Below are 54,766 nucleotides of genomic sequence, written 5' to 3' on the forward strand. Positions count from 1 at the left end.
AGGCGAAACCCATCCTCGTCCATCCAAATCCGAAGGCGACGGGCTTCACTGCGCTCAACCATCCTCGGACGAGCTCAATTCTCTCTGCCGACCTGATTGGGTCCCGGCTCTGCGGAGCAGCACTGCGTGCTGCACCGCGTCCGGGACACGGGAGCGGCGCGACAGGGCAAGGCCGTAGTAAGGCGCAAAAAACTGTAGTGCCCCATCTCTCTTGTCCCGGACGCGGTGCGGCACAGAGTGACGCACCGCAGAGCCGGGACCCAGAAGAACTTGGCGACACTGTTAGTAGTTCGTAGGATGGGTCGAGCCGAAGGCGAAACCCCTCTTCCTCGAGCCGGTCATGCGAAAGGTGATGGGTTTCGCTCCGCTAAACCCATCCTACCCTTGCTGGATCAAGGGCTTGGTCGCTGAAAAGCCGCAGCACGACTGCGGTCTGACACGCCCCCACACCCCCTGCATGCACATCTCCTGGTGGACTGCATGCAGGGGGCATTGCCGAGCATGTGCCTCATTACCCAGCAAAGTCGATAATATCGATTTCGAAACGTGGCGCCATTGTCCTCAAGGTCAATCGACTTCTAGTTGAGTTGAGCTCATCGACCAGTCGTGAATTGCCGCGTCGAGCCGCATGGCAATCAGTTCGTAGGATGGGTAGAGCCGAAGGCGAAACCCATCTTCGTCGTCCCCGGTCATGCGAAAGGTGATGGGTTTCGCTGCGCTCAACCCATCCTACGCCTGCTACGCTCGCTGAGCCATAAATCTCCTCTCATGAAAGGTAATGCCATTATCTGATAGATCGCAATCACCTCACCCGCGCGCGCCCTTGCTCATTCCGCTTTGCCCGACGGGTGACGTCGCGGCGCAAGCGCGCACGCTGTGTCCATCAGACCCGCTTCCACACTCCTGCGCCAAACGGCTGATTTCACGAGCCGGCTCAAGATCATCGCCGGTTTCAAGAGCCCTACGTAGAAATAAACAGCTTCTGAAAATCAGCAAATCAGGCGTATGCTCCGCAGCGTTCCGGTCCGGATGAGGGGCGTACGCGTCGTCACGATACGTTGGGCCGGCAATGCGATGGACGCTGTGCTGTCAGGCGCGTTTCAAGACGCAGACGACTGGCAGAGCGGCGGACGGCGAAATCGTGTGGTCCTGACACCCCGACGCTGGTGTCCAGCGCAATGCGCGCAAGCGCATTGTCGCGATATGGTGGCCAACAAGCCCGGCGCACCAGGGAGAGCGCGTATAAGCCGTAAGCCATCGTGCAGGGAATGCCGGGATGTCTCGGCTGGACCTGTGGTTTCCGCCGCGTGCATTCTTTGTTGCACGCGGGCCATGGGTGCGGCCAGCGCCCGGCATTCCCTGCGCCCTCACGATTTCGAGGGCTCGAGCCTCAGGCATCGCCCGGGCGCTGATAGCGCCGCGGGAGCGATGAGGCTCGCCCGCTGTTTGACAGGTGCAGATGGACACGTCCTGAATCTGCGAGTTCGCACGCTTCCTTTGCCCCCCAGACAATCGGAGCGATTCGAGACCGCGTATCGATGTGCCCTTTCCCCTTGTGGGAGAGGGCAGCTCATCGCCTACCACAACGTCGGTCGGGTGACGGCCTTCATCGGCGTTTTGATATGTCGAGAGAACCCCTCATTGGCGTGCGCGGCGCCGACATGGGCGAGGATGGGCGCACGAGCTCGGCGGGCGGCACACCCACGATCTCGGCAAAATCTTTGATCATGTGCGCCTGGTCGGAGAATCCCGCCTCGTAGGCGGTGTGGGCCCAGGTTGCGCCCTGACCCCGCACTGTCATGGCGCGTTCGAGGCGGGCAATGCGGGAAAACTGCTTTGCGCCCATGCCGAACATGGCGTCGAACCTGCGTGACAGGTTCCGCTCGCTGACATCGAGCCGGTCGGCAAGCTGCCGGACGCGCAGGTGAGGCGTCCGTCGCAGCATGGCCGCGGCCCGGCACGCCAACGGGTCGGCCCGCGAGGCATGCAGATTGGCCAGCAGGAATTGCTCGACCCGGGCAAACCGCTCGGCACTGGTCTGGGCCTCGGCGATCATCTCTACAAGCAGCGAGACCTCGCCGGGACGGAACAGATCGTCAAGCCCGATCTGAGCATCAAGGAATGGCTGCATGCTGCCGCCGAGCAGATGAGCCGCGGCTTCCGGCCGGAGACGGACACTGATGGTGCCGAGCGGCCCGCGTGGCTGCACGGTGACGAGGCCGGTCTGCAGCTTGGTCGCACAGTGAGGGTGGTCGGGGTGGCGGGCGCTGCGCGCGCCGAATTGCCAGGTCATGGAGGGCGGCGTGCGGTACTGGATCAGAATGACTGGGCCGGTGCCGGGAATGACTCTCAGATTGAAGGCGCACGCCTGATCGGGGCTGCTGATGTCCCAGTCCGACATTTGGTCGACGATGCCGGCCACCACGGATGGTGTTCCCCCGACCGGACCGCCAAAGCCGAGCGGATGCGCGAGGGTGCGCACGCCGCGTCCGCCGACATGCATGCGCATCTTCATTCGAACACTCGGCGACATGCAATCCTCTGGTGCGGGGACTCCCGGTGCCTTCGGGCAATGACAAGCAAGAGCTGACGGTGATCATTAATCTTGTGGAATTCGTGTCGGTGGGCGCTGCAACGCATCACGAGCGTCGCTCGCAAGCCGGAGACGACATGGTCGCAATCAGAAAGCCAAGTTGGATGATCCATGAAACCACCCTCACTGATTGCCCCCTACCCGCCGGGCTGGTCGTCATGCGCCTTGGCTTCAGCGAGCTCGACCGCGGCGAGGTCGCCGGTGTCGGCCATCCGGGCCTGGGCGGTGGTCTTCACATGGCTGGCGAGCGCCGGCATCCGCTCGATCAGCGCGTGAAAGTCCTGGGCATCGAGCACCAGGAGCCGTGTCTTGCGCAAGGCCTTCACGGTGCCCGAGCGCTTGGTCCGGTGCAGAAGCGCGATCTCGCCGAAGAATGAGCCGTCGACGAGGCGCACGCGCTGGGTCGGCAGCTCGATCTCGACCTCGCCCGCGGTGATGAAATACATCGACGACGCCGTGTCGCCGCGACGCACCAGCACCTCGTCGCCCTCGATTGTGCGCGCGCGCAGGAGCCGCATGATGTCGGCGATCTCGCCGGCCGAAAGATGCGCGAACAGCGGCACCCGCGCCAACATGCCCCAGGTGACGACGAAGTCGCGCCGCTTCACCTCTTCGGCGAAGGCGGTGGAGATAATGGCAACCGGCAGCGCGATCATCGCGAAGCCGGCGACGATCGCGAACACGGTGATGGCCTTGCCGAGCGCGGTTACCGGCACCACGTCGCCATAGCCGACGGTGCCGAGCGTCACGATCGCCCACCACATCGCATCCGGGAGCGTGCCGAACTTCTCCGGCTGCACGTCGCGCTCGACCGCATAGAGCAAGGAGGCAAACAGCAGCACCGCGCCGGTGAGGATGACGACACAGCCGACCAGCGTGCGCCGCTCGGCCTGGATCGCGGCGAGCAGCGAACGCATCGCCGGCGAATAGCGGATGAGCTTGAGGAACGGCAGCACGCAGAACATCGCCAGAGTGGCGTGATCGCCGATCGCGAGCACGATCGCGGCGGGCAGGAAGGCGCAGAGATCGATGATGCCGAGCGCGGAGAAGACGTAATCCAACCGGTCACGGAAGGCCGAGACCTTGCGCGGGGTGTGGCCGGCAACGCTCCACAGCCGCGCAAAATATTCGAAGGCGAACACCGCAATCGCCATGAGCTGGACGGCGGTGAAGACCAGCCCGTAGCGCGCATCGAGCTGCGGCACCGAGGCGAGCGTGACCGCGAGCACGTCGGCGAAGATCACGATCACGACCATGCGCACGAAGCGGGAGCCGACCGACAGCGGCAGATGATCGTGCTCGAGCAGTTCGTAGAGCCGGTCGCGCAGATCGGGATCGTTGAGGGTCTTATGGTGCCCGAGCATCGCAGGGCTCGCGTTGTCTACCCGTTCATGGCCTTCTCGATCGCGGCGAGCGCGGCGTCGGCCTTGGCGCCGTCGGGACCGCCGGCCTGAGCCATGTCGGGGCGGCCACCGCCGCCCTTGCCGCCCAGCGCCTCGGACGCCGCACGCACCAGTTCGACCGCGTTGAAGCGCGAGGTGAGATCAGCGGTGACGCCGACCACGACACCGGCCTTGCCGTCCTCGCTGCGGCCGACGATCGCGACCACGCCGGAGCCGAGCTGCTTCTTGGCCTCGTCGGCAAGGCTCTTGAGATCCTTCATCTCGACGCCGTCGACCGCTCGCGCCATCAGCTTGACGCCAGCCAGCTCGCGCACACCGGAGGCTGCGCCACCGGCCGAAGCGCCGCCGCCCATCGCGAGCTTCTTGCGCGCGTCCGACAGCTCGCGCTCGAGCTTCTTGCGCTCCTCCATCAGCGCGGTGACGCGCGCCGGCACGTCATCGATGGTGGTGCGCAGCTCGGCCGCAGCAGATTTGGCCAGCGCAATGGTGTCGTTGGCATGCTTGCGCGCACGGCGCCCGGTCAGCGCCTCGATCCGGCGCACGCCGGAGGACACCGCGCTCTCGGATGTCACCGAGATCAGGCCGATATCGCCGGTGCGCTTGACATGGGTGCCACCGCAGAGCTCGACCGACCAGCCCATTGCATTGGTGCCATGGTCGCGGGCGGCGTTGCCCATCGCGACCACGCGGACCTCGTCGCCATATTTCTCGCCGAACAGCGCGCGGGCGCCGGCCTCGCGGGCGTCGTCCAGCGCCATCAGCCGGGTCGTGACTTCGGAATTCTCCAGCACGACGTCGTTGGCGATGTCCTCGACCCGGGCGAGCTCGTCCGGCGAGATCGGCTTCGGATGGGCGAAGTCGAAGCGCAGCCGGTCCGGCGAGACCAGCGAGCCGCGCTGGGCGATGTGGTCGCCGAGCACCTGGCGCAGCGCCTCGTGCAGGATGTGGGTCGCGGAATGGTTGGCGCGGATCGCGGAGCGGCGGCCGTGATCCACGTCGAGCTGTAGCGCGGTGCCGAGCTTGAGGGTGCCCTCCTCGACCGTGCCGAGATGGACGAACAAGTCGCCGGCCTTCTTCTGGGTATCGGTGACGCGGAACGTCACGCCATCGCCGCGCATGACGCCGATGTCGCCGACCTGGCCGCCGGATTCGGCGTAGAACGGGGTCTGGTTGAGCACGATGGCGCCGGCGTCGCCCTTGCTCAGGCTGTCGACCTCGGCACCGTCCTTGACCAGCGCGGTCACCGCACCTTCCGCAGTCTCGATCTCGTAGCCCAGGAATTCGGTGGCGCCGAGCTTCTCGCGCAGCGGGAACCAAACGGTCTCGGTCGCCGCCTCGCCGGAGCCGGCCCAGGCGGCACGCGCCTTGGCGCGCTGGCGGTCCATCGCATCGGTGAAGGAGGCCTGATCGACGCTGATGCCGCGCGACTTCAGCGCGTCCTGGGTCAAGTCGAGCGGGAAGCCATAGGTGTCGTACAGCGTGAAGGCTGTATCGCCGTCGAACATGTCGCCCTGCTTCAGCCCGGCCGCCTTCTCATCGAGAATGGCAAGGCCGCGCTCCAAGGTCTTGCGGAAGCGCGTCTCTTCCAGCCGCAAGGTCTCCTTGATCAGGGCCTCGGCACGGATCAGCTCCGGATAGGCCTGGCCCATCTCTCGGGTCAGCGTACCGACCAGGCGGTGCATCAACGGTTCGCGGGCGCCGAGCAGCTGAGCATGGCGCATGGCGCGGCGCATGATCCGGCGCAGCACATAGCCGCGGCCCTCGTTGGACGGCAGCACACCATCGGAGATCAGGAACGACGAGGCGCGCAAATGGTCGGCGATGACGCGCAGCGACGCCTTTTGCGGCCCTTGCGGGTCGGCATTGGTGAGGTCGGCGATGGCCCGGATCAGCGCGACGAACAGGTCGATGTCGTAATTGTCGTGCTTGCCCTGCAGCACGGCCGCGACGCGCTCCAGCCCTGCGCCGGTGTCGATCGACGGCTTGGGCAGCCTGACACGCTCCCCACCCTCGAACTGCTCGTATTGCATGAACACGAGGTTCCAGATCTCGATATAGCGGTCGCCATCCGCTTCGGGTGAGCCGGGCGGGCCGCCCCAGACCTTATCGCCGTGGTCGTAGAAGATCTCCGAACAGGGACCGCATGGGCCGGTGTCGCCCATCTGCCAGAAATTGTCGGAGCCGGCGATGCGGATGATGCGGGACTCCGGCAGGCCGGAAATCTTCCTCCAGAGGTCGAAGGCCTCGTCGTCGTCGATATAGACGGTAGCCCAGAGCTTCTCCTTCGGGAGCCCGAACTCGCGGGTGACCAGCTTCCAGGCCAGCTCGATCGCGTTGTCCTTGAAATAGTCGCCGAAGGAGAAATTGCCGAGCATCTCGAAGAAGGTGTGATGGCGGGCGGTGTAGCCGACATTGTCGAGGTCGTTGTGCTTGCCGCCGGCGCGCACGCATTTCTGCGAGGTGGTGGCGCGGCTGTAGGGCCGCTTCTCGACCCCGGTGAACACGTTCTTGAACTGCACCATGCCGGCATTGGTGAACATCAACGTCGGGTCGTTGCGCGGCACGAGCGGCGAGGACGGCACGATCTCGTGGCCGTTCTCGGCGAAGAAATTGAGGAAAGTCGACCTGATCTCGTTGACGCCGCTCATAGCAATCCAATCGAAAAAGTCCGGGAATTCGGCGCAACGCTTTTAGACAAGCACCCCTGCCCTGTCCAGGAACTGTGCTGGCGGATCATGCACTTGGCCCACACGCTTGAAAGCGCGTGGAAAGCCTGCTGCGCCGCGTTGACAGTTTGCGCCGCCTCGTGTTTCCTCCTACATATTGACGATAGCCGCGTCGGGAGAGATCGGCCTTTCAGCTTTCTTGAGCTCGGAGGTCGGCGCCGAAGGAGCAACCGCCCCGGAAACTCTCAGGCAAAAGGACCGCGCGGCTTCAACTGCATCTGGAAAGAGGCGCTGACGGGCAAACGCCCGGATCGCGTCCGCCGACGGGATAATACTCTCAGGCACAGCGACAGATGGGGCTTCGATCGGTTGGCCCGGGAATGGTCCCGGGAACCTTCGAGGGTCCCTGCGATGTCGGCACCAGGCGCTGTTTCATCCCTTTTGAAGCGCACCCCGCTTTACGCGCTGCATGTCAGCCTCGGCGGCAAGATGGTGCCGTTCGCGGGCTACGAGATGCCGGTGCAATATGCAGCCGGCGTGCTGAAAGAGCACCTGCATACCCGCAGCGCCGCCGGTCTGTTCGACGTCTCCCATATGGGCCAGATCGCCCTGGTTCCAAAATCCGGCCGGGTGGCGGACGCTGCCCTCGCGCTGGAGCGGCTGGTGCCGCAGGACATCCTCGGCATCGCCCCAGGCCGGCAGCGCTATGCCCAGTTCACCAACGACGCCGGGGGCATCCTGGACGACCTGATGGTCGCCAATTTCGGCGAACACCTGGTTCTGGTGGTCAACGCCGCCTGCAAGAATGCCGACGAGGCGCTCTTGCGCGCCGGGCTTTCCGATGTCTGCGAGGTGCAACCGCTCACCGATCGCGCGCTTCTGGCTTTGCAGGGTCCCAAGGCCGCATACGTGCTGGCTAAATTATGTGCCGATGTCGAAAGCATGCGGTTCATGGACGCCGGGCCGCGCGTGGTCGACGGGCTCGACTGCTACGTCTCGCGCTCCGGCTACACCGGCGAGGACGGGTTCGAGATCTCGGTCCCCGCCGATCAGGCTGAGAAGCTCGCCGACGCGCTGCTGTCCGACAAGGATGCACTGCCGATCGGGCTCGGCGCCCGCGACAGCCTGCGGCTGGAAGCCGGGCTCTGTCTCTATGGTCACGACATCGATACGGAAACGACGCCGGTCGAGGCGGCGCTGGAATGGTCGGTGCAGAAAGTACGCCGCATGGGCGGCGCTCGCGCGGGCGGCTTTCCGGGCGCAGAGAATATCCTGGGGCAGTTCGAGAACGGCGCCGCGCGCCGCCGGGTCGGACTGAGAGCCGAAGGCCGCGCGCCGGTGCGCGAAGGCGCAGCGCTGTTCGCCGCGCCCGGTTCGAGCGAGCCGATCGGCAAAGTCACATCCGGCGGCTTCGGCCCGACGCTGAACGCGCCGGTCGCGATGGGCTATGTGCCGACTTCGCTCTCCGCGGTTGACGCGCAGCTGTTTGCCGACGTGCGGGGCCAGCGCCTGCCCCTGCGCGTCGCCGCCATGCCCTTCGTTCCCAACACCTATAAACGTTGACCTTGCAAGCGCTGAGGGATGCCCATGACCACGCTCTACACCTCCGACCATGAATGGCTCAGCATCGACGGCGATGTCGCCACCATCGGCATCACCGATTACGCGCAGGCCCAGCTCGGCGACGTCGTGTTCGTGGAGCTGCCCAAGGTGGGCCGGGCCTTGAAGAAGGCAGAAGCCGCGGCGGTCGTCGAATCGGTCAAGGCCGCCTCCGACGTCTACGCGCCTGTGACCGGCGAGGTCGTCGAGGTGAACCAGGCGATCGCCGACGAGCCTGCGCTGGTGAATACCGACGCCGCGGGCAAGGCCTGGTTCTTCAAGGTGAAGATGTCGGACAGGGGCGAACTGGGCGGGCTGATGGATGAAGCCGCCTACAAGGCGCACACGGCGTGAAGACGTCCAAGCCACAAGAACACGCGTCATGCCCCGCGCAGGCGGGGCATCCAGTAATCACCAGCGGTAGCGGTCGAACGGAGACGCCTCGGCGTACTGGATCGTCCGCTTTCGCGGACGATGACACCGAATTCAGAATTCCAGCGAGGCTCTCATGAACGCGCCGTTCAAACCGCTCGATGACGCCGCCACCACCTTCGCCCGCCGCCACATCGGCCCCTCGCCGCGCGATGTCGCCGCGATGCTGGAGACGATCGGCGCGAAGAGCCTGTCGGAGCTGATGGCGCAGACGCTGCCGGCGTCGATCCGTCAAGCCGCCCCGCTCGATATCGGCCCGAGCTTGAGCGAGACCGAGGCGCTCAGCCACATGCGCGGGCTCGCCGCGCAGAATCAGGTCTTCACCTCGCTGATCGGCCAGGGCTATTCCGGCACGATCATGCCGGCGGTGATCCAGCGCAACATCCTGGAGAACCCGGCCTGGTACACGGCCTATACGCCCTATCAGCCCGAGATCAGCCAAGGCCGGCTGGAGGCGCTGTTCAACTTCCAGACCATGATCTGCGACCTGACCGGGCTCGACGTCGCCAATGCCTCGCTGCTCGACGAGGCGACAGCGGCGGCCGAAGCGATGGCGCTGGCCGAGCGCTCCGCCAGCGCCAAGGCGAAAGCGTTCTTCGTCGACAAGAACATTCACCCACAGACCCTCGCGGTGCTCAAGACCCGCGCCGAGCCACTCGGCTGGCGCCTGATCGTCGGCGATCCCGCAACCGATCTCGATGGCTCGGACGTGTTCGGCGGCATCCTGCAATATCCGGATACGACCGGGCGCTTGCGCGATCCGCGCGCTGATATCGCCAAACTGCGCGCGAAAGGCGCGCTGGCGATCCTCGCCGCCGACCTGCTGGCGCTCACCTTGATCGCTTCCCCTGGCGAGCTCGGCGCCGACATTGCGATCGGGTCAGCGCAGCGTTTCGGCGTGCCGATGGGCTATGGCGGACCGCACGCGGCCTACATGGCGGTGCGCGACACGTTGAAGCGCTCGCTGCCCGGCCGCATCGTCGGGTTGTCGGTGGATTCGCGCGGCGCGCCCGCCTATCGGCTGGCGCTGCAGACCCGCGAGCAGCACATCCGCCGCGAGAAGGCGACCTCCAACATCTGCACCGCGCAGGTCTTGCTGGCGGTCATCGCTGCCATGTACGCGGTCTATCACGGACCCGAGGGGCTAGCGGCGATCGCGCGCAACGTGCATCGGCGCGCGGCGGTGCTGGCGGCAGGCCTGCGCAAGCTCGGCTTTGCGCCCGACAGCGATGCCTTCTTCGATACCGTCTCGGTCGACGCCGGAGCAAAGCGCGATGACATCGTCGCGCGCGCGCTCAACGAGAAGATCAATCTCGGCCTCGGTGATCGCGCCTTGCGCGTTGCGCTGGACGAGACCACGACGCCTGAGATCGTCGAAGCGGTGTGGCGCGCGTTCGGCGGGGAGCTGTCTTACGCATCGATCGAAGCCGAAGCGCGCGAGGCCCTGCCGGCCGGATTGAAGCGGCAGAGCCGTTTCCTGACCCATCCGGTGTTCCATGCGCATCGCTCGGAGACCGAGATGCTGCGCTATCTGCGCAAGCTCGCCGACCGCGACCTCGCGCTCGACCGCGCCATGATCCCGCTCGGCTCCTGCACCATGAAGCTGAACGCGACCACCGAGATGATCCCGCTGACCTGGCCGGAATTCGCCAGCCTGCATCCGATCGCGCCACGCGCGCAGGCTGCCGGCTATCACGCGCTGTTCGGCCGTCTCGAAGACTGGCTGTGCAGGATCTCCGGTTATGACGCGGTGTCACTGCAGCCGAATTCTGGCGCGCAGGGCGAATATGCCGGGCTGCTCGCGATCCGCGGCTATCATGCCGCCCGCGGCGAGAGCCATCGCAAGGTCTGCCTGATCCCCTCCTCCGCCCACGGCACCAATCCGGCCTCGGCCCACATGGCCGGCATGGAGGTCGTGGTGGTCGCCTGCGACGCCGGCGGCAATGTCGACGTTGTCGATCTCAAGGCAAAAGCGGAGAAGCACACGGCCAATCTCGCCGCCATCATGATCACCTATCCCTCGACGCATGGCGTGTTCGAGGAGCATATCGGCGAGATCTGCGATATCGTTCATGCCCATGGCGGCCAGGTCTATCTCGACGGCGCCAATCTGAACGCGCAGGTCGGGCTGGCGCGCCCCGGCGATTACGGCGCCGACGTCAGCCATTTCAACCTGCACAAGACCTTCTGCATTCCGCACGGCGGTGGCGGACCGGGTATGGGTCCGATCGGGGTGAAGGCACATCTGGCGCCGTTCCTGCCGGGCCATCCGGCGACCGATGGCGCGATCGTGCGCCCGGTCGGACCGGTGTCGGCGGCGCCCTACGGCTCGGCCTCGATCCTGACCATCTCCTACATCTACATGCTCCTGATGGGCGGCGAGGGCCTGCAACGCGCCACCGAGATCGCGATCCTCAATGCCAACTACATCGCAGCGCGGCTGGATGCGCACTTCCCGGTGCTCTATCGCAACGAGCGCGGCCGGGTCGCGCACGAGTGCATCGTTGATCCCCGACCGCTGAAGCAGACGAGCGGCGTGACCGTCGACGACATCGCCAAGCGGCTGATCGATTACGGCTTCCATGCACCGACCATGAGCTTCCCGGTGCCGGGGACGCTGATGATCGAGCCGACCGAGTCGGAATCGAAGGCAGAGCTCGATCGCTTCTGTGACGCTATGATCGCGATCAGGAACGAGATCGCCGAGGTCGAACAGGGCCGTTTCAAGATCGAGGCCTCGCCGCTGCGGCACGCGCCGCACACGGTGCACGACGTCGCCGATGATGATTGGAATCGCGCCTATCGCCGCAGCGAAGGCTGCTTCCCGGCGGGTTCCTCGCGTACCGACAAATATTGGTGCCCGGTGGGTCGCGTCGACAATGTCTACGGCGACCGCAACCTGGTCTGCTCCTGTCCGCCGCTGGCGGACTATGCGGAGGCGGCGGAGTAAGCTGCGATCCATCTCTCGGTTGAGCGCCGTGGTCCGCGGCGCTCAACCAGACGCGTTGTCCGACAGATCAAGGTGCGATCAGCACGTTCGCAACGGGGTCCCAGCGCCAGAGATTGGCGTTGGTCAACTCGGTGCCGCCCCACCAGCGATGGATCGGATTGTGCCGGCTGAAATCGTCCTCGCCGGCCAGGATCGCCTCGCCGAGCGGCGTCAGCGACAAGCAACTCGCCTTGTAGCGTTGCAGACGGTCGCGATCGTCGTGCATTTCAAGCGTGAATGGCCCTTCGGCGAGGCCTGTCAGCGCCGGCGCAGGGCTGTGGGCTAGTCCGTCGAGCAGCGCGCCTGTCTCCCAATACTCGAACACGCGGCCTCGATTCGGCTTTTCGTATCCTGGAAACAGATCGAACGGATGCACGAAGCCATCGGCGACGAGTTGCAGCAATCGCGTCTCGGTCTCGCCAATCCCGGTACGGGGCCGAGGCAATTCGCCAAGCAACTCCAATACGGTGCTGCGAAGCTGCGGCAGCGGTGCGAGATCCCGCCCGAGCAGTTGCGCCCAGGCCTGAGGTGTTGGCTCACAATAGGCCTGCCAGGCCAGTGCGGCCGTCCTGAACTGGTCGTCCTCGATCTCGATCGATGGCACGCGCCAAGCCACAAGCTCTTCCGGAGCCCTGTCGCCGATGACGGCATCTGCCTGGCGAAGCGTCAGACGAACTGCGCCAGGGATACGCGACCCGAGATGATCCAGAAGCCAGATCGCCTGCAATTGCGCGTTCGGCAGCGGATCGACCCAGAGCTCGACGGTCTCACACCACTCGCACAAGTCGACAAGTCCGGCGCGTTGCCACCCCAGCTGATCGAGACGAGAGACGCGGAGATGGTCGAGCCAATGCGGTCCCGACGCCCCTTCCGCGCGCGGGGAAAGCAGCTCTGCAAGCGCTTGAGCGGAGGGCAACGGCCCGGCGACGAAGCGCGCCCCAATGCCAATGACAAGATCGGCCAAGCCTGCCGCCCTGAGCGCGCCGGCACCGCTGTCGCTGGTCAAGATCAGATGTGTCATGTGCCAGGCTCCTCATCGGACCAATTCATGGCTCGATCAGCACGTTCGCGACAGGGTCCCAGCGCCAGAGATGGGCGTTTGTCAGTTCGGTGCCGCCCCACCAGCGATGGATCGGATTGTGCTCGGAAAAATCCGCGTTTCCGAGCAGGACCGCTTCGCCAAATTCCGTCAGCCGCGGCCGGTTTTCCCGGTGGATCTCCTGACGTCGTCTAAGATTGCCGAGCGGGACGGTCTGAAGTTCAGGATCCAGTGCCGTGATCGCAGGCTCAGGACCAAAAGCCAGCGGCTCTGCCAACAGAGCGGTCTCCCAATCATTGAATATCGTGTGGCGATAGTATCCGTTGAAGTAGACGAGCGTGTTGAGGATGACGCTGAGCCGCTGCGGCGGATCGGGATAGATCAGCTCCAGCAAACCCATTTCGGTTGACCCGAGGCCGGTCCCGGGAGCCGGCAATTCAACAAGCAGCCGCAGCACAGCATCGCGTAAACGTGGAAGCCCGCTCAGATCCTCCCGCAACAGATCACACCATGCTTGCGGTGTTGGCGAACGATAGGCCTGCCAGGCTTTCGACGCGAGGTCGACATGCTCGGATGCAATGGCAATCCGCGGAGCGTCCATCGCAGCGAGTTCGTCCGTGGAACGGCCGCCCAGAGGATCAGCCCCACGAAGGAACAGATGCGACGGAATGGCCCTGCGACGCTTGAGATAGTCGAGCAGCCAGATCAGCTCGAGCTGGTCATTCGCAGTCGGCCCGATCCAAAGCTCGACGGTTTCGAAGCATGTGCAAAGCTGAGCCAGGCCAATGCCACGCACCTCGAACCGGTCGAGACGTTTCGAGGGAAGGAAATCCAGCCAGTGTGAACCCCGCTCTTGATGTCGCTGTTCAGACCGCACATCGAAGCAATCGTCCAGCTCGACGCTCGTCGGCGGAGGACCGTAGACGAGCCGCTGGAGGTGATCACCAAAGTAATGACCGAAATGCAGGAACAGATCGGGCGAATCGTCCGCATCTGACCTGCAATAGATGTAGTCCGTCGTCAGGATCAGGCGCGTCATGACCCCACCACCATGCAACGCGTACGACATAGTTAGATGCGGAAAATAAGGGCGCGGATCCAGTCAATTCGTCCGCGCGTTCGGCGTCGGCAATTCGAGCTCAAATTGTATGAAGCGCATGAAGACGGCACGCCCGCCCCCCCAATACGGCGTGGAGTGCAACCGCAAGGCACGCGAATTTCGGTGCAGCATCACGCACGCGCAAGCAGGCGCCGGGACGTCGGCAACTCAACGTCCTCAGGCGCCCGCTGCCGCCGTAAACCTTACTCTTCAGCCGGCTCTTCGCCGTCCGCGTCGCGCTCGGCGCTCCCGGCCAGGATCTGCTCGGCGATCAGACCGGAGTTCTGCCGGATCGCGGTCTCGATCTTGGCCGTCATGTCAGGATTGGCCTTCAGGAATGACTTGGCGTTCTCGCGTCCCTGCCCCAGCCGCTGGCTGTCATAGGAGAACCAGGCGCCGGACTTCTCGACGATGCCGGCCTTGACGCCGAGATCGAGGATCTCGCCCATCTTGGAGACGCCCTCGCCATACATGATGTCGAACTCGACCTGCTTGAACGGCGGCGCCAGCTTGTTCTTCACCACTTTCACGCGCGTGGTGTTGCCGATCACCTCGTCGCGCTCCTTGATCGCGCCGATGCGGCGGATGTCGAGACGCACCGAGGCATAGAACTTCAGTGCGTTGCCGCCGGTGGTGGTCTCCGGCGAGCCGTACATGACGCCGATCTTCATCCGGATCTGGTTAATGAAGATCACCATCGTGTTGGACTTGTTGATTGAGGCGGTCAGCTTGCGCAGCGCCTGGCTCATCAGCCGCGCCTGCAGGCCCGGCAGCGATTCGCCCATCTCGCCTTCGAGCTCGGCCTTGGGTACGAGCGCCGCGACCGAATCGACCACCAACACGTCGACCGCCCCAGAGCGCACCAGCGTGTCGCAGATTTCAAGCGCCTGCTCCCCCGTGTCGGGCTGGGAGATCAGGAGTTCGTCGATATTGACGCCGAGCTTGCGCGCATAGACCGGGTCGAGCGCGTGCTCGGCATCGATGAAGGCGCAGATGCCGCCCTTCTTCTGCGCTTCCGCAACGGTGTGCAGCGCCAAGGTGGTCTTGCCCGAGGATTCCGGGCCGTAGATCTCGACAATGCGCCCTTTTGGCAAGCCGCCGACCCCAAGCGCGACGTCGAGCCCGAGCGAGCCGGTCGAGATCGTCTCGATGTCCATCGAGCGATCGTTCTTGCCGAGCTTCATCACCGAGCCCTTGCCGAACTGGCGCTCGATCTGGGACAGGGCTGCGGACAGCGCCTTACTCTTATCCATGGAAGAACCTTCGACGATGCGCAGTGCGGTGGCAGACATTGGCGCTCCTTATGGCGGGGATTCGCGGGATGGACAAATGGTTAACGAGACGGGCCGGCAATCTTCGGTTTATCTGCCCCGCAATGTACCCGATCTGTTCTATGTTCGCAATATGTTCTTTTCTTAGAGGCCAGGCTCTCCTCACTTTCGCCAGTGTCCGAGTTTGATTTTGCGATCCCATCAGGAACGCTCTGCGGGAGCTCTCGTTGCCCGGCCATGACGACGTTGGCCGAATATCTTCATCTTGCGACGCGCTACGAACGCGCTGCCGGGCAGGCGGCCGATCCCGCAGCGCGCCGACAGCTTGAGGCGGTGGCCGAGACCTACCTCACCTTGGCCAAGAGCCTTGCGGTTCTTGAACGATCAACGGAAGTTGTCGAGGAAGCAAAGCGCACCCAAAAGCGCTAAGCCGTCTGAGTTGCGGCGGATAACTCCACCCGAGAGCCGCGGCCATTCTCGACCTCGCACCCCCGTCGCAGCCTGTGACGATCGCCAACACAAACAGGTTGCGAGCGTCTCTAATTCGCGCGCATGGGCTGCTTGGCATCTCCGAGGACCAGAAGCACCGGGGGCGCCAACGGGCCGACAAGGAAGGCGATCCAGAACCACTTTCGCGGCGATCTCTGACGTTCGCGCGCCATCTCTGTCGCGAGCGGTATCGAAGCAACCGACAAGATGAAAATAACCCACCCGGCCATTGGCCATCTCCTCGGCAGCAGCAGTTGCCACCTACAACATAACATGGCGCCGCTGGTGTTGCGCGTCGTCCCCGAAAAGTGAACGATGCCTACAGCACAAGGTGTGCGCGGGGCGTCGCACTTGCCACTGCAGGACGATGCCGAGATGCTCCTCGCAGACGAACCGTTCACGTATCAGGCCTCGTGCCATAGAGCCTAAGCCCAGCCTGCCAGATCGACACGAATGGCGCCAAGCCGCCGCCGTGACGGTCGCAGTCCATCGCGACCGCACGCGGGATTCATGATAGTTCTGCACACCCGACTTGTTGCAACCACCGATCGCTCCTGACGCGCCGATGCCCGCAGACGAACCGACCATCACACTCTGGCGCCCCGTCGGCCCGAATGAGCTCGCGCTGATCCGCGCCTCCGGGATGCGAAGCTTTCCGCCGCGTCTTCCGGAGCAGCCGATTTTCTATCCGGTGCTGAGCGAGGACTACGCAACCAAGATCGCGCGCGACTGGAACATGCCGGCGAGCGGTGAGGGACATGTGACGCGCTTCGAGGTGAAACGGAGCTTCCTCGCACACTATGAGGTGCAGGAGGCTGGCGGTCGCGACCATCGCGAGTACTGGATCCCCGCGGCAGATCTCGACGCCTTCAACGCCGCCATTGTTGGCATCATCGAAGTAATCAGGAGCTTCCCCTGACGCTTCCGTGGTTCTCCTGAGAAGAACGAAGTTCCCGCCTCGCTTCCGCTTTTGTTCGCATGCAAACGCTGCAGTTTTAGGCAGCTGCCGCACCGCTCCGCAGTTCTCCGGCCAAGAACGGAGTTCCGCTCTCAGACCCAGCAGTCGTGCCGAGCATGCAATCTCGTGCAGCGGCTTCGACGCTTGAGCCAATATCGGCGCCGGAACATCAGCCTTCGGCCGGCCGCGCCTGGACGTTCGGTCTCAACGTCAGCCTCGGCGCGGTCCCCACAGCATCACCGCGAGTCCAATCAGCGCGGGCACGCCGATAGGGGCCAGGAAGAGCGGGACCATCCAGGCATCACGCTCAGACCCATGACAGGGACTACCGAGCATCGGGATCAGCGAGCAGTTGAGCTGCGCCCACAGCACGGTCAGGACATAGAAGGTTGCTGTCAGCAGGCAGCCGATATTGAGAATGGTGTCGATAACCTTGTACATCGCTCGACCTCGTCGCAGCCGCGACTCACTGAGCAGGCGCATGCGGATGTGACCGCGATCACGCAACGCGATGCAATCGCATATCACACTCGGTTGCGATAAACTTTTAGTTGCGGTATAGAATTAAGGTTGCCAAAGTGGTCTTGTGAGTTCCCACTGCATCGCGAGTTCCGCTTGTGGCAAGCTGCCCACCCAGCTCACGGCCACAGGCTCATTAAGTCACCGCACGTTAGATCACAGGCTGATTAGATCACAGGCTCATTAGATCGCAGGCTCGTTGTCCCTCCCTGATCGCCGCGCGTTCGTCGTCACACACTCCTTGTTCACGCCTTCATAGTCTCACATTCACTGTCTTACATTCACTGTCACACATTCACTGTCACACGTAGGCGCAAGGCCCTGAATCCATCCGCGCCGAAAGAAAGCCCCGGCTGCAACGCCGGGGCTTTTGACTCCCACGCAGCCTGGAATGGATGATCGGAACCAGCATCACGATCGTTGTTCGCGTCGTTAAATGTGCGCGTGCGCAGCGGCAAGCGGGAACGATCAGGCAGGGACCGACATAAATACCTATGCGAACAGACGACGTGATCTGCCCCGCCTGCAAAGCCGGCTTCCGCCGGATCGAACTCCAATCGCAGACCGGCAGCGCCGGCGAGATCCGCTGCCTGCTCTACGGGGAGCTTCTCGAAGTGGTCGACGGATCGACCGAAGTTGCATATCGACTGACCGTCGCGCCGGAGAAGATTTCCAACGACAACTGCTGACAATCTATCCGTGTGTTTCCGGTGCCGCCTCCTTTTTTGACCTGACTCAAGGTTCGACGGACGGTTCGTACTAGAGTTACAACGTCATTGCCGAACTGCCCTCGAGGGGAGCTGCGACGTTGACGCCGAGCCTCGGTCCGCGGCGGTCCGGGGCTCGGCCACCTCGCTCGCAAGGTTTTGCGATCCCACCCCAAATCCGGGATTGCACATCTCGTCATCGTCAGTCATCGCAGTTGGTCATCGCACATCGATTGACATTCAGCTGCTACGACGGCTGCATTGGCCGGCACCCGCAGCCCCGCAACGCGTGAACCGACTTTCAGTTGAACGATGACCGTCCACACCCCTCCCCTGCTTACGCCCGAAGAGTTCGCGTCGCTGATCGAGATCGCGGTCAGCGAGTCTGCCCCCAGCGTGCCGCCGGCTCATCTGAACAGGCTGGTGACATTGGGTTATGTCGCCGTGACCGACGAAGGACCCGTGGTGACTGGCGACGGATTGCTGCGGATCACCGAAAGCGAATGAAAATCGCCCCGCCTGGCCGCCGCAATGACGGCAGAGCACGCGGAAATTCGGCTCGGCCAATTTACAATCTTAAGATGAACAAACCGACCGTAGTTTCCCGGAATTGATCTGAGCCAGGTTTCCGCCTCCATTGATTTTAGCGTTCATGGGAACCCACGGCCTGGGGGCGGCCGGGGCTCACCGGTTTTGGCAATGCCGCTCTATTTCTTTCGTATCCGAAACGGCTCCTACTCGGGGGTTTCCGAATATGGGACTGAGTGTCCCGACCGGGACGCCGCGTGGAAGGAGATGACCACCGTCTGCGCCGATATGGCGAGCAGCATCTCGCGCAAGCTTGCCGAAAATTCCGAGTGGCAGATGGAGCTCCTCGACGAAGCCCGGCAGCCGGTGTTTAGGATCCGAATCGTCGCCGAATCACTTGATACCGCCTGAGGCGGCCGCCCCACCGACTTGCAGAATTGGCCTGGGAACGTGGTCCGGTCAGCGCTGGAGCGCCCCGGCGACCCAAGCGGTTGCGCTGCAGCAATTGATCAAGATCAAAATGTTCAGCCCGATCCTAGCCGATATTACAAGGATATGGGTAATCTGATCTTCAAATGTCCTCGGACCGGGATGAACGTGCAGCACTGGCTGGAAGAAGCCAGGCCGGGCGATCCGAGCGCCTATGAAACCGTGATCTGCAAGGCCTGCACCCGGCTTCACTTCATCAATCGGCACACAAGGAAGCTGCTGGGCGAGAAGGAATAGCGACCAGGATGCGGGCACAGGCCTGACTGCGGCCGGCTCTCAATCGGCGCTCCGGAGCCGCCGCATCGTGAATTCGATCGCGCCGTCCGGCAGTTCCCTCCAGCTTTCCACAGCGCTCATATAGCCGGCCTTGGGATAGCGGGTGAGGTATTCGCGGGCCTTGGCGCGAGCCTCGTCGCGCGGCAGCGTAAAAGTGTCGCGCACGTAGCCGTCGGCCCCCTTGCGCCGGGCCGCCATTCGGCTGGCGAGGTCTCGCGGACGCTCTCTCACTCGCGAACTCCGTCAACGCCACAACCCCGTCAATATAGACAAGGGCTGAGCGAATCCGAGTCCGAAGCAAACGCGCCCCTCCGGGGGACACTGGGCCGATCGTCGGCCCCGATCAGTTTGCGCTGGCGCCGCCCTTCTTCTTGGCCGCAGCCGTGGTCTTCACCGCGGGTGTCTTTGGCGTGTCGGCGGTGCGAACCCCGCCCCACGGATCCGAACTGGTCTGGGCATTCGGGATCTTCTTCAGGGTCTCCTTGTAGGCCTTCTCCCGAGCCGCATCGGCCTCCTTCTCCTCATCGGACTTGGACGGGCCGTCGGCGAGCAGATTGATGTTGGGCATTTGTGCCACTGCCGGCGCGATCCATGCCGTCAGCACTGCAACAGTGACCGCCAAACCAAGTTTCTTCATCGCATGCTCCCTGAAACGCGGCCGTCTTATAGCACCGCCCGCCCGGGCGCCAAGCGCGCGCCCAATCCTTGGGGATCGTCCGATCTGCTCGGTTCCGTCCGTGTCAGCCGATCCGCATCGGGTGCAGCAACACCCTGGGACCCCTGGCTGACAGGGACAACGGAAACAAACAGATACAACCACGCTTCGCGACGTCCTCTCGCGTGCGGTCCCCGCATAGGGCGGCATCATAGGGTGACAACTCCGGCGTTTTCAAGCCGAGCACCTGCGGCATCCTTGTCCGATCCCGCCGTCTCGACTACCCCATCATAAACGGGAGGATCGCACGTTCATGGCAGAAGACAGCCCCGCTTTCAGCATCGAGGCCGCACGACGCATCCTCGACGACGTGTTCGCGCCCTGGATCAAGGAGCTTGCGCTCTCGGTCGAAAGCATCGTGCTTACGGAGGGGCAAGAGCCCGGCGCGGTGCTGCGCCTGCCCTTCTCCGAACGGCTCTGCCGCGACAATGGCGTGGTCTGCGGACAGGCTCTCATGGCGTTCGCGGACACGGCGATGGTGATTGCGATGGTCGCCGCCAATCGCGGCTATCGACCGATGACGACGGTCGACCAGACCACGCATTTTATGCGTGCCGTGGCCTCCTCCGACGTGCTCGCCGATGCGCGGGTCGTGCGCCTCGGCCGGACCATGAGCTTCGGTCGCGTGACGCTGACAAGTGCAGCCGATGCCAGGCCGGTCGCGATGGTCTCGAGCGCATTCGCCATGCTGTGAGGCGGGAGCATCGTCGTTAACGGCATATGAACGTGACGGCGCCGCTGAACGGTACCGCATTCATCACGGTGAAACGGTTTAGCGGTACTTTTTCGGTACATTTTGATGTGAAGGCGGTGCGATCAGTCATCGAGTAACGGCCATGAGCGACACGACAAGCGATAAACGAACGGCCCAACGCCACCGGGTGCTCAAACAAGGCAGGCTCGCATTCGACGGCGGCGGCGCGGTCGATTGCATGGTCCGTAATATTTCGGACACCGGAGCCCGGGTTGAAGTCGTGAACCCGGTCGGCCTGCCCGAGATCTTCACGCTCGTGATTCCGGCTGATAAATTCACCCGGCGCTGCCACGCCGTTTGGAGCCACGACAAGCGGATCGGGATCGAGTTCGACTGAGGGTCTGGATGGCCGACGCGCCGGTCAGCATCGGCTGGCCGGCTGCTCCCTGAGGCGCGGTGTCCTTGTCTGGTTACTTCTGCTTCTTGTCCGGCTGTGTCGGTCGCGCCCCGCTCCAAGGATCATATTTTTCCTTCGGCTCGGGGATTTTCTCGAGTGCCGCCTTATAGGCCTTTTCGTCGATCTGAGGCTTCTTCAGCTCGCCGCTGCGCTGGTCGTCGCCGCGAGAGCGTCTGCCACCCATCTGCGCCTGGGCCGGCCAGGCAACAAGTCCGATCAGCACCGCAATCAGCAGGATTCTCATCGCACGCTCCAGCCTCGTTCGCGGACGAACTTACCCACAGCCGCGGCAGGGGCAATGGCAAATTGCGCGATCGTGATCCGCAGGGCTGAAGCCATTCAAGCTGAAGCCATTCAAAAAGGAGGTCGTCCGTTCCGGACGCCCGCCTTCATCGCACACCCGTTCACTTAATAGCCACGCCGGCCGGGAAAATTCGCGGGGCCACGCGTGTAACCGCCGCCATATCCACCGCCGATCCCAATCCCGATGCCGATGCCGACCGGAGGCACACCAACAGGCGGACCGTAATAGGGGCGAACCGGCGGCTCATAGACCACGACATCGTCGAAATCGCGGACATGCGGAGGACGGCCGGCGCGCCTGGGCGGATCAGAGTCGCGCTTCTTTGTCGGTTTCTCTTCAACCTTCTTTGTCTCTTTGTTTCCGGGCGTCGGAGCCGAGCACGGACAGGTCGGCCCGATCGCCGCGTTGGTCGGCGCGATCGACGGAGCACCCTGCGCAGCCGGTACAGCCGGCGCGCTGCTCACAGCTGCGACCCGCATGAGGACGGGACGGTTGCGCAAGCGCTCGATCAGCTTGCGCGCGGTCAGCGTCAGATCGCTATCAGGATAACGGTCGAGGAACGCCTGATAGGACGCGACCGTATTGATCAGCACGGCCTCGTTCCACGCTGCCATCCTGTCATGAAGATCAAGCCAGGCGCGGGCCTCCGGCCCGTAGGGTGGCGCGGTGTAAAGTGCAACGAAGGCCTCGTAGGCTGCAACGCTGCCGTCACCGACGATCATCTCATGCGCGAGTTCGGTCGGCTTGCCCTGCAACGTCCGCTTCCATTCCTCCACGGTGCGCTTGACAGCAACGGGCCGCGGTCCGGCATTCGCCGCAGCGGGATCGCTGGTGGCGATGAAGCGGAAATCTTCCGTCAGGGAGGACGAATCCCAGGGTGTCTGACGGCCTTCGGTCACCTTGTTGACGGCAACGCGCACCCGCTTGAACGCCTCTTCGATCGGCAGGCCCGGCTCACGCGCCGCCTGGAGCAGCGCCGTCGTATACGGGCTGTTGGCGCCGCTGCCATCCTCAGCCTCCGCGCCGGGCGAGGTCGAGTAGGACAGGAACGTGCCGGGCGCACCGGTCTTGGTATCTACCAGCGCAAGCCCGTGGCCCGCGGTGCTATTGATCGCGGGGAATGGATTGTTGCGGCAAGCATCGAGCAACAGGATGCGCATCCGGCTCGGCACCGAGTTCAAAGTATTGAGCACGTCGTTGAGCCGCACCGCCTGCAGCGGAATGTCGGCCTCGCGCTGCGGATCGATATCAACCGGGATCAGATAGTTCTCGCCATCGATCTGCAGTCCGTGGCCGGCATAGAACACCAGCGCAACCGTGTCCGCCCCCTTCGCGGCGATCCTGGCGGCGAAATCGCCGACCAGCCGGTTGAGATCGCGCTGCGACAGATCGGCAGCTGCGGTGACCTCGAAGCCAGCATCGCCCAGCAATTGCGCCATGGCTTTGGCGTCATTGGCCGGATTTGGCAGCGCCGTGACGACGCGATAGGCCGATTGGCCGATCACCAGCGCCAGCCGGTTTTCGGCCCTCACCGGGCTCGTACTGGCCAACAATCCGCCGGCTAACAATGCGGCACACAGGATGCGGCGGAACATGGCGATCTCCTTGACGATCCTCGCTTGAGCATTTGTCGGGCGGATTCCTGCCCCGGTTCATTGCGGCATGCGGCGATCATCGGCTCGCCGGCTGTCGCCGGCACGAGAGAAAGCATGAGCGCGAAACGGGCTGTGATCAGCAAATGTTGATCCGCCGCGGCCGGTCTTTGCCGCGATCGCGAATATTCTGTGCCCGAGGTGTGGGCCAGGTTGCCAATGCAGTCAGTTGTATCTCGTTCGGTGCTGATGATGGCCGTGGCGTTGACGGTCACGGGATGCGCCGCCGATCCTCACGCGTCGCTCCCAGAATTCATGCGCGCCAAAGCACCCGACCAGCCGCCTCCTGAGCCAGCCCCCGATGTCGAACGTCTGGTCCGCGCCAACCTGGACAAGGTCTTTCTCGCCACATCCTATCCGCGCAACATGCGGGTCTCGGAGCCGCACCGCGCGGTCCGCGGCGACGGCTGGACCGCCTGCGTTCGAGCCGACCTGACCTCGGCAACCGGCACCCCGTTGGGGTCGCAGACCTACCGGCTCACCATTGCCGAGGGCGAGATCAAGGATCGCCGCCGCGTCGGTAATGAAGACAATTGCGTATCCGAACATTACACTTCCATTATGGTGACCAAATAGGATGAAACACACCGATCGACCGTGGCGTTTTCGACCAGCGGCACCCAATGTGTTTCGATTTAGGCTTACAAAAATACCGTTTTAGACGGCAGTGACCGTTATTAGTTATTTTCCAGCTAATGCGGACGGCCGCCCGATGATTCAAGGACGCGCGCAAATTTAACGATTCTTCAGCATCTTCATCGCCGAATATCAAAAGCGGATGATTGCGGTTTCGGGTTTTTCATGAACGTTCATCTCGTGGGCGACGACATAGCCAAGCTGGCGGTGCTCCGCGGCATGCTGGAAGAGCGCTTTTCGCTCACCTCCGAAATGCTTGACGACGCGCGTATGAGCGGCCGCGACGTTGACGCGGTGGTCGTCGCCGCGGATCTGCGCAACGTCTCCAACATAACAGCGCTGAAAGAGGTTTCCGATCAGCTCTCGCGCATCCCGAAGCGGATATTCCTCACCGATCACAAGTCTCGCCTGTCGACCGTTCAGGCCTATGCGCTCGGCGCCACCAGCGTGATGTCCAGCACGCCCAACCGCAACCAGCTCTTGGGTAAGCTCCTCGATCTGCGGTCCTCGTCGCTGGGACCGAGCATCACGCAGGACGGTGGCCGTCAGGCCGCGTTTGCCGGAGCCGCCTGCATCGCATCGATGTTCGGCTCCGTGCTGAGCGGCGCCGAGATCGACGTCGATGAGACCCGCCGTGCCGGCAGGCGCATCGCCGACTGCATCGCCGAAAATGGGCTCGCCGACTGGCTTGCGACGGTTCGTCGCCATCACGAGGGCACCTATCAGCACTGCCTGCTGGTGACCGGCGTCACCGTCGATTTCGGCTTGAGCCTCGGCGTTCCGAACAGCGACCTCGAACGGCTCTATATGGCCGCGATGTTCCACGATATCGGCAAGGCGAAGATTCCACTGACCATCCTCGATAAGCCGGGAAGCCTCAACGTCCAGGAGCGCACTCTGATCGAGACCCACCCTGCCGCCGGCTACGATGCGCTCAAGGCCAATGCCGCGATCACGGCCGAGACACTCGACGCGGTGAGGCATCACCACGAGTATCTCGATGGTAGCGGCTATCCGGACGGGCTGTACGGCGACAGCATCTCGGACCTGACTCGGATTCTGACGATCTCGGATATCTTCGCGGCCCTTATTGAACATCGCAGCTACCGGCCGGTGATGCCGCGTGAGAAGGCCTATGAGATCCTCGAGAGCATGGAAGGAAAGCTGGAGAAGCCGTTGATCGGCGCTTTCCGACCTGTCGCGCTCGTCAGATAGGCCCTAGCTCGCCTCGCGAACCGAAGGTTAACACTGCCGCTCAAATTGCCGGCAGCCTGCAAGTCCCTTTTGCGAACTTTGCGGTAGCATCGCCAGAAGGCCGATGTGGTTTGCATGAGGATTCTAAGACGTGGCCGAGATCATCGATCGAACGATCGCTTGCGGTGACGCGCGTGCCGATGCGCGAGCCGTGCGCCTGACCTCTGGCCCGGCGCATAGCCTCGTACAGCTGGACGCCATCCCGCTCGGCGATTGGGGCGCACTTTGTGATCGCGCGCTGGAGCCGAATGGCTATTACCTCCCCGACTGGGAAGCCGCAGTGAACGCCTCCGCGCGCGGCCGGACCGGTACGTCGGCGCTGTGCGTTTGGAACGACGGCCCGCCCGCGCGCCTGATCGGGTTGATGCCCGTCACCTCGTTGTGGCGCGCGTACAAAGTGCCATTGCCTGCGCTGGTTAGCGGCCACCCCTATGGCACGTTGTGCACACCGCTGGTCGATCGCGACCTTGCGGAACCTGCCGTCGCGCAGCTTCTCCGGGCGGCCCGGCAGGCCGGCGCGCGGGCGCTGCTGCTGCGCGACGTGGCTCTCGAAGGCGCTGTCATGCAGGCGATCACCTCTACGCTTGCCCGCGAGGGTCTGGAACCGCGTGTGCTCCAATCCTATTCGCGCGCATGCCTTGAGGCGACCGGCGACGGCGATGACATGCTGCGCGATGCGCTGGGACCCAAGAAGCTGAAGGAGTTGCGGCGGCAGCGGCATCGGCTGGCCGAGCATGGCCCGGTCAGCTTTGATATCGCGCGCACGCCGCGTCAGGTCGCGCTCGCATTGGAAGCCTTCCTGGAGCTGGAAGCCAGCGGCTGGAAAGGCCGGCGCGGCACTGCGCTGATCCAGCACGAAGGCGACGCCGCCTTCATCCGCCGCGCCGCACCCGCGCTCGCCGCCAACAACCAGTGCGAGGTCGTGACCCTGCGCAGCGGCGATACGGCCGTTGCCTCGGGCGTCGTGCTGCGGCATCAGAGCCGCGCCTTCTTCTTCAAGCTTGGCGTCGACGAGCGCTACGCAAAATACTCCCCGGGCGTGCAGCTCACAATCGCGCTCACTCGGCATCTCTGCGCCGATCCCGCGATCGCCTCGGCCGACTCCACGGCCGCGCCCGACCATCCGATGATCAATCCGATCTGGCGAGGCCGGCTTGCGATCGGCGATGTGCTACTGCCGTTGCGCGCCCGCGATCCGCTCGTGGAGCTGATCCACGCTACGCTCGCCGCGCGCCGCAATGCGCTGGATGTGGCTCGCCGCGGCGTCCACATCCCGCGTGGCCTGCGAACGCGCTAGCCTCTTGCGCTGCAGCTACTCCGCCGCCTCTGCGTTCACCTCCGCCGAGACCTGGCGGATGGCGCGGGCCAGCATTTGCGGATCCTGCGCACCGGAGACGGCGTATTTTTGCGCGAACACATAGGTCGGCACGCCGGAGATGCCCTTCTCGGCCGCCTCCTGCGCCTGCGCTGAAACCAGGGCGACATCCTCGTCGGTGGCGAGACGACGGCGCACATCGTCACCATCAAGCCCGCAATCGGCCGCCGCCTGCACCAGCACGTTGACGTCGGTGAGATCGCCGCCATCGCGGAAATACAATTCCATCAGGCGCTGCTTCATCTCTGCCGCCTTGCCGACCGCCTCGGCCCAGTGAATGAGGCGGTGGCAGTCGATCGTGTTGGGCTGGCGCGCGACCCGATCGGGACGATAGCTCAGCCCCTCCTGCTCCGCAGCCGCGACCACGCGACCGGCAATGCCTTGATAGGCTTCGACCGAGCCGAACTTTGTCGTGAGATATTGCTCGCGACTGATGCCTTCCCGCGGCACCCAGGGATTGAGGAAGAATGGCCGCCAATGCACCTCGACCGGAACGTCGGGCACCAGCTCCAGAGCCTGCTCGATCCGATGCTTGCCGATATAGCACCACGGGCAGACGACATCGGAGACGATGTCGATGACCAGCGGCTTCACGCTGCTCGGTGACGTGCTCATGGCGGATCCTCTGGTCGCGACGGTCCGCCCAAGATAAGCCGCCTTGAGCCCAGCGCAAGCGAAGCCTAGAGGTTGGCGGCGATCTCGCGCAACCGCGCGGCAGTCAGTTCGTCCGCGGGAAAGAAGGTCTCCAGCGCCAGTTCCGATAGCGTGATGTCGACGGGCGTGCCGAATACCATGGTGGTCGACAAGAAGCTCAGCACCTCTTCTTGCTCGCCATGCCGCAGTCTCAAGGGGATCGCGATGTCATTGGTTGCCGGCGGGCCTAGTCGCGCCGGAATCGGATAGGTCTTCAGCTCCTGATAGAGCTTAACCAGCTCGGGATCGGCGGTCGCCTCGCATTGACGATGCAGCCGTTCGAGCAGATGGCCGCACCATTCGGCCAGGTTGACGGTGCGGGGCGCCAGCCCTTCGGGATGGAAGGCAAGGCGCAGGACGTTGACCGGAGATCCCAGGAGCCGTTGCGGAACACCGGCGAGCAGCGCCGCCACCATGCGGTTGGCCGAGACGAGATTCCAATGCCGGTCCACCGCCAGGGCTGGATTGGGCTCATGGGCCTTCAGGACCAGATCGATCGCCGCACGCGCCGCCGTGAGCGCGGGATCATCGAGCGGCCGTTGCGGGAACGCCGGCGCGTAGCCGGCGGCGACCAGAAGCACGTTGCGATCTCGAAGCGGCACGTCCAATCGCTCCGCCAGTTTGAGGACCATGTCGCGCGAGGGCGCGGCGCGGCCGGTTTCGACGAAGCTCAAATGCCGGGCCGAAATCTCCGCATCCAGCGCGAGATCGAGCTGGCTGAGATGACGCCGCTGCCGCCATTGCCGCAAATGTTCGCCGACATGAACGGGGGTGGCGCGGTCGGCGCGCGCCGCAGATGCATGTGCGTTCATGCCGAGAAACCTATCACGCGGATGTCAGGGCTTCCATTACGCACCAGGTAATCGAATTGCCTCGCCCGCCGGATCATCTTCGCGTCCAAGGAGATGAGTATGAGCACGCCGGCCGGCCCCGACGCACGTCCCCCTTCCGCGATCCTGGAATGGTTGACTGGATTTGCCACCTGGCTGTTGGCGCGCTCGCTCAACATGCCGGAGCCATTGGTTGCCGCGACCGGCAGCCTCGTATTTGCACATGTGCAGGCCTTCGAGACCAGAGCGGTCAAGACGTTGCGAGCACGACGTCTGTCTCGTCGTCTGCAGTCATGGCTGCGCTGAACACGAAAGCCGCAAACCGCGGGGATGATCATGATTTCGGCGGTGCGCGCGCATCGTTCCGGGGATAGAGTCCGCGGGACAGCGCGAGGGATTGCCGTGGCAGATCGGGTGAGCGGGACGGAGGGCTATGCCGAGGAAGCGGACGATCTCTTCGTCCGCTACGAAAGCCATCCCGCGCAGGATCTACATCGTGCCGTGCTGCACCTCATGCCGAAGCCCCCGGCCCGCGTGCTGGACATCGGCGCGGGCACCGGCCGCGATGCCGCCTGGCTGGCTGGACTGGGCCATCAGGTAGTCGCGGTCGAGCCGACTGACACATTGCGGCTGCGGGCGATGGCGCTGCATCCCTCGCCGGCCATTATCTGGATCGATGACAGCCTGCCGGAACTTGCGGCGCTACGCGCGCGGGCGGAGAGCTTCGATCTGGTGATGCTGACCGCCGTGTTCATGCATCTCGATGCCGAACAGCGCGCGCAGGCGATGCCGAACATTGCGAGCCGAATTGCGGCCGGCGGCTGCCTGATCATGCGCTTGCGTCACGGGCCGGTGCCGCCGGGTCGGCGCATGTTCGAGGTCGCAGACGACGAGATCATCGTACTGGCGGGATCGCAAAACATGACGCTCGTCTTCAACGAGCATGCCGTTTCGAGAGACGCGAGGAACCAGGCCGCCGGCGTGACCTGGACGACGCTTGGCTTCGTCAAGGCGCCCTGACGAGAGCGCAAGCGACGCGTGCGCGCCGACCTCAGGCGCTGGCGCCCTCTGGATCAGGCCGCCTGGGCCTGTTCGTTGAGTGAGGGCCCCTTGCTCCGTCTGACGCCGCTGTTGAGGCCGCGCCTGGCCTTGGTTGTCGGCTTGGTTCCGGCCTTTCCATGGGTCGTGGTCTTGACCGTGGACTTGACCCTCGGCTTGACCTTGGCGCGCGAGCCACCCTTTACCGACTTCTCGGCCTTGCGCTTGGCCTTCCGTTCTTCCTTCTCCTTCAGCCTGATCCGCTCCGCCCGCGCCTCGGCGCGCTTCTTCTTGCGCTTCCGTTCGCAACCCTCGCATTTGCAGCCGATCGGCTTCAGGTAGGCCTTGAAGTAGTCGGTTCCGTAATCGTAGTTGATCTCCTCGCCCGGCTCGATGTTCTTGATGGCGCGGATGAAGATTTTCTTCTTGCGCGGCTTGACGTCGGATTCGGCGTTCGGCCGGCAGGAATGATTGATATAGCGGGCGATGTTCTCGCGGACCGATCCGTCGATGGTCCAGCGCTTGTCGAGCTCGAACAGATATTTGTTCTCGACCGCATCGTCCTCCTCCTTCTTGGTGTCCAGGAGCGGCCCGAAATACCGGATGATCTTCTCACCCTTCTTGATCGGCTTGGTGGCGAACAGGCCAAGACCGGTCTTGGACCGGCCGATGCGGTAAGGTTTGTTCGACGAGATGACAGGCATGATGGGAGTGTGTTGGCAGGTGACGACGTCGCAAGCCCGTCGTTCTAAGACAAATTCTGGGCAAAGTCAGGTCCTTCCGGACGCTTTATCGCCTCGTCCCCAACTTGAGCACGTCGAACAAAAGACAAAAGTTGGAGGTCTCAAGCAGGCCATGAGAAACCGTCGCAAGCCATCAGCCGTTTTTGCAGCCTTGAACGCGTCCTTTGCCGCGCTCATGTGCGTTCCCGCCTGCATGGACAGGGCGATCGCCCAGCCTGTGTTCGGCAGCACCTACTCCACCACGGCCGCGGCCAACTGTTGGAGCGCAGAAGGTAAGAAGGACGCAGACGAGCACGCCTCGCGCATCTGTCGCGGCAAGGCCGGCCTTGTCGTATCGGTGAATGTCGATGATTTGCGAGAGACGGTCTCGGCCGGTCGCAATCGTGACGAAGCCGCCGGACAGCCGGCCGCGCGGACCTGGTTCGCGCCGTTCAGTTCAGCCTCCCCCCGGGTCGAATGGCGCATGGCCGGCAGCGAGCCGTTCGCGCTGATCCAGCGCTGGCAGATCGCCGACCAGTCCGATCAGGACAAAGCGGGGCACCCGCGGGACAAATCGCTCTTGATCGTGACGCGGCTGTCGCCTGGCCCGGTCTGCCATGTCGCCTATATCGACACCGCAGCCAATCCTGATGCCAATGACCTTGCCCGTCAGGCCGCCGACCAGATCGCGCAGGGCTTCGAATGCGGCAAGGATCAGGTCAAGATCGTCGGCAATCGCGGGCGTGCAGTCGAGCTGGCCATGCAGCACTAGCGGTCCGACGCGCTCTTCCGTGCGCTGCTTTTGCGTACGGTCGAGCGCTTGGAGAGGCGAGCGCGCGGCGATGACGTCGCAGCGCGCTTCCTGCCACTGGTCTTGGTCTTGCGTGCCTTCTTCGCAGCGACGCGCATGTTGTCCACCAGATTGGGATAGCGCCGCCCTGCCCGCTTGGCGCTGCGTTTGGCGGCCGATTTTTCGGCCGAGGAGAGATGCGTCGGCGCCTTGCCGGCGCGCTTGCGCGGATTTGCTTTCTTCCAGGGAGCGCGGGGAGTTCGTGCCATGCGCATCAACGCATGAGGGCTGCTCAGGTTTCGCCCCTGCAGCTTACGGATGCGGGCGGCCGATCGTGGTCTTCAGCATCGCATCCAACAATGTTTCGGCCGTTGTCCCCGCCGGTGCGCGACGCAGGATGTCGACGAGCCGGCCCTCGAGCAGCAGCATGGTGTAACCATGCACCAGCGACCAGGCCCGCGCGATCGCCGCAGCCTGCTCCAGCGACAGGCGTTCCTCGGCAATCGGCTCATTGCGCTCGGCGCTGATAGCCCCCGCCAGTCCGGCAAAAGAGGCTGTTGCCGCATCGTGCAGCGAGGGCCGCGTGTAATCCAGACGCTCGGTCCGAAACATCAACCCATACATGCCGGGATTGGCCTGCGCATAGGCGACATAGGCGCGGGCGCGCGCCGGCCCCTTGTCCGCGGGCGCGATTGCGCCCTCACCCGCAGCCTTCATCGCGGCGTTGAAGCGGCGAAAGCCGATCGCGGCGAGCTCGCTCACGAGCCCGGTCAAATCGCCGAAATGATGCGCCGGAGCCGCATGGGACACGCCGGCCTCGCGGGCCACGGCCCGCAAGGTGAGCCCGGCAAGCCCGTCTCGCTCCAGCACCCGCTCGGCGGCTTGCAGGAGCGCATCCCGCAAGGCGCCATGATGATAGGGCGTCGCAGCCTCTCCCGCGCCGCTTGGGCGAGCGTTACGGCGCGGCCGTGGCGTCCGCGCGGGAGCTGTGTGGTTGCGGCGATTGCGTGCTTTGGTGGGCTCGGGCTTCCGTGTCATCAAGGTATCATATAGCATCATTTTGACACTGTAAAGATATGGTGTTGCGCGCGCCCGGTTTGTTGACTCGAAGGATTGATCCGGCACACGGCCATAGGCGCTGTGCCGCAGCGTTTCGTTCCTGCACTCACATTATTTTGACACCGTCAAGATTCGACTTGACGATCAACAGAGACAGGCGCTATCTATCTTTCCAGTGTAAAGATTGGCTCTGGAGGGGCCATTCATGGCGATTTTCCTGATCCTTGCGCCCTACGGTGTCTACGCCGCGCTGCTGATGGTCGCATCCGCGACGCTCAGCCTCGCGGTGGGCGCGGTGCTTTGCTTTGCGGTGGTGGCGCTCGACGCCAGCCGCGGCCGCTCGATCAAGATCCTGGGCGCGGGATCGGCGGTTCTCTTCACGGCCCTCGCCTGCTACGCCGCCTGGATCAATCCTGCGATCAGCTCCTCGACCGTGCGGCTCACTGTCGACGGCGGCATTTTTGCGCTTTCACTCGGCTCCATGCTGCTGCGGACGCCGTTCACGCTGCAATATGCGATCGAGTCGGTGCCTGCGGAAACCGCCGCCATGCCAGGCTTCCTGCAGGCCAATTACGTCATCACCGGAGCCTGGACCCTGGCGGCGGCCCTGATGATCGTCGGCAATCTGATGACCCTCTACGTGCCGGGCCTGCCCTACTGGAGTGGGCTTGCAATCGCCATTGCCGCCCGCAACAGTGCCCTCTATTTCACCAGATGGTATCCGGCCTATCGGCGCTTGAAGGAACAAGCCCAAGCGGCGACCGGGCTTGCGCAGCAAATTTGATGTTCTGCTTCAAGTCCCGCGGCGCCTCGCCATCAACCGCACATCCAAACATTCTAATCACTGCAAGAGCTTGGCCAATGTTCTTTGGTAGCAACATCCGCTAGGGTGGCCTGCTTCGGAAGCAACGGATGTTGGTGCTGGAACTCAAGCTGCAAAGCAAGCCCAATCACAGGACGCGACGATGAAGGACGTTTTCGTCAGGCTGGCGACCGATTTTCTCTCTGCCCTGATCTTTCTCGCCGTGTATCTCGTCACCGACAGCGTCGTGCTGGCGACATCAGTCGCGATCGCAACCGCAATCGCGCAGGTGATCCATGCACGGCTGAAAGGCCGGTCGCTGCCCTTCATGACCTATGCGAGCCTGGGGCTCGTGGTCGTGCTCGGCGCCGCGACCCTCCTCACCCATGATCCCCGCTTCATCTTCGCCAAGCCGGCGATCGCTCATTTTGCGGTCGCCGTTTTCATGCTCCGGCGTGGCTGGATGCTGCGCTACGTGCCTCCGATCGTGGCCGAGACGATCCCCGAATATGTGACGGTCGCAGGCTACGCCTGGTCAGCGCTGATGCTCGCGCTCGGGATTGGCACCATTGCGGTGGCTGCGACCGGCGACCTCAAGCTCTGGGCGCTCTACATCACCGTTGTTGCCGGCGGGACCAAGATCGCCGCTTTCGCGATCCAGCTGATCGCGTTTCGTCTGATCGTCGCAAGCCGCATTCGCGCCGCCCGCGCCTGATCGCCGCAATGGGCTTATCGACAAAGATGCGCTATAGCGGCGGCCGGACGACGCCCGAGCCGGACAGCGAGAGTAGGATTCGGCGCCGGAGGAGCAACGCGAGGAGAACGATCGGATGGCTGTGGACGGCAACTGGAATCTGACCCTGAACACGCCGATGGGCGAACGAACCGCGACCTTGAGCCTGCAGAGCTCCGGCAGCACCCTGACCGGCACGCAGGCCGCGGAAGGCGATTCCGCCGAGATTTTCGAGGGCACCGTGAACGGCGACGATGTCGCCTGGAAGGTCTCGATCACGAGCCCGATGCCGCTGACGCTCGATTTCAAGGGCAAGGTCACCGGCGATGCGATCGCAGGCGAGATGGGCATCGGCTTTATGGGCAGCTTTCCCTTTACCGGCGCGCGGGCTTAACCAGGCGCGTGGCGGATTGAGAGGCCCGCTTCATCCGTGAGCGGGTCTTTTCGCGTCCTGATCCTTCTGATCATCGGGCGATGTCGAGGAAGTGGCGACCTTCCTTGTCTTCGGTCTCGATGATCCAGGCGTCCGGATCGAAACGAAGCTCTTTGGCGAGCCGCTCCTCGATGTCAGCTTCCGGCAGCGGCTGTGCTGAGGCCGCCACGAAAAAGCGATCGATCGGCCGGCTGTCGTCATAGACGGTCTGCGGCGCCGGCACATACAGCATGGCCGTGCCATCCATCAATGCGACTTTGACGAAGACAGCACCGGCCTCCTCGGCGCCGCGCCGGCGGACCGCGCCGAACGCACCTGTAGCCTGGCAGCGGCGCAGATAGGCCGCGACCCAAATGCTGGTTTTCAATCGCATCGGAGAACTTCAGATTGGCGCATCAGCGCGCGGTGGGCAGCGGCGCAACAAGCCCCCTGCTCTATTCGATCGGATGGCCGATGACAATCGCGAGCTCGCGTACCATGCGATCGGAGACCTGTCCCGTCACCGGCAGCTTGCGGTCGCGCTCGAATTTCTGGATCGCGGCCTGGGTGTCCGGTCCCACCATGCCGGTGGGCTTCAATTGCCCGTAGCCGTATTCGGTCAAGGCACGTTGGATCGCGGCGACGCGGTGCGGGTTGCCGCTCTGAGCCAGAGGCGGCTGCGGCCGTGTCGTCGCCCCCTGTCCGCCGCTCACGGACTTGACGAGATCGGCCAGCGGATCGGAATATTTCTGATCCCCCTTGGCTTCCCCGACTTTCGCATCGACCACCTTGGTCTCGGCCGTCTTTGCTTCAGATGGCCGCGTTTCGATCGCCTTCGGGTCGAACGGCGAGATGTCCGCCTCGGTCGGGCGCGGACGCGGCAATGGATTTGAACCGGGCAGCACCGGCATCGCCACGAATGCGCCGAACATGGGGGCCGGATGCGGCCCCGACTGCAGGAACACTGCATTAACGATGATGGCGCTCGCCGCGGCGCAGGCGAGCAGGCCCGCAAGCAGATCCTTGGGACTGTAAAGCAGCGCGCGCATCAACAGGCCGCGCTCGTCGGCGGTTTCCACCGCGACGGCAGCGGCGCGCTTGCGACGGCGCGGCGTCTCGTCCTCGTCTCCAGCTCGTCTAGGCACTCTTCTTCACCTGAAACGCCTGTCCGGACTGCACTGTGCGCGCGGCCGGAGCCAGGGTCGTGATCTTGCCGCCATCCGGCAGCGCGAAGGTGAGCGGCAACGCCACGGTTACCGTGGTCCCTTCGTCGAGCTTGCTTTGTATCGACATTTCGCCGGCATGCAAGTTCACCAGACTCTTCACGATCGAAAGCCCAAGCCCGGTTCCCTCGTGCCGACGCTGGTAGGTCTTGCCGGCCTGGAAGAAGGGATCGCCGATCCGTTTGAGGTCGTCGGCGGCGATCCCGACGCCGTTATCGGTCACGCGCAGAACCAGTCGCACGCCTTCCACGGCAGCCGCGACCGTCACCTTGCCGCCCCGCTCGGTGAACTTGATCGCGTTGGAGACGAGGTTGAGCACGATCTGCTTGAAAGCGCGCGGATCGCCGGTCAGGTCAGGCAGATCCTGCGGCGCGTCGGCCGACAGATCGACGCCGTTCTCACGGGCGCGCAACGCCAGAAGGTTGCAGCAATTGAGCAGGGCCGCACGCGGTGCGAACGGCTCGGGCGCAATCTCGAAATTGCCCGATTCCATCTTGGACATGTCGAGAATGCCGTTCACGACCGAGAGCAGATGCTGGCCGGAATCGTTGATCAGCTGAGAATATTCGCGACGGCGGCCTGCGTTCAGCATCAAGGCCTGCTCCTGCATCAGCATTTCGGAGAAACCGATGATCGCGTTCAAGGGCGTGCGCAGCTCATGGCTCATTGTCGCCAGGAAGCGCGTCTTGGCCGCATCCGCCTGCTCGGCCGCACTGCGCGCCAAGTCCAAGGCCTGTTCCTGCAGCTTGCGGTCGGTCACGTCGCGCATGACAGCCACGACCTCGGCATCGGAGCCCAGGCTCGACGAGCCCGCCCGTTCAAGCGGCCGGCAGCGCATCTCGACCCAGATGAAATCGACGGCATGCGTTGAGCCGCACACATCCTCCGGCGTGTCCCGCCGCAGCCTAAACTCGACGCCGACTTCGGTGCCGCGCGCCGCATCCGACAATGCGGTCAGATAGGCCGGACGATCGGCGACATGGACTCGCTCGAACAGGCCATGCTCGTGAAGCTGTGCCGCGGGCACACCAAGCAGAGACTCCGCGGCCGGCGAGATGAACATGACAGCGCCGTTGCGACGATGCCGCGAGATCACGTCGCTCATGTTGCGCGCCAGGAGGCGATAGCGCTCCTCTTCTCTCGACAGCAGTGTAACGCTGGTGCGCGCCAGCGCATCGGCGGCAAAGGCGATCACCGAGGCATAGAGAGTGGCCGAAGCCACACCGACGCCCATCAAGCTGACACGTAGCGCAGGGTTGCTTTCAGGAGGTGGCAGCCAGCCGAAATCGCCGATCAGGATCAGCGCGGCGGCACAGCCGAGCGCAAGCAAAGCTGCGAACACGACCACCCGGCGCGAGGCCGACAGCGAAGCCTCGATCGGAATGACGACCAACCAGACCGCGGCGAAGGACTCCATGCCGCCGGTCTCGATCGCGACGGCCATGATCAATGCCGACAGCGCGAGCGACGACAGCGCGTAGGCGCCTTCGTAGTAACCCGTGCGCGACAGGAACCAGGACAGCAGAATCGGTGCGATCAGCCACGCCAAGGCCCCGACCTCGAGCGCACTGGGTGCGCCGCGCATGGCGAGATAAGCAGGAAACACCGCGAACGCGGCCAGGCTGCCCAGCAGTCGCGGCGCGATGAAGGCGCGGTGCCGCGCACATGTCAACGCGTCGGTTCGAGCCGATGGATGCAACAGGGCATCAAGACAATCGCGGATGATACTCAACACACTCACGGCTTTCGCGCCTCGGCCTAACGGTCGTCCTGCAGGAGGACGCGCCGGGACGGCCCCTGTCGTCGCGTGTCACCGTCTCAGACTCCCATTAAGCGAACGCTAAGGCCCGTCCCCTGCGGGCTGCGGCATTCGGCCGGGATGGTGAACGCAAAGTTTCCGTGTGCGCATAGTTGCAAAAGCGTTCGGCGCCTCCGGAAGCGCGTCCGTATCAAGCAAATATTTACTCATCGAAAAATCACTGCAGGATTTCGCGATTTCTCAACCAATTAAGCTCAATGCAAGCAGTCGCGATTTATCAAAAGAGGTAGTTGCCGATCCGGCGCGTCGCTGAAGCCAACGCAGGATCAGGCGAGACGGTCGGGGTCGCGTAAATGTTTTTTCTGCTTCGCATGGCGTTCTGGCTCGGGCTGGTGCTTGTGCTGCTGCCGCGGGAAAAGACGCCCGAAACCGACAAGCTGCCGCAGATCAATGCCCAGGAAGCGGTGCAGGCTGCGACGGCGGCGGTCTCGGACATGAGCCAGTTCTGCAAACGGCAGCCGCAGGCCTGCGAGGTCGGCGGCCAGGCCGCCACGGTGATCGGCCACCGCGCCCAGGAAGGCGCGCGCAAGATCTATCAGATCATCACGGACAAGGCCGAGAAACAGGCCGGGCCGGAGAAGCCGATCGGTCCGGAAAAGCCTGCCAATCTCGACAAGCGCTATTCCGATCGAACCGGCTCGATCGACGCCCCCGTGATCGAGGAACTGCCGGCAGGCGAAGCGCCGGCCGACACGCTCTCGGCCGATGATCTCGCCATGGAATGGCATCTGTCGCCGACGCTCTAGACCGCGATGGGATCGGGTCAGGTCGCCATCACTCTCCAGGTTTTTGATTGAGCAGGATCTCCGCGCCAACGCGTTCCGCGTTTGTCGCGGGGGAAACCCGCTTCGCATTTTTCCGGATCACGCTCCAAGCGATCGGAACTCGTATCGCTTTCAGCCTGTCGGTCGCCTATATAAAGGCTTAGACGGGAATGACGAGCATCATGACGATCGACGAAATCCGCGACAACTTCGCACTGCTTGACGATTGGGACGACCGCTACCGGTACGTGATCGAGCTCGGCCGCACCCTGACCCCGATGTCGGAAGCCGAGCATTCGGCCGAGAACAAGGTGCAGGGCTGCGTCAGCCAGGTCTGGCTATCCAAGCACATCGGACGCAGCGGCCAGGAACCCATCTTGACCTACATCGGCGACAGCGACGCGCACATCGTGCGCGGTCTGATCGCGATCCTGCTCACGCTTTATTCCGGGCACACACCCCGTGAGATTCTGGCCATTGACGCGCCTGCGGTATTCGACGAATTCGGCTTTCGCGAGCATCTTACTCCGCAGCGGTCCAACGGCCTGCGGTCGATGGTCGAGCGCATCCGCAGCGACGCCCGCGCGGCGCTGGCCACGGCCTCGTGAGGGGGCTATTTACCCCGCTCGGGACGCTGCTGTCCCAGCCCCATTTTCTTCGCAAGCTGCGAGCGCGTGACCGCGTAGTTCGGCGCGACCATCGGATAGTCCGGCGGCAGGTTCCACTTCTCGCGATACTGCTCAGGCGTCATGTTGTACTGGGTACGCAGGTGCCGCCGCAGCGACTTGAAGCGCTTGCCGTCCTCCAGACACACCAGATAGTCGGGGTGAATCGACTTCTTCACCGCTACAGCCGGTTTCGCCGGTTCGGGCGCGCCCTCCGGCCGTCCGTTGGCCACCCGCTGCAAGGCGGAGTGCACCTGGCTGATCAGGTTCGGGATCTCCGCCGCCGGCGTCGGATTGTTGCTCAGATAGGCCGAGACAATACTGGCCGTCAGGTCGATAAAGCTTTTGCCAGCGCTCTCTGTCATCGGAACCTCGCCTCGCTGCCCAAGTATCACGGCAGTCGAATCCCATAAACTACCTCATCACGAGCAATATTATGGGCCGACAACCAAAGGCGTGACAAGAAGAGTATCGCATTATTCTTGGAATACCGTTAGCTGCCCAAGTAGAGGCGCGAGCGCAAGGCCCCGCGCTCGGCCACGCTGATCCCGTGAGCCGCGTTGATCCCCTGGCGGCGCTGATCCAGTGGTCAGCGGCGCTGATCCAGATGCGTGCGGAGCTCGTCGATCGAGGCAAATCGCATCATGCCCTCCGGCATCTGCGCCTCGATCGAACCGTCCGAATAGAGCGAATAGGCCATGCCGTCGACAACGCCGGACTTGATGACGGCGACGGCGGGAGTTTCGGCCGGACGCGACAGCGGCGGCGGTTCCATGAACGCAGGGGCCGCACGCGCCGGTCGGCGCTGCAAAGGAGGCAAAGGCGGCAAAGGCGGCAAGACTGGCTCTGGCGCACGCATGCGCTCCTGCTGCGGCCAGGTCTCTTCGAAGCTGGGCGGCGATGCCGGCAAAGCGGGTTCCTCCATGGGAAGTGCAGGAGGCTCGCTCATGGGCGGTGCGCGAAAGTCAGGCATGACCGGATCTGCGGCACGTTTCTCGGCGCGCTCGCGCTCCCTGCGCGCGGCCGCCGCCTCGAACAGGTTCCGCCTCGGCTTGAGCTCAGGGACCACGGGCTCCGGTTCGGGCTCTGGTTCCGGCTCGGGGAGCATCGGGCGCTCCAGCGCCCGGCTGCTGCGCCCGCGCGGTGATCCGCCCTCCCGCCAAAGATCTTCGATCGGCGGAGCAGCCGCGACATCGACCTCGTCCCGTTCCCGCTCGCGACCGGGCAACTTGAGCGCCTCGGGATCCGCGTCGGTCGAGAGGCGGAGACGAAGCCGGTGCGACATCACCTTCAATTCGCCGAGGACGGCTGAAAGCCCGAAGAGAAGCAGCCCGGTGCAGACCGCGATGGTTCCAGAAAGGACCATCGTATTGCCGAAGCTGAATTCCTTGACCGGAATTCCGTATGCGATCGCTCCGAGGCCCGCCAACACGGCGACAGTCCCGGCGACCAACAGGGCGCTCATCATCAAACCGACCCTTCGATGCGGTGGCTCAGGATCGCAGTCCTAAGCTAAAATCGCATTAGAATCCAACGGTTGCCTGCCTTTTTTGACCCCGTGTCTCGGCAACACACCGCGACATTTTGCAGCAAAACAGCAACTCGCGACGCCCAACACAACGCATCCGTCAGATACCGTTGCCACGACACCGTCACAAAGTACAGGACAGCAAACCCGGATTTCCACCGGCGGTTTACCCCCGACCTCTTTGCACGGCGGTTCAGCGTGCGTTCATGTCATTGTGCCAATAGTGCAGACATGTACCGGGACCCGACCATTGCTGCATTGCAACGAAGGTCTTATGTCTCGTTTACGAATTACTTGGAAACACAATCGCGCTATAGGAGCCCCCCGGGGAATAGGCCTTCAGCTTGCGCGCGCAGGTCGTCAGGGACGCCGGGTTACCATCAGCCATGACATCGATTACGACTTCGGTCATCGACACGCCTGCGCGGCGCACCGTCGAACGGACCTGCGACGATCTTGCGATCTTCGTGCTTGCTGCGGTCGCAGTGGTCGCCGGCTTGACGTTCCGCGACTACGGCCTCGGCTGGGACGACTACACCCACGCCGAATATGCCGATCTGTTGCTGCGCATGTACGCGTCCGGCTTCAAGGACACCTCGGCGCTCTCCTTTGCCAACCTCTATATGTATGGCGGCGGCTTCGACATGGTCGCAGCCCTGCTGCACAAGGTGGTTCCGCTCGAGCTGTTCGAAACGCGGCGGCTGGTTGGTGCTGTTGTGGGGCTGATCGGCCTTGCCGTGACTTGGCGATTGGCGCGCCGGATTGGCGGCGCGGTGGCCGGCCTCGCGGCCCTGCTGCTGCTCGCACTCTGTCCGATCTATTACGGCCACATGTTCATGAACCCGAAGGACGCTCCGTTCGCGGTCGCTATGGTGGTTCTCTTGATGGGTCTGGTCCGGCTCGCGGAGGAGTACCCCTACCCTTCGCCGCGCACGATCCTGATCGTGGGCATGGGCGCCGGCCTGTCGATCGGCTCGCGGATTCTGGGCGGACTGGCGCTGGTCTATGCCGTCGTCGGTTTCCTGCCGCTGTTCCTTGAGGAGTTCCGCACGCAAGGCTTACGCGAAGCCACGCGCCGTCTGGTTCGCGCATTCTATGTGCTGCTACCCGGCTTGATCCTCGGCTACCTCATCATGGGGCTGATCTGGCCGTGGTCGATCATCGAGCCGGCCAATCCGTTCCGCGCGCTGACCTATTTCTCACACTTCTTCGAAAAGCCCTGGAAGGAGATGTTCGACGGCGCGCTGGTTTCGGTGCCGGACATGCCGTGGTCATATCTGCCGACCTTGTTTGCGCTACAGCTGCCGGAACTGATGCTCGGCCTGTTCCTGGGCGGCGCGGTGACCTCGCTGCTGTCCTTGACCCGCGACGATGTTACGGCCCGCAAGAAGAGCATTCTCCTGATGCTGACGGTGGCCGCGACGCTGCCGATCCTGATCGCGATCGTGAAGCGTCCGGCGCTCTACAACGGCATCCGCCATTTCGTGTTCGTGATCCCGCCGATGGCGCTGCTCGGCGGCGTCGCCTTCGCGAAGCTGCTGGATTGGCTGGGCACTGACCAGCGGCGGGCCTGGCAGCCGGTCGCGGTCGCCGTGTTCAGCTTCGGTCTGCTCCTGCCACTTGCCGAGATGATCCGGCTGCATCCGTACCAATACACGCATTTCAACTACATCGCGGGAACCGTGCGCGAGGCCGACGACCGTTTCATGCTGGACTACTGGGGACTGGCGCTCAAGCAGGCCTCCGACGGCCTGAAAGATCAGTTGGATGAGCGCCAGGAAGTGCCGCTTGACGGACGCAAGTGGAAGGTCGCCGTCTGCGGCCCGCAGCGGCCTGCGCAGGTGGCGCTCGGTCCCGATTTCACGATCGGCTGGGACAGCCAGGGCGCCGATTTCGCGATGACCCTTGGCGAGTTCTACTGCAAGGGTCTCAATGCGCCCGTGATGGTGGAAATCAAGCGCGACGACGTCGTGTTTGCGCGGGTGTATGACATCCGCGGCAAGAGCATCTCGAGCCTGCTGTCGATCCCGGCACCGTAGAGTTCGTCCTCGTGACAACAAGAAGGCGGCTGTCCGAATTCACGGACAACCGCCGGTCTCCGCTCCTTCAGCCTCAATGGCCTCAGAAGCGAGCGTCGATATCGACCACGTCGATGAGCTTGTGATTGACGAACTCCTTCAATCCCAACCCGAGCAGCTCACGACCATAGCCGGACCGGCGGATGCCGCCGAACGGCAGATCGGCCTCGACCTTGGTCGGATGGTTCACGAACACCATGCCGGTCGAGATACGCTTGGCGACGTCGGCGCCATGAGCCGGGTTGGACGTGAACACCGATCCGCCGAGGCCGAAAGGCGAATCGTTGGCGATGCGCACGGCATCGTCTTCGTCCTTGGCCCGGAACAGCATCGACACCGGCCCGAAGAACTCCCAGTAGCGTGCTGGATTGTCCTCGCGGACCTCCGTCAGGATCGTTGGCTGCACGAAGGCGCCGCGGTTCGGCACCGGCGGTCCGACCTCCTCTGCTTTTGCGCCGAGCTTCACGGCCTCGCGGATTTTCTCTCTCACCTCGTCGGCAGCCCCCTGCGACGACAGCGGCGCCAAGGTCGTCTTGGGGTCGAACGGGTCGCCGGCAATCAAACCCGCGACGCCCTTGCGGTAGCGTGTGAGGAACTCGTCATAGGCCGGATCAACGACAATCATGCGCTTCGACGACACGCAGACCTGACCGCCGTTCCAGTGGCGACCGAACACCGCCCACTTCGTGGTCTTGTCGAGCTCCGCATCTGCCAACACGATGAAGGCGTCGGCACCGCCAAGCTCCATCGTCGACTTCTTCAGCGCCTTGCCCGCCTGTGCCGCAACGAGTGAACCCGCAGCCTCCGAGCCGGTCAGCGCGACCCCGTGGACCCGGTGGTCATTGAGAATCAGCTCGATCTGCGATCGGGTGGCATAGAGATTCTTGAACGCGCCTCGCGGCAACCCCGCCTCCGCCATCAGTCGCTCGAAGGCGGCCGCGGATTGCGGCACGTTGGAGGCATGTTTCAGGAGCAGCGTGTTGCCGGCCGAAAGCTGCGGCGCCAGGATGCGGGCGATCTGGTAGTAAGGAAAATTCCAGGGCTCGATCGCCAGCAGGACGCCGAGCGGCTCATGGACGAGAACGGCATCGCCTTCGGCCGCGTCGAGCACCGGCAGTCTTTCCGGCGCGAGCAGCGCCTCGGCGTGGCGGACATAATATTCGAAGATCTTGGCGGAGAGCTCGACCTCAGCCTTGGCTTCGCCGAACAGCTTGCCCATTTCCAGCGTCAGCAACTTCGCATAGGCATCACTGTCGCGCCGCAGAAGATCGGCCGCCTTCTGAAGGATACGGCCGCGCTCGCCGAACGACGTCTGGCGCCAACTGAGAAACGCCGCATGCGCGCTGCTGATGGCAGCTCGCACGTCGTCATCGGTCGCATCCGGAAAGGAGGCAAGCGTCTCACCTGTGTACGGGTTGGTGGTTTGATAGGCCATTTGTCATTCTCCGTTCGAGCGCCCTCTTGCCCGTTCTGCGCGACCAGCGGCGAGATCCTTGCGGATCGAACCATGTGCGTGTACGCCGCATGCCGTATTGCAGGCTAATGACCGCACGAAGGTGCGCGTTGACCAAAATCAACCGGCCGGGGGTCGTGCGCTGGTCGCGACGGAGTGAACCATGACGTTTCTGGTGACCGGCAGTTCCGGCCATCTCGGCGAGGCGCTCGTCCGCACGCTGCAGGCGCGCAATTGCGACGTGCTGGGAATCGACATCCTGCCCGGCGCCTTCACGCATCGGGTCGGCTCGATCGCCAATCGCGATTTCGTGCACCGGTCGATGCAGGGCGTCGCCACCGTCTTGCACGCCGCAACCTTGCATAAGCCGCATGTGGCGACCCACAGCCGCCAGGCCTTCGTCGACGTCAACATCACCGGCACGCTGAACCTGCTCGAAGAGGCGGCGGCCGCCGGCGTCGCGGCCTTCATCTACACGAGCACCACGAGCGTGTTCGGCGATGCCTTGATTCCGCCGGCCAACGAGCCCGCGGCCTGGGTGACCGAAAGCGTCACGCCGGTTCCGAAGAACATCTATGGCGCCACCAAGGCCGCTGCCGAAGATCTCTGCCAGCTGTTCGCGCGCAACCAGTCCCTGCCCACCATCGTGCTGCGGGTCTCGCGCTTCTTTCCCGAAGCGGACGATAACGCCGAGCTGCGCGACGCCTATGCTGACGCCAACGTGAAGGTGAACGAGTTTCTCTATCGCCGCGTCGACATCGAGGACGTGGTGGAGGCGCATCTGCTGGCTGCGGCCCAGGCGCCCGCCGCGAGGTTTGCGAAATACATCATCAGCGCCACCTCGCCGTTCTCGCCGGAGGATCTCGCGGAGCTACGCCGGCATGCGCCGCAGGTGGTGCGACATCATGTTCCCGACTATGAGCCCGAATATGCGCGGCGTGGTTGGACCATGTTCGCTGGGATCGACCGAGTCTATATAAACGAGAGGGCGCGCCTCGAACTCGGCTGGCGGCCGCGCCACGATTTCCGATCGATCTTGACGCGGCTTGAGGCCGACCGGGACTTCCGCAGTACGCTGGCGCAGGCGATCGGCAGCAAAGGCTATCACGACCGCAGTTTCGCTGACGGCCCCTACCCGGTCGGACACGGGCCGAGTTAAGAGGCCCAACGCTGCGTAACTGGACCGGGCCGCACGAATGTGCTATCTAGAATTCACACACCCTCTACACGTCTTGGAATGAAACGCCGCCCAATTCCGGGCGGCGTTTTTGTTTGGCGAGCTCGGGACGTGCGGTCCGCGCGAAGCCGCGACGCTCTGCATTCAACTCTGCAGCTCTTCCGCAAGCCTGCGTTCGACGAAGCGCCGCTCGTGATCTGCAAGCTTGGTTGCGAGCAGGCTTCGATAGCGCCGCACATTGGCTTCGCGAGAGAAGCGGGCGCGGGACGATAGCCGGATCGTACGGCCGCGCAGACCGTGCGTCGGCATGCGCCCCTCTCCGTCCGGCGAGCCCGCCCGTGCATCCACGTTGATCAGAGATGGGACCCGCATCGCCGCACCGCCCCGCGGTCGCGGCGGCTGATCCTCATGGTCAAGCTGCCGCAGCGCGCCGAGGATGTCGGCGAGCCGAAGCGGCTGATGAACTCCTGGGATGTTTCGCCAAGCCGGCTGGTCCTCGATTGCGTACATGTCGGACGCCCAGGACGACAGGATCAGCCGTTTCTCCGCGGCGGACAATCTGTCATCGCCGAGCACCGCAGCCGGTGATGCATAATGCGAGACGGGATGAAACGCGGCCTTCCCGAGATTGATCGAAATACTGCGCTCGCTCATGTCGTGTCTCCTACCAATGCTCCTTTCGCAGAGACAGTTTTGTGAATGCGGAAGCGGCCGGTCGGCCGCCTCCGCGAGGGACTAATCAGGCCGTCTGGACCTCAAGCGGCTTTCTGCTGCGCGATGGTCTCGACCGGCGCGGCGCCGATCGCGATCCGGCGCGGCTTCATCGCTTCCGGAATCTCGCGCACCAGCTCGATCCGCAACAGGCCGTTGTCGAAAGAGGCGTTCGTCACCTGCACATAGTCGGCAAGGTTGAACTGCCGCTTGAACGGACGCGCGGAGATGCCTTGATAGAGGTATTCGCGGGCATCCTTGTCGGTCTTGCGGCCTTCCACCGTCAGCACGTTAGCTTCGGCCGTGATGGCGAGCTCGTCCGGGCTGAAGCCCGCAAGCGCCAGCGAGATCTGGTAGCGGTCTTCACCGAGCCGCTCGATGTTGTAAGGGGGATAGTGGTCCTCGACCCCGCGCTGCGTCTCGTCGAGCAGATCAAACAGCCGGTCGAAGCCGATGGTCGAACGCCAGAGCGGCGTAAAGTCGTAAGTCCTCATAGCCAGGTCCTCCTGAGAGCAAGATGGATACGAAGGAGCGCAAGGCCGGTGCCAGACCTGGTTGGTACGGGACCGGTCCTGCGCCCAGGCAGTTCGCCGGGCCCGACAGGCGCCCGGCGCCGCTTGCGGCGGCAACAAGCGACTTAGAAAAACGGAAGTCGGTTTCAAGAGGGAAGCCGAAATTTTTTTGACGGTCCAAGAGAACGATTGCCAAACATGGTCTTGACCGCGCCCCGACATTTTCCCAGCTAAATCGGCGCCAAAAATCCTCTATCAGCCTGTTCGAGGGGTGAACGATGCAGCTTCTGTGTTGGGTCCGGCCTTTGCTGATCGCGCCGGCCGTCCTGCTCTGCCTGTCCGCGGTTCCGGCCGACGCTCAGATCCCGGATCTGAAGCTCGGGCGGGTGCCAACCCTGGCCCCCCTGGTCAAGGAGGTGACGCCAGCGGTCGTCAACATCTCGGTCGAGGGCCGGCTGCGGGAGGACAATCCGCTCTATCACGATCCGCTGTTTCGCGAGTTCTTCGACGTGCCCAAGCAGGTCGAGAAGCAGTTCAGCGCCACCGGCTCCGGCGTGATCGTCGACGCCCCGCGCGGCTATGTGATGACCGCCAATCACGTCGTCGAGCACGTCACGTCGGTGCAGATCCGGACCAAGGACGGCCGAAAGTTTGCAGCGCGGCTGGTCGGCCGCGATCCCGCCACCGATATTGCACTGCTTCAGATCAGCAATCCCGCCGATCTCAAGGCGATCGCGCTCGGCGACAGCGATGCGCTGGAGGTCGGCGACTTCGTGATCGCGGTCGGCAATCCGTTCGGTCTCGGCCAGACCGTGACATCCGGCCTCGTCAGCGCGCTCGGGCGCACCGGGCTCGGCAAGCAGGGCTATGAGGATTTCATCCAGACCGACGCGGCGATCAATCCCGGCAATTCCGGCGGCGCGCTGATCAATCTGCGCGGCGAGCTGGTGGGCATCAACACCGCGATCATCTCGCCGGGCGGCGGCAATGTCGGCATCGGCTTTGCCGTGCCGATCAACATGGCGCGGCGGGTGATGGAGCAGCTGGTACAGAGCGGACGGGTCGACCGCGGCCGCATCGGCGTCACGCTGGTGGATCTCGACGCGCCCGCCAATGGCCATGTTCAGGGCGCGCAGATCGCCGATGTCGGCGCCGGCTCACCGGCGGAACGGGCCGGCCTACGCAAGGGCGACATCATCGTCAAGGCCAATGATGTGCCGGTGCGCAGCGCCACCCAGGTCCGCAACCTCATCGGGCTGACGCCGGTCGGCCAGCGCGTCCGCCTCACCTTCGAACGCGATCGCGCGCAAGGCACTGCGGTGGTCGAAGTGGCGCCCATTCCGGAGGAGCGGGCGCACCCGAGAACTTCGGGGTGATGGCCGACTAACTAAGATGCCTTCGCGAGCCATGAGTCCAAACCGGTCGGACCAAGGCGTGCCGGGCCAAGCGGGACCAGCGAACGGTCATCGATTGGCACGCCATAGTACGAGGCGTGGGGATGACCGAGAACAGGACGGGCGTCCCCTGCTGCCTTCAAGCGGCGCGCTACGAAGGTGTTGAAGGGCGCTTTCTCCGGACCGGCGATGTCGATCGTCGCGTTGAGCGGAGCACCGGTCGCGACATCAGCAAGCACACTCACGACGTCGTCGGTCGCGATCGGCTGGAACAATGCCGAGGGAACGACGACCTTGCCGTGGACGACACCCGCATCGGCAATCGCGCCCAGGAACTCGAAGAACTGCGTGGCGCGAACGATCGAATATGGCAGGCCGGACGATTTGATCACCTGCTCCTGCGCCACCTTGGCCCGGAAATAGGCAATGTCGGGTGTGCGGTCGGTGCCGACGATCGACAGCGCAACGTGATGCCTGACGCCTGCAGCCGCCTCCGCAGCGACAAGGTTCCGGCTTGACGTCTGGAAGAAGTCGAGCACTGCGGCCGGCTCCCAACTGGGAGCATTGGAAACGTCGACCACGACCTCTGCGCCGGCGAGTGCGTCGGCAAGACCCTCGCCGGTCACGCTGTTGACGCCTGTCCGCGGAGAAGCGGCGAGGGCGTCATGTCCCTGCTGCTTGAGTGCGGCGACCAGTTTCGATCCGACCAGGCCCGAGCCGCCAATCACGACGATCTTCATGACACACTCTCCTGTCCAGCCAACGATCTTCAGCGCTTGATGACAGCAAGAAGATCTGGATCAACGAGGTTAGCATGCGTCGTGCACATCCGGTGCGGGAACTCTCGTAAACTTCCGAAAGCGCCATGCCGGAGCAGATTATCAGGCAGCGGTGCAAAGCGTCGCGAAAGAGAGACTTCGCCGCGGTTCCTTCAACTACGATCGTGGGCGCTGCTGGCTTGCCTAACGCGGCAGTTCCGCCAGGGCTGCGAGGATACGCGCCCAGGAGCGGATGCCCTTGTGGTAGCTCTTCAGGTCGTACTTCTCGTTCGGCGAATGGATGTTGTCGTCGTCGAGACCGAAGCCGACCAGCAGCGAGTCGAGGCCGAGCGTCTTCTTGAAGTCGGCGACGATCGGGATCGAGGCTCCGGAGCCGATCAACAGCGCCTCCTTGCCCCATTCGTCGGTCAGGGCCTGCTTGGCGGCGGCGAGCGGCTTCATGTTCCAGTCGAGCGCGATCGCAGGCCCTGCCAAATGGTCGCCGAACTCGACCGAGCAATCGCCGGGAATGCGGGCCGAGACGAATTCGCGAAATGCCTTGCGGATCTTGGCGGGGTCCTGGCCCTCGACCAGGCGGAACGACACCTTGGCTGATGCGTGTGCGGGGATGACCGTTTTCGAGCCCTCGCCGATATAGCCGCCCCAGATGCCGTTGATGTCGCAGGTCGGGCGCGAGGAGATCTGCTCGATCAGGAGGCGATCCTTCTCCCCGGCCGGAATCGACAGGCCGATCGGCTTCAGGAAGCTTTCGGGCGTCAGGTTGAGGCGCTTCCATTGCTCCAGGACATCAGGCGGCAGATCCTTCACCCCGTCGTAGAAGCCGGGAATGGTGATGCGGCCGTTGTCGTCGAACAGCCGGCCGAGGATCTCGGTCAGCACCCGGATCGGATTGCGCGCACCGCCGCCAAACACGCCGGAATGCAGATCGCGATTGGCGGCCTTGATCTTGACCTCCTCATAGAGGAGGCCGCGCAGCGCCACCGTGATCGCGGGCGTGTTCGGGTCCCACATGCCGGTGTCGCAGACCAGCACGTAGTCGGCCTTGAACTCGTCCTTGTTGGCTTCGAGGAACGGCACGAAATTCTTCGAGCCGACCTCCTCCTCACCCTCGATCATGGCGGTGATATTGAGCGGCAGCGAGCCGGTGACCGCCTTCCAGGCCCGGCATGCCTCGACGAAGGTCATCAGCTGGCCCTTGTCGTCCTCGGCACCGCGCGCGACGATGATCTTGCGGCCGTCGGCATGATCGGTGACCACAGGCTCGAACGGCGGCCGATGCCAGAGCTCGAGCGGATCGACCGGCTGCACGTCGTAATGTCCGTAAAACAGCACGTGCGGCTTCGAGCCGCCGTGACCGTTGCTCTTGCCAATGACGGCCGGATGGCCGGCGGTCGGCCGGACCTCGGTTGCGAAGCCGAGGGACGCGAGGTCCTTGGCGAGATGTTCCGCTGCCGCTTTGCAGTCCGCAGCGAAGGCCGGATCGGCCGAGATCGACTTGATCCGGATCAGCGCGAACAGCCGCTCCAGGCTGTTGTCGAAATCGGCATCGATGCGGTCGAGGACGGATTGAAGCTGCGCGCTGGCCATGGTCGCCAATTCCTTCAAGCTGATTGCTGCGCCGGTTTTAGCTCCATTGGCCGCGGCGAGCCAGCGACCTCCTGCAGAGGCGGATGCAGGATATGCCAGACCAGCGCGCCGGCCATGACGGCGGTCGCGGCAAGATTGTTGCCCCAGGCCTGGATATCCTTTGGAAATGGCGGCAAGGACAAGAGAAGCAGGATGCCGGAGAGCGCAAGCGCCAGCCAGGTCCAGAGCCGCACCCGCGGCCGCGGATCATAGGCGGCACGATGCATCAAGATCGTCATCGGGAAGAACAGCCACATGAAATAATATTGCCGCGCCAAGGGCGAGGCCACTGTCATCAGGCAGAACAGAATGCCGAGTTCCTCGGCATCCGAGCGCGGCGTGCGCCGTTTCTCACGCGGCATCACCGCGAGGAATCCCAGGCCCAACGCCAGCGACACCGCGAGCACGACGAGGTTGGCTTCCTTGAAGGAGATGTCGACGACGTTCATCGTCGCCGCAGGCTTGGACGGATCGTCCTGGTTGTAGTTCACCGGACGTGTCAGCCGATGCGTGACCGCGATGATCGACTGATTGACCCAGGACCAGTTCTGCTCGTCGCGCTGGCCAAAGCCCTTCTCCGAACTCCCGCCGACCATGCCCTGATACCAGGTCTTCAGCTCATCGATATTGTGCTGGAAGCCGCGCACCGGCGCCGGCACCACGAACAGAAACACCAGCGTGAACACGATCATGCTGACCGCCGCCGCCCATTGCCGGCGCCAGACCAGATACGGCAGCACCGCGACCGGAAACACCTTGATGGCGGTTGCGAGCGCAAACATGCTGCCGCCGAGCCAGGGTCGTGCATATGGCCGCGCATGCTGCATCAGCCAGAAGCCGTAGAGCATCAGTGCGAGCAGCATCAGGTTCGGCTGGCCGAGGTCGAACATGTCGAACACGAAGCTGATCGTCACAAAGCCCGGCAGGAAGTACAGCCATTGATTGGGCACCCTGCCCGACCCGGTCATCGCGTGCGAGAGCTGCGCCGTCATCCACCACGCCACCACGTTGAGCAGTGCCAGGCAGCTGTAGAGCGCAACCTTGCCGAACCAGGCCGGAATCGCGAGCAGCACCGCCGGGAACGGCGGATAGAGAAAGGCGAAATAGTCAGCCAGATTTTGCGGATAAAGATCCGCGCCACCGAGCACCTGCTGGCCGGCCCAGTACCAGAGCGGATAGTCCTTGCTCTTGCCGTGGCCCCACAGCTCCGGGACCAGCACATCAGCGATGAGCAGCACACAACAAATCAAGAAGAGTATGTCGACCGGCGCGCGCAGCGACGGCCATCTCAAGCTAGACGAAGTTTTGGACATCAGCAGGTCACGCAATCAGCAGACATGTTTATCGTCATCGCCGCAGCAATCCGCCGAGTGCGCCGCGCACCAGCGAGCGGCCGATCGAGCCGCCGAGCGAACCTCCGACCTCTTTACCCAGATCGGCGGCGGCACCGCCGACAACTTTGTCGGTCACCGAGCGGGCGATATTGCGGGCGATCAGTTGGCCCGTTGACAGCCGGCCGCGCCTGACATTGGTACCGAAGATGGTGGCGGCGATATCGCCGATCTTGCCAAGCACGCCGCCGGATGAGCTTTCCGTGGTCGCGGCCGTGCCGGCGATCCGCTTCTGCAACATTTCATAAGCGGACTCCGCATCAACAGCGGTGTCATATTTGCCCTTCACCGGGCTCGCATCCATGATCGCCTTGCGCTCCTCCGGCGTGACCGGCCCGATCCGCGCCGACGGCGGCCGGACCAGCACGCGCTCGACCATCGCGGGCGTGCCATTGCCTTCAAGAAACGACACCAGGGCCTCGCCCTTGCCGAGTTCCATGATCACTTGCGCGGTGTCGAGCTTCGGATTGGGACGAAAGGTTTGGGCGGCGGCAGCAACAGCCTTCTGATCGCGCGGCGTGAACGCGCGCAGCGCGTGTTGCACGCGATTGCCCATTTGGCCGAGCACACGATCCGGCACGTCGAGCGGGTTCTGCGTCACGAAATAGACGCCGACGCCTTTGGAGCGGATCAGCCGCACCACCTGCTCGATCTTGTCCATCAGCGCCTTCGGCGCGTCATTGAACAGAAGATGCGCTTCGTCGAAGAAGAAGACGAGCTTCGGCTTGGCGAGGTCACCGACTTCGGGGAGTTCCTCGAACAGTTCGGACAACATCCAGAGCAGGAAGGTCGCGTAGAGCCGCGGGTTCTGCAACAGCTTGTCGGCAACCAGGATGTTGATCATGCCGCGCCCGTCGCGGTCGGTGCGCATGAAATCCTGCAAGGACAGCGCAGGCTCGCCGAAGAACTTGGTGCCGCCCTGGTTTTCCAGCACCAGCAGCTGGCGCTGGATTGTTCCAATCGTGGCGCGCGTCACATTGCCGAACGACTGTGCGGCCTTGCGGATCGAGGCCAGCGGATCTTCCTCGCCGTCGGCACTCTTCTTGGCCGCCTCGGGAATGATCGCGTCGAGCAGCGCGCGCAGATCCTTCATGTCGATCAGCGTGAGCCCGTTATCGTCGGCGACCCGAAACGCGACGTTGAGCACGCCTTCCTGCACATCGTTCAAGTCGAGCATGCGCGCCAGCAGCAAAGGTCCCATCTCGGTGACGGTCGCGCGCACCGGATGCCCCTGCTCGCCGAACACGTCCCAAAATACCGTCGCAAACTGGTCCGGCTGATAGGTCAAGCCAAGTTCGCTCGCACGCTTGACGATGAAATCCTTGGGCTCGCCAACCTCCGCGATCCCTGACAGATCGCCTTTGATGTCGGCTGCAAAAACCGGAACTCCGGCGCGCGCAAACCCTTCCGCCATCACCTGCAATGTCACCGTCTTGCCGGTGCCGGTGGCGCCGGTGACCAGGCCGTGCCGATTGGCAAGTGCCAGCGTCAACCAGGCCGGCTGCTCCCCTTTGCCGACGAAGATCTTGTCCCCGGTGTCAGCCAGGGATGTTCCGGAGAGTGCCATTATAGCGGGTCTTTCACTCGTTTCTGTCTCGCGTTTGCGGTCGGCATCGGCCTGCCGGCATCATACTTGATCTCAAGTCCATTGAAACCAGCACGGCCTCAATTGACGGTCACACCGCCAGTCGCGCTCCGCCGACATGCGGTCAGAGCAGATATCGCGCGATTTGTCCGCAACTTTCATACCGTGTCTTGCACGGCTGCAACACTTTTGCCGCGATCGCGAATCGGCTCGCGCATTCGTGTTGTCTTTCATTGGTCGTCCGATCAAGATAATTCCTTAGCTGTGAAGTCCGGTCTTGGGGGGCCGGATCGAGGACGGGGCAAGATGGACGACAAGGTTGAGTGGCCGACCGCGAGGATCGGCAACGGGAGAGGTGTATCTGACGCGTCGGCAGAGACCGTCGGCATCATCCTCAGCTTCCGCCACGACGAAGGAACCTTCGAAACAGGTTCATGTGCGGATCGACGCCATCGCGCGCGCGGAGGCCGCGATTCCAGCAGCAATGAAGGTCGATCGGCGCCGCCACGCGATGGGCGCGTTCGAAACAGTCGGCGTCCACTTGATGAGCGCGATCTCGGGATCGCCGACATGCAGGCGGTTGCAGGTGAACTTTTCAAGTTCCGCCGCGACAAACTCGAAGCCGATCGAATGGGCGCGATCGTGGGCACACCGGGGCTGAGCCACTTCGCCTGAAGCACCTTCGCATATTGAGCATCATGACATACCCGATCACCGAGATTGAAGGCATGACCGCCTTAGCTGTGTCCAAGCTGAAGGCGCTTGGCATCCGGACCACCGACGCACTGCTCGAAGCCGCCCGCACCTCGAAGGGCCGCAAGGCACTGGCCGCCAAGACCGGCATCAGCGAGCAGCAACTGCTGGAGTGGGCGAACGTCGCCGACTACATGCGGATTCCCGGCATGGGCAAGGCCAAGGTGGGGCTGGTGCGTGCAGCCGGCGTGACCACGGTGCGCGAGCTCGCCCATCGCAACCCGGCACGGCTGGCGCAGAATATCAAGGAGGTCAATACCAGGCGCAAGCTGGTGCGGATCCTGCCTTCGGAAAAATCGATCGGACACATGATCGAGCAGGCGCGCAAACTGGACCCGAAGATCAGTTATTGAAACGGCGGGCGGTGCCAAGCCGGCCCACGCCGTGTCGACCTTGACTCCGTGGCTGCGACCGCGCAAAGCGGCAGCATGAGTGCGCCCGTGCCACAATCCCATCCGACGCCGGCTTCAGCGGCGCATCCGCTGCTGCGCGGATGGCTGGCGCAGCCGTATCCGGCCGTGATGGGCATTCTCAACGTGACGCCGGATTCGTTCTCGGATGGCGGTCGGTTCGACGCGCCGGACCGTGCACTCGACCAGGCCAGGCGCATGATCGCCGAGGGCGCCGATATCATCGATATCGGCGCAGAATCCACCCGCCCCTATGTCGGCGCGGCGCCGGTGTCAGCCGAACAGGAACTGTCGCGACTTAAGCCTGTTCTGCGAGATGTCGTCTCGCTCGGTGTGCCGGTCTCCATCGACAGCATGAAGGCCGAAGTGGTCGCATTTGCATTGGAGCAAGGCGCTGCGACCGCCAATGATGTCTGGGGTCTGCAGCGCGATCCGGAGATGGCAAAGATCGTAGCAGCCCACGACGTGCCGGTCGTCGTAATGCACAACCGCCTCTCCGTCGATCCCGCGATCGACATCATGAAGGACGTGCGCGACTTCTTCGTCCGCTCCCTGGATATTGCCGCAAAGGCCGGCATTCCCGAGGGCAATCTTGCGCTCGATCCCGGCATCGGCTTCGGCAAGACGCCGGAGCAGAGCATGACGATGCTGGCGCGGCTCGATGAGCTCGCCTGCTTCGGCCTGCCGATCCTGGTCGGCGCCTCGCGCAAGCGCTTCATCAGCTCCGTCGCGCCGTCGGAGCCGCACCAGCGCCTGGGTGGATCGCTTGCGGCGCACCTTATTGCCGCGAGGCACGGCGCCAAGATCATCAGGGCCCATGACGTCGCCGAGACAGTACAAGCATTGCGCGTGGCCGCCGCGATTGAGATGAAACGATGACCGACACGATTTTCATCAAGGGGATTCTGGTCCACGCCCGTCACGGGGTGCTGGAGCATGAGAACGAAGTCGGACAGCGCTTCGTGATCGACCTCGAGCTTTACACCGATCTGTCTGAATCGTCGCGAACCGATAAGCTTGCAGATACCGTTTCCTACTCGAACGTGGTCGCAAGCGCGACTGCCGCGTTCAAGGACACCAATTACAGATTGCTGGAGCGCGCCGCCGGTGCCGTTGCCGACGCGATCCTGTCGAGCTTCGAGCGGATCCATGCCGTCAAGGTCACCGTCCACAAGCCGCACGCGCCGATCGCCGCGATCTTCGAGGACGTCGGCGTGGTGCTGACGCGCTCACGAAAATAATGGCAAGCGCGCTGATCGCTCTCGGCGGCAATGTCGGCGATGTGCAGGCAAGTTTTCAGCGCGCCATCCCCGAAATCTGCCGGCGCGCTCAGGCGCGGCTCGAGGCGCGCTCCGCCGATTACCTCACCCCGCCCTGGGGCGAGACACAGCAGCCGCCCTTCATCAACGCCTGTATTGCGATCGAGACGCAGCTCGATCCGCATGCGCTGCTCGCGACCTTGCACGAGGTCGAGCGGATGTTCGGCCGCGACCGGGCGCAGGAGAGCCGCTGGGGACCGCGGACGCTCGATCTCGACCTGATCGCCTATGACGATGTCGCGATCGACACACCCGAACTGAGCTTGCCGCACCCGCGCCTGTTCGAACGCGGCTTCGTGCTGGTGCCGCTGGCCGAGATCGCCCCCGACCGGCTGATCGCCGGCCGCCGCATCCGG

58 protein-coding genes and 1 riboswitch (1 of these 59 cut by a window edge) are annotated in these 54,766 nt (G+C 63.7%); of the genes, 30 read left to right on the forward strand and 28 right to left on the reverse strand.

The window, feature by feature from the left end; genetic code table 11:
• Nucleotides 1-1,606: 1,606 nt before the first annotated feature.
• From BRAS3843_RS23800 to alaS, 3 genes are all read right to left on the reverse strand, one after another.
• Nucleotides 1,607-2,515, reverse strand: a complete 909-nt coding sequence (locus tag BRAS3843_RS23800; RefSeq protein WP_008971628.1) for an AraC family transcriptional regulator — start codon at nt 2,513-2,515, stop codon at nt 1,607-1,609.
• A 215-nt stretch (nt 2,516-2,730) separates the two neighbouring features.
• Nucleotides 2,731-3,957 (reverse strand): cyclic nucleotide-gated ion channel, encoded by a 1,227-nt coding sequence (locus BRAS3843_RS23805; protein ID WP_008971629.1) that lies wholly within the window; start codon nt 3,955-3,957, stop codon nt 2,731-2,733.
• Nucleotides 3,958-3,974: 17 nt separating this feature from the next.
• Complete coding sequence (gene alaS / locus BRAS3843_RS23810; RefSeq protein WP_008971630.1) at nt 3,975-6,644, reverse strand: alanine--tRNA ligase; 2,670 nt, start codon at nt 6,642-6,644, stop codon at nt 3,975-3,977.
• Between the two features lie 181 nt (nt 6,645-6,825).
• Nucleotides 6,826-6,932, forward strand: a riboswitch (glycine riboswitch).
• Between the two features lie 141 nt (nt 6,933-7,073).
• Between alaS and gcvT the strand changes: the two genes are divergently transcribed.
• The 3 genes from gcvT to gcvP all read left to right on the forward strand — a co-directional run bounded on the left by gcvT (nt 7,074) and on the right by gcvP (nt 11,643).
• Complete coding sequence (gene gcvT, locus BRAS3843_RS23815) at nt 7,074-8,225, forward strand: glycine cleavage system aminomethyltransferase GcvT (protein ID WP_008971631.1); 1,152 nt, start codon at nt 7,074-7,076, stop codon at nt 8,223-8,225.
• Between the two features lie 24 nt (nt 8,226-8,249).
• Nucleotides 8,250-8,615, forward strand: coding sequence for a glycine cleavage system protein GcvH (gene gcvH / locus BRAS3843_RS23820; RefSeq protein WP_008971632.1), 366 nt, complete (start codon nt 8,250-8,252; stop codon nt 8,613-8,615).
• 154 nt (nt 8,616-8,769) lie between these two features.
• A complete protein-coding gene (gene gcvP / locus BRAS3843_RS23825) occupies nt 8,770-11,643 on the forward strand; it encodes an aminomethyl-transferring glycine dehydrogenase (protein ID WP_008971633.1) in 2,874 nt (957 codons plus the stop codon).
• A 67-nt stretch (nt 11,644-11,710) separates the two neighbouring features.
• On the opposite strand, the gene BRAS3843_RS23830 is transcribed toward gcvP, so the two are convergent.
• The 3 genes from BRAS3843_RS23830 to recA form a co-directional block, all read right to left on the reverse strand.
• Nucleotides 11,711-12,703: a hypothetical protein gene (locus tag BRAS3843_RS23830; protein WP_008971634.1), complete on the reverse strand. Its 993-nt coding sequence runs from the start codon at nt 12,701-12,703 to the stop codon at nt 11,711-11,713.
• 25 nt (nt 12,704-12,728) lie between these two features.
• Nucleotides 12,729-13,760: a hypothetical protein gene (locus BRAS3843_RS23835; protein WP_008971635.1), complete on the reverse strand. Its 1,032-nt coding sequence runs from the start codon at nt 13,758-13,760 to the stop codon at nt 12,729-12,731.
• Nucleotides 13,761-14,023: 263 nt separating this feature from the next.
• A complete protein-coding gene (recA, locus tag BRAS3843_RS23840; RefSeq protein WP_008971636.1) occupies nt 14,024-15,112 on the reverse strand; it encodes a recombinase RecA in 1,089 nt (362 codons plus the stop codon).
• A gap of 216 nt (nt 15,113-15,328) precedes the next feature.
• Between recA and BRAS3843_RS23845 the strand changes: the two genes are divergently transcribed.
• Together BRAS3843_RS23845 and BRAS3843_RS23855 are read left to right on the forward strand one after the other, a co-directional pair.
• Complete coding sequence (locus BRAS3843_RS23845) at nt 15,329-15,520, forward strand: hypothetical protein (protein WP_008971637.1); 192 nt, start codon at nt 15,329-15,331, stop codon at nt 15,518-15,520.
• Between the two features lie 625 nt (nt 15,521-16,145).
• Complete coding sequence (locus BRAS3843_RS23855; RefSeq protein WP_008971639.1) at nt 16,146-16,499, forward strand: hypothetical protein; 354 nt, start codon at nt 16,146-16,148, stop codon at nt 16,497-16,499.
• Between the two features lie 249 nt (nt 16,500-16,748).
• Here BRAS3843_RS23855 and BRAS3843_RS23860 read toward each other — a convergent pair whose 3' ends face one another.
• Entirely contained in the window at nt 16,749-16,979 is a 231-nt protein-coding gene (locus tag BRAS3843_RS23860; RefSeq protein WP_008971640.1) for a hypothetical protein, read from the reverse strand.
• A 572-nt stretch (nt 16,980-17,551) separates the two neighbouring features.
• On the opposite strand from BRAS3843_RS23860, the gene BRAS3843_RS23865 reads away from it, so the two are divergent.
• The 4 genes from BRAS3843_RS23865 (at nt 17,552) to BRAS3843_RS41665 (ending at nt 19,018) form a co-directional block, all read left to right on the forward strand.
• A complete protein-coding gene (locus BRAS3843_RS23865) occupies nt 17,552-17,746 on the forward strand; it encodes a hypothetical protein (RefSeq protein ID WP_008971641.1) in 195 nt (64 codons plus the stop codon).
• A gap of 330 nt (nt 17,747-18,076) precedes the next feature.
• A complete protein-coding gene (locus tag BRAS3843_RS23870) occupies nt 18,077-18,271 on the forward strand; it encodes a hypothetical protein (protein ID WP_008971642.1) in 195 nt (64 codons plus the stop codon).
• Between the two features lie 192 nt (nt 18,272-18,463).
• Complete coding sequence (locus BRAS3843_RS23875) at nt 18,464-18,703, forward strand: hypothetical protein (protein ID WP_008971643.1); 240 nt, start codon at nt 18,464-18,466, stop codon at nt 18,701-18,703.
• A gap of 144 nt (nt 18,704-18,847) precedes the next feature.
• Nucleotides 18,848-19,018, forward strand: a complete 171-nt coding sequence (locus tag BRAS3843_RS41665; RefSeq protein WP_175361151.1) for a hypothetical protein — start codon at nt 18,848-18,850, stop codon at nt 19,016-19,018.
• A gap of 39 nt (nt 19,019-19,057) precedes the next feature.
• On the opposite strand, the gene BRAS3843_RS23880 is transcribed toward BRAS3843_RS41665, so the two are convergent.
• The gene (locus BRAS3843_RS23880; RefSeq protein ID WP_035982583.1) at nt 19,058-19,288 is read right to left on the reverse strand and encodes a hypothetical protein; all 231 of its coding nucleotides are present in this window, start codon (nt 19,286-19,288) and stop codon (nt 19,058-19,060) included.
• Nucleotides 19,289-19,400: 112 nt separating this feature from the next.
• Complete coding sequence (locus BRAS3843_RS23885) at nt 19,401-19,694, reverse strand: hypothetical protein (protein ID WP_008971646.1); 294 nt, start codon at nt 19,692-19,694, stop codon at nt 19,401-19,403.
• Between the two features lie 331 nt (nt 19,695-20,025).
• Between BRAS3843_RS23885 and BRAS3843_RS23890 the strand changes: the two genes are divergently transcribed.
• The gene (locus tag BRAS3843_RS23890) at nt 20,026-20,466 is read left to right on the forward strand and encodes a PaaI family thioesterase (protein ID WP_008971647.1); all 441 of its coding nucleotides are present in this window, start codon (nt 20,026-20,028) and stop codon (nt 20,464-20,466) included.
• A gap of 142 nt (nt 20,467-20,608) precedes the next feature.
• On the forward strand, nt 20,609-20,863 hold the full coding sequence (locus BRAS3843_RS23895; RefSeq protein WP_008971648.1) for a PilZ domain-containing protein: 255 nt from the start codon (nt 20,609-20,611) through the stop codon (nt 20,861-20,863).
• 73 nt (nt 20,864-20,936) lie between these two features.
• Here the strand turns inward: BRAS3843_RS23895 and BRAS3843_RS23900 are convergent, their stop codons facing one another.
• Together BRAS3843_RS23900 and BRAS3843_RS23905 are read right to left on the reverse strand one after the other, a co-directional pair.
• On the reverse strand, nt 20,937-21,167 hold the full coding sequence (locus BRAS3843_RS23900; protein ID WP_008971649.1) for a hypothetical protein: 231 nt from the start codon (nt 21,165-21,167) through the stop codon (nt 20,937-20,939).
• 164 nt (nt 21,168-21,331) lie between these two features.
• Nucleotides 21,332-22,822 (reverse strand): caspase family protein, encoded by a 1,491-nt coding sequence (locus tag BRAS3843_RS23905; RefSeq protein WP_008971650.1) that lies wholly within the window; start codon nt 22,820-22,822, stop codon nt 21,332-21,334.
• A gap of 249 nt (nt 22,823-23,071) precedes the next feature.
• On the opposite strand from BRAS3843_RS23905, the gene BRAS3843_RS23910 reads away from it, so the two are divergent.
• The 3 genes from BRAS3843_RS23910 (at nt 23,072) to BRAS3843_RS23920 (ending at nt 26,066) form a co-directional block, all read left to right on the forward strand.
• Nucleotides 23,072-23,455: a hypothetical protein gene (locus tag BRAS3843_RS23910; RefSeq protein WP_008971651.1), complete on the forward strand. Its 384-nt coding sequence runs from the start codon at nt 23,072-23,074 to the stop codon at nt 23,453-23,455.
• A 225-nt stretch (nt 23,456-23,680) separates the two neighbouring features.
• The gene (locus BRAS3843_RS23915; RefSeq protein WP_008971652.1) at nt 23,681-24,730 is read left to right on the forward strand and encodes an HD domain-containing phosphohydrolase; all 1,050 of its coding nucleotides are present in this window, start codon (nt 23,681-23,683) and stop codon (nt 24,728-24,730) included.
• A gap of 229 nt (nt 24,731-24,959) precedes the next feature.
• Nucleotides 24,960-26,066: a GNAT family N-acetyltransferase gene (locus BRAS3843_RS23920; RefSeq protein ID WP_244425454.1), complete on the forward strand. Its 1,107-nt coding sequence runs from the start codon at nt 24,960-24,962 to the stop codon at nt 26,064-26,066.
• 15 nt (nt 26,067-26,081) lie between these two features.
• On the opposite strand, the gene BRAS3843_RS23925 is transcribed toward BRAS3843_RS23920, so the two are convergent.
• Together BRAS3843_RS23925 and BRAS3843_RS23930 are read right to left on the reverse strand one after the other, a co-directional pair.
• Nucleotides 26,082-26,759, reverse strand: coding sequence for a DsbA family oxidoreductase (locus tag BRAS3843_RS23925; RefSeq protein WP_008971654.1), 678 nt, complete (start codon nt 26,757-26,759; stop codon nt 26,082-26,084).
• A gap of 65 nt (nt 26,760-26,824) precedes the next feature.
• On the reverse strand, nt 26,825-27,649 hold the full coding sequence (locus BRAS3843_RS23930) for a helix-turn-helix transcriptional regulator (protein ID WP_008971655.1): 825 nt from the start codon (nt 27,647-27,649) through the stop codon (nt 26,825-26,827).
• Between the two features lie 99 nt (nt 27,650-27,748).
• Here BRAS3843_RS23930 and BRAS3843_RS23935 point away from each other — a divergent pair, with 99 nt between their 5' ends.
• Nucleotides 27,749-27,973, forward strand: coding sequence for a hypothetical protein (locus BRAS3843_RS23935; RefSeq protein ID WP_008971656.1), 225 nt, complete (start codon nt 27,749-27,751; stop codon nt 27,971-27,973).
• 96 nt (nt 27,974-28,069) lie between these two features.
• A complete protein-coding gene (locus BRAS3843_RS23940) occupies nt 28,070-28,687 on the forward strand; it encodes a class I SAM-dependent methyltransferase (protein ID WP_008971657.1) in 618 nt (205 codons plus the stop codon).
• Nucleotides 28,688-28,740: 53 nt separating this feature from the next.
• On the opposite strand, the gene BRAS3843_RS23945 is transcribed toward BRAS3843_RS23940, so the two are convergent.
• Entirely contained in the window at nt 28,741-29,409 is a 669-nt protein-coding gene (locus BRAS3843_RS23945; protein ID WP_008971658.1) for an SET domain-containing protein, read from the reverse strand.
• Between BRAS3843_RS23945 and BRAS3843_RS23950 the strand changes: the two genes are divergently transcribed.
• Nucleotides 29,387-30,199: a hypothetical protein gene (locus BRAS3843_RS23950; RefSeq protein WP_244425453.1), complete on the forward strand. Its 813-nt coding sequence runs from the start codon at nt 29,387-29,389 to the stop codon at nt 30,197-30,199. The two genes, BRAS3843_RS23945 and BRAS3843_RS23950, sit on opposite strands and share 23 nt — an antisense overlap.
• Here the strand turns inward: BRAS3843_RS23950 and BRAS3843_RS23955 are convergent.
• Together BRAS3843_RS23955 and BRAS3843_RS23960 are read right to left on the reverse strand one after the other, a co-directional pair.
• On the reverse strand, nt 30,196-30,486 hold the full coding sequence (locus BRAS3843_RS23955; RefSeq protein WP_008971660.1) for a hypothetical protein: 291 nt from the start codon (nt 30,484-30,486) through the stop codon (nt 30,196-30,198). The genes BRAS3843_RS23950 and BRAS3843_RS23955 overlap by 4 nt on opposite strands.
• A 43-nt stretch (nt 30,487-30,529) precedes the next feature.
• Nucleotides 30,530-31,255 (reverse strand): TetR/AcrR family transcriptional regulator, encoded by a 726-nt coding sequence (locus BRAS3843_RS23960; protein ID WP_008971661.1) that lies wholly within the window; start codon nt 31,253-31,255, stop codon nt 30,530-30,532.
• 226 nt (nt 31,256-31,481) lie between these two features.
• Between BRAS3843_RS23960 and BRAS3843_RS23965 the strand changes: the two genes are divergently transcribed.
• From BRAS3843_RS23965 to BRAS3843_RS23975, 3 genes are all read left to right on the forward strand, one after another.
• Nucleotides 31,482-32,060 carry a hypothetical protein gene (locus BRAS3843_RS23965; RefSeq protein ID WP_008971662.1) on the forward strand — a complete coding sequence of 193 codons (579 nt, stop codon included), beginning with the start codon at nt 31,482-31,484 and terminating at the stop codon, nt 32,058-32,060.
• 181 nt (nt 32,061-32,241) lie between these two features.
• Nucleotides 32,242-32,793 carry a septation protein IspZ gene (locus BRAS3843_RS23970; RefSeq protein ID WP_008971663.1) on the forward strand — a complete coding sequence of 184 codons (552 nt, stop codon included), beginning with the start codon at nt 32,242-32,244 and terminating at the stop codon, nt 32,791-32,793.
• A 115-nt stretch (nt 32,794-32,908) separates the two neighbouring features.
• The gene (locus BRAS3843_RS23975; protein WP_008971664.1) at nt 32,909-33,205 is read left to right on the forward strand and encodes a hypothetical protein; all 297 of its coding nucleotides are present in this window, start codon (nt 32,909-32,911) and stop codon (nt 33,203-33,205) included.
• 70 nt (nt 33,206-33,275) lie between these two features.
• On the opposite strand, the gene BRAS3843_RS23980 is transcribed toward BRAS3843_RS23975, so the two are convergent.
• The 3 genes from BRAS3843_RS23980 to BRAS3843_RS23990 all read right to left on the reverse strand — a co-directional run bounded on the left by BRAS3843_RS23980 (nt 33,276) and on the right by BRAS3843_RS23990 (nt 36,178).
• A complete protein-coding gene (locus BRAS3843_RS23980) occupies nt 33,276-33,617 on the reverse strand; it encodes a DUF1491 family protein (protein ID WP_008971665.1) in 342 nt (113 codons plus the stop codon).
• A 61-nt stretch (nt 33,618-33,678) separates the two neighbouring features.
• Nucleotides 33,679-34,368: a peptidoglycan-binding domain-containing protein gene (locus BRAS3843_RS23985; RefSeq protein ID WP_008971666.1), complete on the reverse strand. Its 690-nt coding sequence runs from the start codon at nt 34,366-34,368 to the stop codon at nt 33,679-33,681.
• Complete coding sequence (locus BRAS3843_RS23990) at nt 34,361-36,178, reverse strand: ATP-binding protein (RefSeq protein WP_244425455.1); 1,818 nt, start codon at nt 36,176-36,178, stop codon at nt 34,361-34,363. The genes BRAS3843_RS23985 and BRAS3843_RS23990 overlap by 8 nt, the downstream gene beginning before the upstream one ends.
• Before the next feature lie 380 nt (nt 36,179-36,558).
• On the opposite strand from BRAS3843_RS23990, the gene BRAS3843_RS23995 reads away from it, so the two are divergent.
• Both BRAS3843_RS23995 and BRAS3843_RS24000 read left to right on the forward strand, forming a co-directional pair.
• Nucleotides 36,559-37,011: a DUF5330 domain-containing protein gene (locus BRAS3843_RS23995; protein WP_008971669.1), complete on the forward strand. Its 453-nt coding sequence runs from the start codon at nt 36,559-36,561 to the stop codon at nt 37,009-37,011.
• Nucleotides 37,012-37,211: 200 nt separating this feature from the next.
• On the forward strand, nt 37,212-37,637 hold the full coding sequence (locus BRAS3843_RS24000; protein ID WP_008971670.1) for a SufE family protein: 426 nt from the start codon (nt 37,212-37,214) through the stop codon (nt 37,635-37,637).
• Nucleotides 37,638-37,642: 5 nt separating this feature from the next.
• On the opposite strand, the gene BRAS3843_RS24005 is transcribed toward BRAS3843_RS24000, so the two are convergent.
• On the reverse strand, nt 37,643-38,059 hold the full coding sequence (locus tag BRAS3843_RS24005; protein ID WP_008971671.1) for a MucR family transcriptional regulator: 417 nt from the start codon (nt 38,057-38,059) through the stop codon (nt 37,643-37,645).
• 224 nt (nt 38,060-38,283) lie between these two features.
• Complete coding sequence (locus BRAS3843_RS24010) at nt 38,284-39,162, reverse strand: hypothetical protein (RefSeq protein WP_008971672.1); 879 nt, start codon at nt 39,160-39,162, stop codon at nt 38,284-38,286.
• 446 nt (nt 39,163-39,608) lie between these two features.
• Between BRAS3843_RS24010 and BRAS3843_RS24015 the strand changes: the two genes are divergently transcribed.
• The gene (locus BRAS3843_RS24015; protein WP_008971674.1) at nt 39,609-41,261 is read left to right on the forward strand and encodes a glycosyltransferase family 39 protein; all 1,653 of its coding nucleotides are present in this window, start codon (nt 39,609-39,611) and stop codon (nt 41,259-41,261) included.
• An 82-nt stretch (nt 41,262-41,343) separates the two neighbouring features.
• Here BRAS3843_RS24015 and BRAS3843_RS24020 read toward each other — a convergent pair whose 3' ends face one another.
• Complete coding sequence (locus BRAS3843_RS24020) at nt 41,344-42,735, reverse strand: NAD-dependent succinate-semialdehyde dehydrogenase (protein ID WP_008971675.1); 1,392 nt, start codon at nt 42,733-42,735, stop codon at nt 41,344-41,346.
• Nucleotides 42,736-42,916: 181 nt separating this feature from the next.
• On the opposite strand from BRAS3843_RS24020, the gene BRAS3843_RS24025 reads away from it, so the two are divergent.
• The gene (locus BRAS3843_RS24025) at nt 42,917-43,912 is read left to right on the forward strand and encodes an NAD(P)-dependent oxidoreductase (RefSeq protein WP_008971676.1); all 996 of its coding nucleotides are present in this window, start codon (nt 42,917-42,919) and stop codon (nt 43,910-43,912) included.
• Between the two features lie 162 nt (nt 43,913-44,074).
• Here the strand turns inward: BRAS3843_RS24025 and BRAS3843_RS24030 are convergent, their stop codons facing one another.
• Entirely contained in the window at nt 44,075-44,584 is a 510-nt protein-coding gene (locus BRAS3843_RS24030) for a hypothetical protein (RefSeq protein ID WP_008971677.1), read from the reverse strand.
• A 101-nt stretch (nt 44,585-44,685) separates the two neighbouring features.
• Nucleotides 44,686-45,135: an Hsp20 family protein gene (locus BRAS3843_RS24035; RefSeq protein ID WP_008971678.1), complete on the reverse strand. Its 450-nt coding sequence runs from the start codon at nt 45,133-45,135 to the stop codon at nt 44,686-44,688.
• A gap of 296 nt (nt 45,136-45,431) precedes the next feature.
• On the opposite strand from BRAS3843_RS24035, the gene BRAS3843_RS24040 reads away from it, so the two are divergent.
• Nucleotides 45,432-46,529, forward strand: coding sequence for a trypsin-like peptidase domain-containing protein (locus BRAS3843_RS24040; RefSeq protein WP_008971679.1), 1,098 nt, complete (start codon nt 45,432-45,434; stop codon nt 46,527-46,529).
• A gap of 11 nt (nt 46,530-46,540) precedes the next feature.
• On the opposite strand, the gene BRAS3843_RS24045 is transcribed toward BRAS3843_RS24040, so the two are convergent.
• From BRAS3843_RS24045 to BRAS3843_RS24060, 4 genes are all read right to left on the reverse strand, one after another.
• A complete protein-coding gene (locus tag BRAS3843_RS24045) occupies nt 46,541-47,287 on the reverse strand; it encodes an SDR family oxidoreductase (protein WP_008971680.1) in 747 nt (248 codons plus the stop codon).
• Nucleotides 47,288-47,509: 222 nt separating this feature from the next.
• Nucleotides 47,510-48,913 (reverse strand): M20/M25/M40 family metallo-hydrolase, encoded by a 1,404-nt coding sequence (locus BRAS3843_RS24050; protein WP_008971681.1) that lies wholly within the window; start codon nt 48,911-48,913, stop codon nt 47,510-47,512.
• A 14-nt stretch (nt 48,914-48,927) separates the two neighbouring features.
• The gene (locus BRAS3843_RS24055; RefSeq protein WP_035982597.1) at nt 48,928-50,265 is read right to left on the reverse strand and encodes a glycosyltransferase family 87 protein; all 1,338 of its coding nucleotides are present in this window, start codon (nt 50,263-50,265) and stop codon (nt 48,928-48,930) included.
• 34 nt (nt 50,266-50,299) lie between these two features.
• Nucleotides 50,300-51,910: a helicase HerA-like domain-containing protein gene (locus BRAS3843_RS24060; RefSeq protein WP_008971683.1), complete on the reverse strand. Its 1,611-nt coding sequence runs from the start codon at nt 51,908-51,910 to the stop codon at nt 50,300-50,302.
• 324 nt (nt 51,911-52,234) lie between these two features.
• Here BRAS3843_RS24060 and BRAS3843_RS40910 point away from each other — a divergent pair, with 324 nt between their 5' ends.
• The 5 genes from BRAS3843_RS40910 to folK all read left to right on the forward strand — a co-directional run.
• The gene (locus BRAS3843_RS40910; RefSeq protein WP_139024958.1) at nt 52,235-52,603 is read left to right on the forward strand and encodes a hypothetical protein; all 369 of its coding nucleotides are present in this window, start codon (nt 52,235-52,237) and stop codon (nt 52,601-52,603) included.
• A gap of 23 nt (nt 52,604-52,626) precedes the next feature.
• Nucleotides 52,627-53,034, forward strand: a complete 408-nt coding sequence (locus BRAS3843_RS24070) for a DUF4332 domain-containing protein (protein ID WP_008971685.1) — start codon at nt 52,627-52,629, stop codon at nt 53,032-53,034.
• A 75-nt stretch (nt 53,035-53,109) separates the two neighbouring features.
• Nucleotides 53,110-53,970, forward strand: coding sequence for a dihydropteroate synthase (folP, locus tag BRAS3843_RS24075; protein WP_008971686.1), 861 nt, complete (start codon nt 53,110-53,112; stop codon nt 53,968-53,970).
• The gene (gene folB / locus BRAS3843_RS24080; RefSeq protein WP_008971687.1) at nt 53,967-54,332 is read left to right on the forward strand and encodes a dihydroneopterin aldolase; all 366 of its coding nucleotides are present in this window, start codon (nt 53,967-53,969) and stop codon (nt 54,330-54,332) included. Before folP ends, folB begins: the two co-directional genes overlap by 4 nt.
• Nucleotides 54,332-54,766 carry the 5' portion of a 2-amino-4-hydroxy-6-hydroxymethyldihydropteridine diphosphokinase gene (folK, locus tag BRAS3843_RS24085; protein ID WP_008971688.1) on the forward strand. Its footprint extends 66 nt past the window's final position, so only the first 435 of its 501 coding nucleotides appear in the window; the start codon lies at nt 54,332-54,334; its stop codon lies off the right edge, out of view. The genes folB and folK overlap by 1 nt, the downstream gene beginning before the upstream one ends.

The organism is Bradyrhizobium sp. STM 3843 (genome assembly GCF_000239815.1).
In the GTDB taxonomy this organism is placed as follows: domain Bacteria; phylum Pseudomonadota; class Alphaproteobacteria; order Rhizobiales; family Xanthobacteraceae; genus Bradyrhizobium.

Bases quoted from the DNA above. Each gene is read 5' to 3' on its own strand.
- BRAS3843_RS23800 (WP_008971628.1), bottom strand. From the start codon at position 2,515: ATGAAGATGCGCATGCATGTCGGCGGACGCGGCGTGCGCACCCTCGCG.
- BRAS3843_RS23805 (WP_008971629.1), bottom strand. From the start codon at position 3,957: ATGCTCGGGCACCATAAGACCCTCAACGATCCCGATCTGCGCGACCGG.
- alaS (WP_008971630.1), bottom strand. From the start codon at position 6,644: ATGAGCGGCGTCAACGAGATCAGGTCGACTTTCCTCAATTTCTTCGCC.
- gcvT (WP_008971631.1), top strand. From the start codon at position 7,074: ATGTCGGCACCAGGCGCTGTTTCATCCCTTTTGAAGCGCACCCCGCTT.
- gcvH (WP_008971632.1), top strand. From the start codon at position 8,250: ATGACCACGCTCTACACCTCCGACCATGAATGGCTCAGCATCGACGGC.
- gcvP (WP_008971633.1), top strand. From the start codon at position 8,770: ATGAACGCGCCGTTCAAACCGCTCGATGACGCCGCCACCACCTTCGCC.
- BRAS3843_RS23830 (WP_008971634.1), bottom strand. From the start codon at position 12,703: ATGACACATCTGATCTTGACCAGCGACAGCGGTGCCGGCGCGCTCAGG.
- BRAS3843_RS23835 (WP_008971635.1), bottom strand. From the start codon at position 13,760: ATGACGCGCCTGATCCTGACGACGGACTACATCTATTGCAGGTCAGAT.
- recA (WP_008971636.1), bottom strand. From the start codon at position 15,112: ATGTCTGCCACCGCACTGCGCATCGTCGAAGGTTCTTCCATGGATAAG.
- BRAS3843_RS23845 (WP_008971637.1), top strand. From the start codon at position 15,329: ATGACGACGTTGGCCGAATATCTTCATCTTGCGACGCGCTACGAACGC.
- BRAS3843_RS23855 (WP_008971639.1), top strand. From the start codon at position 16,146: ATGCCCGCAGACGAACCGACCATCACACTCTGGCGCCCCGTCGGCCCG.
- BRAS3843_RS23860 (WP_008971640.1), bottom strand. From the start codon at position 16,979: ATGTACAAGGTTATCGACACCATTCTCAATATCGGCTGCCTGCTGACA.
- BRAS3843_RS23865 (WP_008971641.1), top strand. From the start codon at position 17,552: ATGCGAACAGACGACGTGATCTGCCCCGCCTGCAAAGCCGGCTTCCGC.
- BRAS3843_RS23870 (WP_008971642.1), top strand. From the start codon at position 18,077: ATGACCGTCCACACCCCTCCCCTGCTTACGCCCGAAGAGTTCGCGTCG.
- BRAS3843_RS23875 (WP_008971643.1), top strand. From the start codon at position 18,464: ATGCCGCTCTATTTCTTTCGTATCCGAAACGGCTCCTACTCGGGGGTT.
- BRAS3843_RS41665 (WP_175361151.1), top strand. From the start codon at position 18,848: ATGGGTAATCTGATCTTCAAATGTCCTCGGACCGGGATGAACGTGCAG.
- BRAS3843_RS23885 (WP_008971646.1), bottom strand. From the start codon at position 19,694: ATGAAGAAACTTGGTTTGGCGGTCACTGTTGCAGTGCTGACGGCATGG.
- BRAS3843_RS23890 (WP_008971647.1), top strand. From the start codon at position 20,026: ATGGCAGAAGACAGCCCCGCTTTCAGCATCGAGGCCGCACGACGCATC.
- BRAS3843_RS23895 (WP_008971648.1), top strand. From the start codon at position 20,609: ATGAGCGACACGACAAGCGATAAACGAACGGCCCAACGCCACCGGGTG.
- BRAS3843_RS23900 (WP_008971649.1), bottom strand. From the start codon at position 21,167: ATGAGAATCCTGCTGATTGCGGTGCTGATCGGACTTGTTGCCTGGCCG.
- BRAS3843_RS23905 (WP_008971650.1), bottom strand. From the start codon at position 22,822: ATGTTCCGCCGCATCCTGTGTGCCGCATTGTTAGCCGGCGGATTGTTG.
- BRAS3843_RS23910 (WP_008971651.1), top strand. From the start codon at position 23,072: ATGGCCGTGGCGTTGACGGTCACGGGATGCGCCGCCGATCCTCACGCG.
- BRAS3843_RS23915 (WP_008971652.1), top strand. From the start codon at position 23,681: ATGAACGTTCATCTCGTGGGCGACGACATAGCCAAGCTGGCGGTGCTC.
- BRAS3843_RS23925 (WP_008971654.1), bottom strand. From the start codon at position 26,759: ATGAGCACGTCACCGAGCAGCGTGAAGCCGCTGGTCATCGACATCGTC.
- BRAS3843_RS23930 (WP_008971655.1), bottom strand. From the start codon at position 27,649: ATGAACGCACATGCATCTGCGGCGCGCGCCGACCGCGCCACCCCCGTT.
- BRAS3843_RS23935 (WP_008971656.1), top strand. From the start codon at position 27,749: ATGAGCACGCCGGCCGGCCCCGACGCACGTCCCCCTTCCGCGATCCTG.
- BRAS3843_RS23945 (WP_008971658.1), bottom strand. From the start codon at position 29,409: ATGCCTGTCATCTCGTCGAACAAACCTTACCGCATCGGCCGGTCCAAG.
- BRAS3843_RS23955 (WP_008971660.1), bottom strand. From the start codon at position 30,486: ATGGCACGAACTCCCCGCGCTCCCTGGAAGAAAGCAAATCCGCGCAAG.
- BRAS3843_RS23960 (WP_008971661.1), bottom strand. From the start codon at position 31,255: ATGACACGGAAGCCCGAGCCCACCAAAGCACGCAATCGCCGCAACCAC.
- BRAS3843_RS23965 (WP_008971662.1), top strand. From the start codon at position 31,482: ATGGCGATTTTCCTGATCCTTGCGCCCTACGGTGTCTACGCCGCGCTG.
- BRAS3843_RS23970 (WP_008971663.1), top strand. From the start codon at position 32,242: ATGAAGGACGTTTTCGTCAGGCTGGCGACCGATTTTCTCTCTGCCCTG.
- BRAS3843_RS23975 (WP_008971664.1), top strand. From the start codon at position 32,909: ATGGCTGTGGACGGCAACTGGAATCTGACCCTGAACACGCCGATGGGC.
- BRAS3843_RS23980 (WP_008971665.1), bottom strand. From the start codon at position 33,617: ATGCGATTGAAAACCAGCATTTGGGTCGCGGCCTATCTGCGCCGCTGC.
- BRAS3843_RS23995 (WP_008971669.1), top strand. From the start codon at position 36,559: ATGTTTTTTCTGCTTCGCATGGCGTTCTGGCTCGGGCTGGTGCTTGTG.
- BRAS3843_RS24000 (WP_008971670.1), top strand. From the start codon at position 37,212: ATGACGATCGACGAAATCCGCGACAACTTCGCACTGCTTGACGATTGG.
- BRAS3843_RS24005 (WP_008971671.1), bottom strand. From the start codon at position 38,059: ATGACAGAGAGCGCTGGCAAAAGCTTTATCGACCTGACGGCCAGTATT.
- BRAS3843_RS24010 (WP_008971672.1), bottom strand. From the start codon at position 39,162: ATGATGAGCGCCCTGTTGGTCGCCGGGACTGTCGCCGTGTTGGCGGGC.
- BRAS3843_RS24015 (WP_008971674.1), top strand. From the start codon at position 39,609: ATGACATCGATTACGACTTCGGTCATCGACACGCCTGCGCGGCGCACC.
- BRAS3843_RS24020 (WP_008971675.1), bottom strand. From the start codon at position 42,735: ATGGCCTATCAAACCACCAACCCGTACACAGGTGAGACGCTTGCCTCC.
- BRAS3843_RS24025 (WP_008971676.1), top strand. From the start codon at position 42,917: ATGACGTTTCTGGTGACCGGCAGTTCCGGCCATCTCGGCGAGGCGCTC.
- BRAS3843_RS24030 (WP_008971677.1), bottom strand. From the start codon at position 44,584: ATGAGCGAGCGCAGTATTTCGATCAATCTCGGGAAGGCCGCGTTTCAT.
- BRAS3843_RS24035 (WP_008971678.1), bottom strand. From the start codon at position 45,135: ATGAGGACTTACGACTTTACGCCGCTCTGGCGTTCGACCATCGGCTTC.
- BRAS3843_RS24040 (WP_008971679.1), top strand. From the start codon at position 45,432: ATGCAGCTTCTGTGTTGGGTCCGGCCTTTGCTGATCGCGCCGGCCGTC.
- BRAS3843_RS24045 (WP_008971680.1), bottom strand. From the start codon at position 47,287: ATGAAGATCGTCGTGATTGGCGGCTCGGGCCTGGTCGGATCGAAACTG.
- BRAS3843_RS24050 (WP_008971681.1), bottom strand. From the start codon at position 48,913: ATGGCCAGCGCGCAGCTTCAATCCGTCCTCGACCGCATCGATGCCGAT.
- BRAS3843_RS24055 (WP_035982597.1), bottom strand. From the start codon at position 50,265: ATGTCCAAAACTTCGTCTAGCTTGAGATGGCCGTCGCTGCGCGCGCCG.
- BRAS3843_RS24060 (WP_008971683.1), bottom strand. From the start codon at position 51,910: ATGGCACTCTCCGGAACATCCCTGGCTGACACCGGGGACAAGATCTTC.
- BRAS3843_RS40910 (WP_139024958.1), top strand. From the start codon at position 52,235: ATGGACGACAAGGTTGAGTGGCCGACCGCGAGGATCGGCAACGGGAGA.
- BRAS3843_RS24070 (WP_008971685.1), top strand. From the start codon at position 52,627: ATGACATACCCGATCACCGAGATTGAAGGCATGACCGCCTTAGCTGTG.
- folP (WP_008971686.1), top strand. From the start codon at position 53,110: ATGAGTGCGCCCGTGCCACAATCCCATCCGACGCCGGCTTCAGCGGCG.
- folB (WP_008971687.1), top strand. From the start codon at position 53,967: ATGACCGACACGATTTTCATCAAGGGGATTCTGGTCCACGCCCGTCAC.